Raw genomic sequence first — 57,671 nt, 5'->3', positions numbered from 1 at the left:
GGGCGTCGTCTGCTTCTTGAGCGACCGTGACGATGAGGTCGGTCAACTGGATCACGCGTCAACTCTAGGTTGACGACATCGGCACGGTCAACCTTGAGTTGACGCTCAACCCGCGGTCAACGTTGATTACCTGCGTCGACGTTGAGTCCACATTGACGACGTCCGACGAGGTGGACGAGTCAAGTCAACGTGGACGAAAGACAACGTTGTCATCTGCTGGACGAGTCCCGTCAAGTGCATGTTGACGGCACACATCCATGTTGATCGCGCGAATCAACATGGACTCAACATTGATTCGCGTGGTCAACGTGGATGTTCAGGGCGCCGACGTGATCGCGATGCCGACCGACCCGGTCCGCCCCCGGCGGAGCTTGCTGCCGAAGACGGTCATCCACCCCATCACGCCGTACTTCTTCGTGATGCGCGCACGGACGGCGTCGCTCGCGTCGTCGTCCAGCAGCCGGGCGTGCGCCTTGACCGACGGGCCCTTCGGGTTGCCGCGCACGTCGCACGGCCCGACCTCGACCTCGCCGCTGCGGCGGATCCGCTTGACCTTGCCGGTGTCGCGGCCGCTCCACGCGTAGATCACGTCGTCGTTCTCGCCCGGCGTGACCCAGACCGGCGTGGGTACCGGGGTGCCGTCCTTGCGGAACGTCGTCAGCAGCAGGTACTTGCCCTTGCCCAGTTCGGCGATCATGGCCGCGCAGCGTAGTCCTCGGGCGTGCCTTGTAGGCTTTCCCGCATGTCAGTCGCGGTCCGTGTCATCCCCTGTCTCGACGTCGACCGGGGCCGGGTGGTGAAGGGCGTCAACTTCACCAACCTCGTCGACGCGGGCGATCCGGTCGAGCTCGCCAGGGCCTACGACGCCGAGGGCGCGGACGAGCTGACGTTCCTCGACGTGACGGCCAGCAGCGGTGACCGCGAGACGACGTTCGACGTGGTCCGCCGCACCGCCGAGCAGGTGTTCATCCCCCTCACTGTCGGCGGCGGCGTGCGCAGCCCCGAGGACGTGAACAAGCTGCTGCGCGCCGGCGCGGACAAGGTCAGCCTCAACACCGCCGCCATCGCGCGCCCGGAGCTGCTCAAGGAGTGCTCGGAGCGGTACGGCGCGCAGTGCATCGTGCTGTCGGTCGACGCGCGGCGCGTGCCCGGTGGCACCGGCTTCGAGGTCACGACGCACGGCGGTCGCAACGGCACCGGCATCGACGCGATCGCCTGGGCCGCGAAGGGCCAGGAGCTGGGCGTCGGCGAGATCCTGCTGAACTCCATGGACGCCGACGGCACCAAGGCCGGGTTCGACCTCGAGCTCCTCGAACTGGTGCGGCGCGAGGTCGACGTCCCGCTGATCGCGAGCGGTGGTGCGGGCGCGGTCGACCACTTCCCGCCGGCTGTCGCCGCGGGTGCCGACGCCGTGCTCGCCGCGAGCGTCTTCCACTTCGGCCAGCTCCGCATCGGCGAGGTCAAGGACGGCCTGCGCCAGGCGGGCGTCGTGGTGCGGTGAAGCCCGTCGAGGTGCGCGTCGCCTCGGCGGTCGCGTTCGGCGGCGCCCTGGCGTTCTTCGTCGTGGGCCTGGTCCTGTGGCGCTCGACCGGGGACGCGGACGTGTTGAAGCTGCCGTCGTTCCTCGCGGCCGTCGAGCTGCCGATCGCGGCCGCGCTGCTGCTCAGGCTTCGCTTCGTGCACTACCCGGCGATGATCGTGTTCATCCTCGTCGGGCTGCTGCACCTCGTCATCGTGCTGGCCGACGGCCCCGCGTGGGCGCGCGTCGCGTCCGGAGTGCTGTCCGCCGTGCACATCTACGGAGTGGTCCTGCTCAACACCGGACCGGCTCGTGAACACCTGGGAGGTCCCCGATGAGCAGCCCGCTCGATCCCGCCGTCGCCCAGCGCCTCAAGCGCACCCCGGACGGTCTCGTGTGCGCGGTCGCGCAGCAGCGCGGCACCGGCGAGGTGCTCATGGTGGCGTGGATGGACGACGAGGCGCTGCACCGCACCCTCACCACGCGTCGTGCGACGTACTACTCGCGCAGCCGCCAGCAGCTGTGGGTGAAGGGGGAGACCTCCGGTCACACCCAGCACGTGCACGAGGTGCGGCTCGACTGCGACGGCGACACGATCCTGCTCACCGTCGACCAGGTCGGCGCTGCCTGCCACACGGGCGACCGCACGTGCTTCGACGCCACGGTGCTGCTCGCGGAGGCCTGAGACTCAGTCCAGGTCGCCGGTGAGGTAGCGCTGCATGTTCGGCGCGATGGTCCTGACCAGGGTCTCCACGTCGGTCGACGCCAGCGGCTCGAACCCGACGACGTACCGGACGATGCCGAGCCCGACCATCTGCGTCGCGCACAGCGTGGCGCGCAGTTCGCGTTGCTCGGCGCCGATCTCCGCGAGCACGTTCTTGAAGATCGCGTTGATGAGGAACGACTTCAGCGCGCCCGCCACCTCGGGCTGACTGGTGACGCTGCGGATCAGGGCGGCGAACGTGCCGCCGCCCGTCGCGTCCCACACCGCCACGAAGGTGCGGATGATGCGCTCGCCCGCCTGCTCGACGGGGCCGTCGAGCAGGCGCTTGAGGATCTCGGCCGGGTCGAACGGGAGCTGCAGCACGGACTGGGCGAACAGGCCCTCCTTGCCGCCGAACCAGTGGTTGACCATGGCGGCGTCGACGCCCGCCTTGGCGGCGATCGCGCGTACCGTGGCACCGTCGTAGCCCTTTTCGACGAACACCTCGCGGGCCGCTGCGACGAGCGCGGCCTTGGTGTCCTCGCCCGCGGCGCGGCGGCCTCGACGTTTCTGGTTGACTTGCTCCACGTGGGTCATAGTTCAACAGATGTTGAATTTATGCAACAATCAACGGCATGGTGAGCGTCATCGGGGCTGTGGCCGCCGCTGGTCTGGGGGCCGTGAGCCCCACGCGTGAGGAGTTCCGCGAACTCGCGGTCAACCGCCGGGTCATCCCGGTCGTCCGCAAGCTGCTCGCGGACGCGGAGACCCCGGTCGGTCTGTACCGCAAGCTCGGGGCCGACCAGCCCGGCACGTTCCTGTTCGAGTCGGCCGAGAACGGGCGCTCGTGGTCGCGGTGGTCGTTCATCGGCGTGCGGTCGTCGGCGGCGCTCACGGCGACCGGTGGTGAGGCGTTCTGGACGGGCACGCGGCCCGTCGGGCTGCCCGACGGCGGCGACCCGATGAAGGCGCTGCGCGAGACCATCGAGGTGCTGCGCACGGACCCGTTGCCCGGCATGCCCCCGCTGACCGGCGGCATGGTCGGCTACATCGGCTACGACGCGGTGCGGCGGCTGGAGCGGCTGCCCGTCATCGCCGAGGACGACCTGAAGCTGCCCGAGATGGTCATGCTGCTGGCGACCGACCTCGCCGCGCTCGACCACCACGAGGGCACCGTCACGCTCATCGCGAACGCCATCAACTGGGACGACTCGGCCGAGCGGGTCGACGCCGCGTACGACGACGCGGTGCGCCGCCTCGACGAGATGACGACGGCGCTGCACACCCCCGCGCCGCCGACCGCCGCGGTGTTCTCGCGGCCCAAGCCGGACTTCCGGCGCAAGCGCTCGCAGGCCGAGCACTTCGCGGCAGTGGAGAAGGCCAAGGAGGCCATCCGGGCGGGCGAGGCGTTCCAGGTCGTGGTGTCGCAGCGGTTCGAGATCGACACGGACGCCGACGCGCTCGACGTCTACCGCGTGCTGCGGGCGACGAACCCCAGCCCGTACATGTACCTGCTGCGCCTCGACGGGTTCGACATCGTCGGGTCCAGCCCCGAGTCGCTGGTCACCGTGCGCGACGGCAAGGCGACCACTCACCCGATCGCGGGCACCCGCTGGCGCAGCGAGGACCCCGAAGAGGACGCGCTGCTCGAGAAGGACCTCCTCGCGGACCACAAGGAACGCGCCGAGCACCTGATGCTCGTCGACCTCGGCCGCAACGACCTGGGCCGCGTCTGCAAGCCGGGGTCGGTGCACGTCGTCGACTTCTTCAAGGTCGAGCGGTACAGCCACGTCATGCACATCGTGTCGACCGTGACCGGTGAGCTGGCCGAGGGCAAGACGGCCTACGACGCGGTCGCGGCCTGCTTCCCGGCGGGCACGCTGTCCGGCGCGCCGAAGCCGCGCGCGATGGAGCTCATCGAGGAGTTGGAGCCCACGCGCCGCGGCCTCTACGGCGGTGTCGTCGGGTACTTCGACTTCGCCGGGGACGCGGACACCGCCATCGCCATCCGCACGGCCCTCGTGCGCGACGGGGTGGCGTACGTGCAGGCCGGTGGCGGCATCGTGGCGGACTCGGACCCCTTGGCCGAGGACAACGAGTGCCTGAACAAGGCGGGCGCGGTGCTGGCCGCGATCGCCACCGCCCAGACGATGGCGCCGGCTGTTGAAAGCTAGCCGTCCACTGTGGATCGCCGCGCTCCTGCTCGTGGGCGCGGCGGGTGCCTTCTGGGGCGCGGGGTCGGTGCCGGTCGCGCTGCTGTGCCTCGCGGCCGTCGCGGCGGTCGTCGCGCTGAGCGGCGTGGCGCGCCGGGTCCTCGGCGTGCTGCTGGTCGTCGTCGGCGTCGTGGCGGCGTTCTCCGGCCACTGGCTCGCGATCGCCGGAGGCGTGCTCGTGGTGGCCTCCGGCGCGCTCCAGGTGGTGCTGGGAGCGCGCATGCCCAAGATCGGGATGGGCGGGCAGAAGGCCCACGCGCAGGACCCCGAGGCGGACATGTGGCGCGCACTCGAGCGCGGGGACGATCCGACTGACGACAGGAACGGGCCCGGACGTTCCTCGAACGAGTGAAGATCAATCATCCGCATTCGCGCATGTGGCACGTGCACGGCCTCGGTTAGCTGCGTGGACAGGTGAACCCCGGTGGCCGGTGCGTTACTCCGCCGGGGTTAGCATCCCTGTAGCGGGAAGGGGTTCAAGACTGTGACGGTTCTCGAGTCGATCCTCGAAGGTGTGCGTGAGGATCTCGCCGCTCGTGAGGCTCAGTTGTCCTTCGACGTCGTCAAGGAGCGCGCGGCCAGGAGCGCCCCGCCGCTCGACGCGCTGTCGGTGTTGCGCGGGCCGAACGTGGGTGTGATCGCCGAGGTCAAGCGCCGCAGCCCCTCCAAGGGCGCGCTGGCGGAGATCCCGGAACCGGCCGAGCTCGCGGCCTCGTACGAGGCCGGTGGCGCGTCGGTGATCAGCGTGCTGACCGAGCAGCGCCGCTTCGGCGGGTCGCTCGCCGACTTCGACGCGGTGCGCCGGGCGGTGAAGATCCCGCTGCTGCGCAAGGACTTCATCGTGTCGCCCTACCAGGTGCACGAGGCGCGCATGCACGGCGCCGACCTGGTGCTGCTGATCGTGGCCGCGCTGGAGCAGAACGCGCTCGTGTCGCTGCTCGACCGGGTCGAGTCGCTCGGCATGACGGCGCTCGTCGAGGTGCACACCGCCGAGGAGGCGGACCGCGCCCTGGAGGCGGGCTCGTCGGTCATCGGGGTGAACGCGCGCAACCTCCACACGCTGGAGGTCGACAAGGACGTGTTCGGCCGGATCGCGCCGGGGCTACCCTTCGAGACGATCAAGATCGCCGAGTCGGGTGTGACCGGGCCCGGCGACCTGATGTCGTACGCCGGTGCGGGTGCCGACGCGGTGCTCGTCGGCGAAAGCCTGGTGACCAGCGGAGACCCCAAGGCCGCCGTGAACAAGCTCGTGACCGCGGGCTCACACCCCGCGTGCCCCCGGCCCAGCCGGTAGGGCACGGTTGATCCAAGCGCTAGAGGAGCCACCCGATGGGCCAGTTCACGCCCACACCGCATGATCCCGACGCACGCGGCCACTTCGGCCCGTGGGGCGGCCGGTTCGTCCCGGAGGCCCTGATCGCCGCGGTGGACGAGCTGGCCGCCGAGTACGACAAGGCGCGGCTCGACCCTGAGTTCGTGAACGAGTTCAAGCGCCTGCTCCGCGACTTCGCGGGCCGCCCGTCGCTGCTGACCGAGGCGCCGAAGTTCGCCGAGCACGCCGGCACCCGCGTGTGGCTCAAGCGCGAGGACCTCAACCACACGGGCTCGCACAAGATCAACAACGTGCTGGGCCAGGCGCTGCTGACCAAGCGCATGGGCAAGAAGCGCGTGATCGCGGAGACCGGCGCGGGCCAGCACGGCGTGGCGACGGCGACGGCGTGCGCGCTGCTCGGCCTCGACTGCGTCGTCTACATGGGCGAGGTCGACACCGAGCGCCAGGCGCTCAACGTCGCCCGCATGCGCCTGCTGGGCGCCGAGGTCATCCCGGTGAAGTCCGGGTCGCGCACCCTGAAGGACGCGATCAACGAGGCGCTGCGCGACTGGGTCACCAACGTCGACGAGACGCACTACCTGCTCGGCACCGCCGCGGGCCCGCACCCGTTCCCGCTGCTCGTCCGCGACTTCCACCGAGTGATCGGCATCGAGGCGCGCGAGCAGATCCTCGAGAAGGCCGGCCGGCTGCCCGACGCCGTCGTCGCCTGCGTGGGCGGCGGCTCGAACGCGATCGGCATCTTCCACGGCTTCATCGACGACGCCGACGTCCGCCTGGTCGGCGTCGAGCCCGGCGGTTCCGGCCTCGACAGCGGCAGCCACGGCGCGACGCTGACGGCCGGCACGCCCGGCTCGCTGCACGGCGCGATGTCGTACGTCATGCAGGACGAGGACGGCCAGATCACCGAGGCGCACTCGATCTCCGCCGGTCTCGACTACCCCGGCGTGGGCCCCGAGCACTCGCACCTCAAGGACATCGGCCGCGCCGAGTACTTCCCGGTCACCGACGCGGAGGCCATGGAGGCGTTCGCCCTGCTCTCGCGCACCGAGGGCATCATCCCGGCGATCGAGTCCTCGCACGCGCTCGCGGGCGCGCTGAAGCTCGGCCCGTCGCTCGGCCCGGACGGCCTGCTGGTCGTGAACCTCTCCGGCCGCGGTGACAAGGACATGGACACGGCCGTGAAGTACTTCGGCCTCGCTGACGGGGGACAGGCCTGATGTCGACGTTGTCCGACGTGTTCGCCGCCGCGAAGGCGGAGTCGCGCGCCGCGCTGATCGGCTACCTGCCCGCGGGTTTCCCGACGGTGGACGGGTCCAAGGAGTACCTCCGCTCGATGGTGGAGGCCGGGTGCGACCTGGTCGAGGTCGGCCTGCCGTTCTCCGACCCGGTGATGGACGGCCCGACGATCCAGGCCGCCGCCGAGCAGGCGCGGTCCGCGGGCTTCCGCGTGCGCGACCTGTTCGACGTGGTGGCGTCCGTGGCCGACGCCGGTGGGCGTGCGGTCGTCATGACGTACTGGAACCCGGTGCTGCGCTACGGCGTCGACGCGTTCGCGCGCGACCTCGCCGCCGCCGGTGGGCTCGGCATCATCACGCCCGACCTCGTCCCGGACGAGGCCGGGGACTGGATGGCCGCGTCCGCCGCGTACGGGCTCGACCGCACGTTCCTGGTGGCGCCGTCGTCGACCGAGGAGCGCATCGCGATGACCGCGCGCGCCTCCTCCGGCTTCCTCTACGCCACCGCGGTCATGGGCGTCACAGGCGCCCGTGACGTCGTGTCGTCCGCCGCTCCCGAGCTCGTCGCACGGGTCCGCGAGCACACCGCGCTGCCCGTCGGCGTCGGGCTGGGCGTGCGCTCGGGTGCTCAGGCCGCCGAGATCGCCGGGTTCGCGGACGGTGTGATCGTGGGTTCCGCGTTCGTGTCGGCCGTGGCCGAGGGGGATGCGGCGGTGCGCGCGCTGGCCGCGGACCTCGCCCAGGGCGTGCGGTCGGGCGTGGCCGCGACCGTCTGAACCTCCTCCCGCTCGTCGTGAAGCCGCTCGGCGTCTTGGCCGGGCGGTCTCGCGTTGTGCCGGCAAGGCCTTGACGTTCCTCCAAGAGAATGACATGAACTCGAACACCTGATCGAGTGAATCTGGTGCTGGTGGGACCCGAAACCCCACTTCGGCGCTGCTGTGACCTGCGATCGTGGCGTCATGCACAAGCCAGCCATCCGCCCGGCGTGCCACACTGGTACTCGCCGGGCGGTTTTCGGAGGTGAGGCCCAGTGGCAGCTCCAGCAGAGACGGCACCAGCCCAGTACCTGCTGCCGAGGCACGCGGGTCCGTGGTCGCTCGACGACGTCCTGTCGCTCCCCGAGGACAACAGCCAGCGCATCGAACTCGTCGACGGGATGCTCCTCGTGAGCCCGCTGGGGTCGTACCGGCACCAGCAGCTGGTGGCGCGTGCGTTCAGGTGTCTGGTGGGTGCCTGCCCGGTCGCCTTCGAAGCGACGATCGAGCTCAACGTCCTGCTGTCCAGCGGGCGTCTGGTGATCCCGGATTTCACCATCGTGAGGCCGAGAGAGGCGGGAATCCTGTTCCCGGTCTCGGACGTGGTGCTGGTCGGTGAGGTCTTCTCGCCCAGCACCCGGCTGAACGACCAGGGGCTGAAGCGTGACCTCTACGCCCAGGCCGGCATCGAGTACTACCTGATGGTCGACCCGGAACCGCGTGTCGTCGAGGCGACCCTGCTGGAACTCCAGGACGGCGAGTACGTCGAGATCGCCGTCAGCAAGGGCGGCGTGCTGGAGACCGAGCAGCCGTTCCCGGTGACCATCACGTTCTAGCCGTAGAGCCACTCCAGGCGTTCGTGCAGGTCGGCGACGGTCCACGAGGCGAACATCGCGTCACGGGCCGCAGCCGCCTCCCCGGCGGGGTGGTAGACCTCCCTGCCCATCAGCCGTGAGACGTGGTGGACGCGCGCGGTCCGCTCCGAGCGGAGCGCCACGTACCGCGCAAGAGAGCCGGCCACGTCACGGGAGTCGTAGGCGGAGGAGAGGCACACGGCGTCCTCCAACGCCTGGCAGGCGCCCTGCGCGGCGTACTGCAGGACGGGGTGGGCGGCGTCGCCGAGCAGCACGACGCGGGAGTCCTGCCAGGTCGTGATCGGCGGGCGGTCGCACAGCACCCATGCGCGCCACTCGGCGGCGAGCGCCATGACCTGCGTCGCGTCGTCGCAGAGCGGGCTGAAGTGCCGCAGCACCTCGGCGTGCTCGACGGGCTTGCCGGTCATGGGTTCCGTGGCGCCGTTGTCCACCGTGGCCACGAGGTTCACGTACCGCCCGCCCGCGATCACGTACCAGACGACGTGGTAGCGCGGCCCTGCCCAGAGCGTGACCACGTTCTCCTTCAACGACTGCGGCACGTTCTCGGCCGGGATGACCGCGCGGAACGTCGTGTGCCCGGAGACGGGTGGCTCCCCGTCGCCGACGAGCTGCCGCCGCACCGCCGAGCGCAACCCGTCCGCGCCCACCAGGGCCGCGCCGCGCACGACGTCGCCCGACCGCAGCACCGCCGTGACCCCGGAGCCGTCCTGCTCGTAGGCCGCCACGGCGCTGTCCACCCGGAGGTCGACGCGCTCGTCGGCGAGGCAGGCGGCGAGCAACGGCGCGAGCACGTCGTTGCGGTGCACCACCGCGTAGGTGCCGAACCGCGCCTGGAAGTCCGAGTCGAACGGCAGCGCGGCGACCAGCCGCCCGGAGACCCCGCACCGCAGGCGCCCCTCGTCCACGTGCACGGCGCGAGCCCGCACGGCGGGCCCGACACCGAGGGAGTCGAGCATGCGGAACCCGTTGGGCCCGACCTGGATGCCGGCGCCGATCTCCTCGAACGCCGCCGCCGCCTCGAGCACCGTGACGTGCTGCCCGGCTCGGGCGAGCCCGACCGCCGCCGCCAGTCCGCCGATGCCGCCGCCAGCCACCAGGACCGTCATGTCCGCCCTTTCGCGAGTCCGCCGAGACCGCGTCCGAGTATCTCGGCCGGGGGCCGCCGAGCCCAGGATCGGATAACGATCGCGCGTCCCCACGAGACGCTCACAGGGCGACCGGTACGGTGGGCGCCGTGTTGGACGCCCTTCTGGCCACGATCCCGAGTCCCGACCGCGGTGTTTGGTACCTCGGTCCGCTCCCCATCAGGGCCTACGCGCTGTGCATCATCGCCGGCATCATCGTCGCGATCTGGTGGGGTGAGCGCCGCTGGGTCGAACGCGGCGGCATCAAGGGCGAGGTCACCGACATCGCCGTGTGGGCCGTGCCGTTCGGTCTCGTCGGTGGGCGGCTGTACCACGTCATCACCGACAACCAGAAGTACTTCGGGCCGGGCAAGGACCCGCTCGCGGCGCTCGAGATCTGGAACGGCGGCCTCGGCATCTGGGGCGCGATCGCGCTCGGTGCCGTCGGCGCGTGGATCGGCTGCCGGCGCAAGGGCATCCCGCTGCCCGCCATGGCGGACGCGCTGGCGCCCGGCATCGTGGCGGCGCAGGCCATCGGCCGGCTCGGCAACTACTTCAACCAGGAGCTCTACGGCGGCGACACGACGTTGCCGTGGGGCCTCGAGATCTACCGCCGCGTGACGCAGGAGGGCCGCGAGGACGCGCTGGCCGGTGTCGCCATCGACCACACGCCGATCCAGGTCGTCCACCCGACGTTCCTCTACGAGCTGCTGTGGAACCTCGGCGTCGCGTTCCTGATCGTGTGGGCCGACCGGAAGTTCCGCCTGGGCCACGGCCGGGTCTTCGCGCTGTACGTCGCGGGTTACACGGCCGGCCGGTTCTGGATCGAGCTGATGCGGACCGACGAGGCCACGCTGATCTTCGGCACGCGCGTGAACGTGTTCGTGTCGGCCATCGTGTTCTTCGGGGCGGTCGCGTACTTCATCATCGCCAAGTCGCGCGGTGAGCGGGAGGACGTCGCCGCGCTGCGGGGCACCGGGGAGACCACCGAGCCCGCTGAGCCGGCCGAGGCCGCCGGAACCGACGACGAGAGCGTCGCCGAGGACGGCACCGACGCCACCGAGAAGGACAAGAAGGACTCCCCGGAGTCCGTCAAACCGGAGTGAACCTGTGCGCGTGCTCGTCGTCGAGGATGACGACCGGGTGGCCAGAGGCCTGCTGACCGCGCTGCGGCACGCGGGGTACGAGGTGCATCGGGTGGCCACGGCCGCCGACGCGCTGCGTGCCGCGCCCGCCGACGTGGTGTTGCTGGACCTCGGCCTGCCCGACGGTGACGGCCTGGACGTGCTGCGCGAACTGCGGCACCGTCCGGGCACCGCCGTCATCACGGTGACGGCCCGCGGCGAGGAACGCGAACGCGTGCTGGGCCTGCGCGCGGGTGCCGACGACTACGTCGTGAAGCCGTTCGGCACGTCCGAGCTGCTCGCCCGGATCGAGGCCGTGCTGCGCCGCACCCGCGCCCACCGGGCCGAGCCGGAGAGCGAGGCGCCGGTCGAGGTCGGGCCGCTGCACATCCTCACGTCGACCCGCGTGGTCACGCTCGCGGGCGAGCCGCTGTCGCTGACCCGCAAGGAGTTCGACCTGCTCGCCCTCCTCGCGACCCGCAGGGGCGAGGTGGTGAGCCGCGACTTCATCGTCGACCAGGTGTGGCAGGCGCACTGGGAGGCGCCGTCGCGCACGCTCGACACCCACATCGCGGCGCTGCGGGGCAAGCTCGGCGACCGGGTCAAGATCGAGACCGTCCGCGGGGTCGGGTACCGCCTCGCCACGTGACGAGGCTCCGAAAGACATCCGCGGCCGGTGTGCGGAACAATCTGAGCCGATGCTCCGCCGACTGCTCGTCATCACCGTTCCGCTGCTCGTCGCCCTGGTCGCGGCGCTCGGCATCCCTTTGGCGTCCGCGGTCGTGCAGCGCGAGACCCAGACCACGTACCTCGACCGGCTCGGTGACGCCAGCAGGTTCGCCTCGCTCGGCGAGAGCGCGTTGCAGTCGGGCCGGTTGGAGGCGCTGAGCCAGGAGATCCAGGGCTACGACCACCTCTACGACATCCCGGTGGCCCTCGTCAGCGCGGACCGGCGGATCCTGCTGGCCTCCCGGCTCGAGTTCGACCCCACGAAGGACCCCGAGGTCACGACGGCCCTCGACACGGCGCTGAACGGCGGCGTGCGGCCGGAGCCGGGGTACTCGGGCTGGCCTTGGCGCACCGGGCCCATGGTCGTCGTGGAACCGGTCGGACGCGACAGCGAGGTGGTGGCCGCCGTCATCACGATCTCGCAGACGAGCGGCCTGCGGTCCGAGGTGCTGCGGCAGTGGGGGCTGCTGGCGCTGGCCGGTCTCGCGCCCATGTTCGCCGTGGTCGCCGCCGCCTGGCCCATGTCGCGGTGGGTGCTCCGGCCGATCGGCAGGCTCGACGAGGCCACCGCGGCCGTCGCCCAGGGCAACCTCGAGGTGCGCGCGGACGAGGTCGGCGGGCCGCAGGAGCTCAGGCGGCTCGCCCGCAGCTTCAACACCATGGTCGACGTCGTCGGCAAGGCCCTGAACAGGCAGAAGGCGTTCGTGGCCGACGCGTCGCACCAGCTGAGGAACCCGCTGGCGAGTCTGCGGCTCGCCGTGGACAACCTCGAACCGCACGTCGAGGGGGAGCACGCGCGGGAGGCGCACCAGATCGCGGTCGAGGAGGCCGAGGAGATGGGACGCGTGCTCGACACGCTGCTCGCCGCGACCCGGCTCGACAGCGCGCGGCAGACCGAACCCGTCGAGATCGACCAGCTGCTCACGACGCACCGCCCGGCCTGGCAGGCGCTCGCGAGCAAGTCCGGCGTCGACTTGAAGATCGACATCCCGGCCGGGCTGACCATGCAGGAACCGCCCGGCGGCCTCGGCAGCGTGCTCGACGAGCTCGTCAGCAACGCCATCCGGCTCTCCAACGCCTCCGAGGTCGTGATCACCGGCAGGCACGGTGAGCTGCACGTCGTCGACAACGGCGACGGCCTGAGCGCCGAGGAGCGGGAGCTCGCGCTGCAACGGTTCTGGCGCGCGACCAAGCACCAGAACGTCGCGGGCACCGGCATGGGGCTCGCGATCTGCGCCGAGCTGATCGAGTCGGCCGGCGGCACGCTCACCCTGCACGACGCCGGTCCCGGCCTGGACGTGAAGGTCGCCCTCAGCGCTTCACGGAACGGAACCAGCGCTTAGCGCCGTCGTGCAGCGGCACGAGACCGGTCGCGATGCCGGTGCGGACGTTGATGCGCGACGCCTCCGGGTGCCCCTCCACGATCCGCGCGGTCTCGGTGAACACCGTGCGCGCCACGACCTCCACGACGTCCGCGCTCAGCGACTCGCGCGCGAGCAGCAGGTTCGGCACCGCGAACGTCTGGTTCGCCGCCACGTCCTCGTAGATCGTGCTCGGGATGGTCGCGGGGATGTACGGGCCCTTGAACGCGTCGGCGAGCTTGATCGCCTCCTGCGGGATGTCGACGAGCCGGACGTCGCCCTGCAGGTCGGTGATCGCGGGCGTCGGGATGCCGGTCAGCGCGAGCAACGCGTCGAGCGACCCGTTCGCGACCCGGCGGGAGGCCTCGGAGTGCGCCATGCGTTCGTCCATTGCGGACAGGCCGAAGAACTCGAGCATCCGCTTGGCGGTGAACTCCGTGCCGGATCCGAAGGGGCCCAACGAGATCCGCTTGCCCGCGAGGTCGCCGAACGTCGTGATCGGGGACGCCACCGGCACCGCGATCTGCATGAAGCTGTCGTAGAGCCTGCCGACCGCGCGAACGCTCTGCGGGTCGTCGATCGGGTCCAAAGAGGACAGCGCGAGCTGGGCTCCACCTGATCGCAACAACTGCAGGTTCTCGACCGACGCGGCCGTCGGGATCGCGGTGACCTTCGTACCGGGCAGCTGCTCGGCCAGCGCGGCCGCCAGGGCCCCTCCGACCTCGCGGAACACGGCGCCCTCCGGCCCGGTCGCGAGCACCAGCTCGGCGGGGGCCTCGACCTTGCGCGGGGTGCACCCGGCAAGAGCCAGACCGGCCCCTAGCAGAAGCGTGCGACGGCTGAGCGACACCGATGAAGCCTAGCTGTTACGTCAGGGCTGTCTGAAGTTTCCCGACGCCCGCTTGTCGGGCCTGGTGGCGCGGCTCACTCTCTGTCCAACACGTAGTTCAAGGAGGAACAGTGGCCACCACGACCACAGGGCGCAAACCGATCTACAAGCACCTCTACTTCTGGGTGCTCGTCTCCATCGTTCTGGGCGCTGCCGTCGGGTTCCTGTTCCCCAAACAGGCGTCCGAGATGAAGTGGCTCGCGGACCTGTTCGTGAACCTCGTGAAGGTCGTCATCGCGCCGACCATCTTCGCGACGATCATCGTCGGCATCGCGGGGCTCGGGAACCTCGCCAAGGCGGGCGGGCTCGCGCTCAAGACGATCCTCTACTTCACCGCGATGACCACGGTGGCGCTCGCCATCGGCCTCATCGTCGTTAACATCGTGCAGCCTGGTCACCACGGCGGCGACATCACGCTGAACGCCAGCCAGGCCGACGCGACGCTGAAGTCCGCCTCGACCGCGGAGACCGGTGTCACCGGCTTCATCCTGAGCCTGGTGCCGAAGTCGTTCGTCAGCGCGTTCACCGACGGCCAGCTGATCCAGGTGCTCGTGGTCGCCATCCTCGTCGCCGTCGCGGTGGCGGGCATGGGGGAGCGCGGCGCCAAGGTCGTCTCCGCGATGGAGACGCTCTCCAAGGTCATGTTCGGCATCATCAAGATCGTCATGTACGTCGCCCCGATCGGTGCCTTCGGCGGCATCGCCTACACGGTCGGCAAGTTCGGCGGCAGCGTCCTCGGCAAGCTGCTGTGGCTGATGGGCTCCTTCTACGCCACCTGCATCCTGTTCGTCATCGTGGTGCTCGGCCTGGTGGCGAAGTTCGCGGGCTTCAGCCTCTTCAAGTTCCTGCGCTACATCAAGGACGAGATCCTGATCGTGCTCGGCACCTCGTCGTCCGAGTCGGTGCTGCCGCGCATGATGGTCAAGCTGGAGGCGGCGGGCGCGCAGAAGTCGGTCGTCGGCCTCACCATCCCGACCGGCTACTCGTTCAACCTCGACGGCACCTGCATCTACCTGACCATGGGCGCGATCTTCATCGCCCAGGCCACGGGTCACGACGTGTCGATCGGCGTCCAGATCGGCCTGCTGCTGTTCATGCTGATCGCGTCGAAGGGCGCGGCGGGCGTCACCGGTGCCGGCCTCGTCACCCTGGCCGCCTCGCTGCAGGCCTTCGAGGCCCACTCGGCCATCCCCGCGGTCGGCATCGCGCTCATCGTCGGCATCGACCGCTTCATGTCCGAGGCCCGCGCCATCACCAACGTGATCGGCAACGGTGTCGGGTCGCTCGTGGTCGCCGCCTGGCAGAAGGCGCTCGACAAGGACCAGCTGACCCGCGTGCTGAACGACCCGGACAGCGTCGACGTCGACGACCTGCTCTCGAAGCAGACCGGCGCGGACGACGACAGGAAGGAGCCGGTCGCGGCTCACTGAGGCGTCCGTGGCCGGAGGCGACTCTTCCCGGCTCCGGCCACGCGACCTCACGACCTCCATGAATGCCGAGGTCCCGCTCTCCCCGCATGCGGCGCGGGGTGAACGGGGCCTCGGTTTCGTTTGGGGCCACCGAGGCGCGATCTGTTCGAATGGACGGTGCCGGGTGACCGGGTTATCGTGGGGTGAGCGTCCGCTAACTGGGACGGCAAGCGGCTGATCAGCCAAAACGATCGGGTACCCGGCTCATCCAGTGGCAAACCGCGAATGTAGCGCAGCTCTCATCCGACTGGCCGTAGTTGAACGTTCGGTTACGCTAACCCGGACGTAACGAACGCCGACGTTGGCCGCAATGTCGCTCCGCAGCGGGGAATCGTTACACATCCATGACCTAGATCACCCATTGGCGGGTGTCCCTGGGTTTCGCGGCTGTTAAAGTCGCGTCAACACGCGGGCCATCGTCGTCCCGTGCTCCCACCTGTTGGTTCGAGGTCTGAGCACGAGGACTTTGTTCTTTCGCGAGGACGACGAAGGAGGTCTGCGCAGTGATCTTCTCCGCCATCCCCGGCCCCCAGGGTCTCTACGACCCGGCTGATGAGCGCGACGCCTGTGGTGTCGCCATGGTGGCCGACATCCAGGGCAGGCGTTCCCACGGCATCGTCGTCGATGCCCTGACGGCGCTGGCGAACCTGGAGCACCGGGGCGCCGCGGGCGCCGAACCCACGTCGGGTGACGGTGCTGGCATCCTTCTGCAGCTCCCGGACGAGTTCCTGCGGGCTGTCGTCGAGTTCGACCTGCCCGAGCGCGGGCAGTACGCGGCCGGGATCGCCTTCCTGCCGTTCGAGGCCGAAGAACGCGTCGCCGCGATGCAGGAGATCGAGCGCATCGCCGAGCAGGAGAGCCTCGTCGTCCTCGGCTGGCGCGACGTCCCGGTCGACCCGGAGCACGCCGACGTCGGCCCCACGGCCATGTCGGTCGCGCCGCACTTCGCGCAGCTGTTCGTGAAGGGCACGCGCGACGAGTCCGGCATCGCCCTGGACCGCCTGGCGTTCTGCCTGCGCAAGCGGGTCGAGCACGAGGGCAGCGTCTACTTCCCGTCGCTGTCGGCGCGCACGATCGTCTACAAGGGAATGCTGACGACCGAGCAGCTGCCGGCGTTCTTCCCCGACCTGCGCGACGAGCGCCTCTACACGGCGATCGCGTTGGTGCACAGCCGTTTCTCCACGAACACCTTCCCGTCGTGGCCGCTCGCGCACCCGTTCCGGTTCGTCGCCCACAACGGTGAGATCAACACCGTCCGCGGCAACCGCAACCGCATGCGCGCCCGCGAGGCGTTGCTGGACAGCGAACTGATCCCGGGCGATCTCGCCCGGCTGTTCCCGATCTGCAACCCGGACGGCTCGGACTCCGCGTCGTTCGACGAGGTGCTGGAACTGCTGCACCTCGGCGGCCGCAGCCTGCCGCACGCCGTGCTGATGATGATCCCGGAGGCGTGGGAGAACCACGCCACGATGGACCCGAAGCGCCGCGCGTTCTACCAGTTCCACGCGTCGCTGATGGAGCCGTGGGACGGCCCTGCCTGCGTCACGTTCACCGACGGCGAGCTCGTCGGCGCGGTCCTCGACCGCAACGGCCTGCGTCCCGCCCGCTGGTGGCAGACCGCCGACGGCCGCGTCGTCCTGGCGTCCGAGACCGGTGTGCTCGACGTGCCGTCCGACCAGGTCGTCGCGAAGGGCCGCCTGCAGCCCGGCCGCATGTTCCTCGTGGACACCGCCCAGGGCCGCATCATCGACGACGAGGAGTTCAAGTCGAACCTCGCGTCGGAGCAGCCCTACGACGAGTGGCTGCACGCCGGCCTGCTCGACCTCGCCGACCTGTCCGACCGCGAGCACGTCGTGCAGAGCCACGAGTCCGTCGTGCGCCGCCAGCTCACCTTCGGCTACACCGAGGAGGAGCTGCGGATCCTGCTCACGCCCATGTCGATCATGGGCATGGAGCCGCTGGCGTCGATGGGCACGGACACCCCGGTCGCGGCGCTCAGCCAGCGCTCGCGGTTGCTCTACGACTACTTCGTGCAGAACTTCGCGCAGGTCACGAACCCGCCGCTGGACGCGATCCGCGAAGAGATCGTCACGTCCGTCAAGCGCGTGATGGGACCCGAGCAGAACCTGCTCGACCCCGGCCCGGTGTCGTGCCGCCACGTCACGCTCGACTACCCGGTCATCGACAACGACGAGCTCGCGAAGCTCATCCACATCAACGACGACGGCGACCTGCCGGGCTTCGCCTGCACCGTCCTGTCCGGACTGTACGAAGTGGACGGTGGCGGCGAGGCGCTGACCGCCGCGATCGAGCGCGTGCGTCGTGAGGCGTCGGAGGCCATCGCGAACGGCGCTCGGACGCTGGTGCTCAGCGACCGCGACTCGGACCACCGCATGGCGCCGATCCCGTCGCTGCTGCTCGTGTCCGCGGTGCACCACCACCTGGTGCGCACCAAGGAACGCCTGCGCGTCGCGCTCGTCGTCGAGTCCGGTGACTGCCGCGAGGTCCACCACGTCGCCGCCCTGCTGAGCTACGGCGCCGCCGCGGTGAACCCGTACCTCGCGTTCGAGACGATCGAGGACCTGATCAGCCAGGGCGCCATCACCGGCGTCCCGGCGCACAAGGCGATCCGCAACTACGTCAAGGCGCTCGTCAAGGGCGTCCTGAAGATCATGTCGAAGATGGGCATCTCGACGGTCGGCGCCTACACCGCGGCGCAGATCTTCGAGGCCGTCGGCCTGTCGAACGACCTGCTCGACGAGTACTTCACCGGCACGCAGTCGAAGCTCGGCGGCGCCGGCCTCGACGTGCTCGCCGAGGAGGTGGCGCTGCGCCACCGCCGCGCGTTCCCGGACAACCCGACCGAGCGCGCGCACCGCAAGCTCGAGGTCGGTGGCGAGTACTCCTACCGCCGCGAGGGCGAGCTGCACCTGTTCACGCCGGAGACGGTGTTCCTGCTGCAGCACGCCACGAAGACGCGCAAGGAGGAGGTCTTCCGCCAGTACACGGCGGAGGTCGAGCGCATCTCCCGGCAGGGCGGCACGCTGCGCGGGTTGTTCAAGTTCCGCAACGAGGGCCGCACGCCCATCCCGATCGACGAGGTCGAGCCCGTCAGCTCGATCGTCAAGCGCTTCAACACCGGCGCCATGTCCTACGGCTCGATCTCGGCCGAGGCGCACGAGACGCTCGCCATCGCGATGAACCGCCTCGGCGGCCGCTCGAACTCCGGTGAGGGCGGCGAGGACCGCGAGCGCCTGTACGACCCGGAACGGCGTTCGGCGGTCAAGCAGGTCGCGAGTGGACGGTTCGGCGTCACGAGCGAGTACCTCGTGAACTCCACGGACATCCAGATCAAGATGGCGCAGGGCGCGAAGCCCGGCGAGGGCGGCCAGCTGCCCGGTTTCAAGGTCTACCCGTGGGTCGCGCGCACCCGGCACTCCACGCCGGGCGTCGGTCTCATCTCGCCGCCGCCGCACCACGACATCTACTCGATCGAGGACCTGGCGCAACTCATCCACGACCTGAAGAACGCGAACGAGCAGGCGCGGGTTCACGTGAAGCTCGTCTCGTCCATCGGCGTCGGCACCGTCGCCGCCGGTGTGGCGAAGGCGCACGCGGACGTCGTGCTGATCTCGGGCTACGACGGCGGCACCGGCGCCTCGCCGATGAACTCGTTGAAGCACGCGGGAACGCCGTGGGAGATCGGCCTTGCCGAGACCCAGCAGACGTTGCTGCTCAACGGGTTGCGCGACCGCATCACCGTCCAGGTCGACGGCGCGATGCGCACCGGCCGCGACGTCGTGGTCGCCGCGCTGCTCGGCGCCGAGGAGTTCGGCTTCGCCACGGCACCGCTGATCGTCGCGGGCTGCGTGATGATGCGCGTCTGCCACCTGGACACGTGCCCGGTCGGCGTCGCCACGCAGAACCCCGACCTGCGCGCCCGCTACACCGGCCAGGCCGACCACGTCGTGAACTTCTTCGAGTTCATCGCGCAGGAGGCCCGCGAGATCCTGGCCGAGCTCGGCTTCCGCACGATCGACGAGGCCGTCGGTCACGCGGAGCTGCTCGACAAGGACGAGGCGATCGAGCACTGGAAGACCGAGGGCCTGAACCTGGCTCCCGTCTTCGAGGTGCCCGAGACCCCGTACCCGACGGCGAAGCGCCGGGTCCGCGAGCAGGACCACGGTCTCGACAAGGCCCTGGACCGCACGCTGATCCAGCTCGCCGAGGCGGCGCTGGAGGACGCGCACCAGGTCACGCTGGAGCTGCCCGTCCGCAACGTCAACCGCACCGTCGGCACGCTGCTCGGCGCCGAGGTCACGCGCCGCTACGGCGGCGAGGGCCTCGAGGACGACACGATCCGGGTCAAGCTGACCGGGTCGGCCGGCCAGTCGCTCGGCGCGTTCCTGCCGCGCGGCATCACGCTCGAGATGGTCGGCGACGCGAACGACTACGTCGGCAAGGGCCTGTCCGGCGGGCGGATCATCGTCCGGCCGCACGACGACGCGCCGTTCGCCGCCGAGCAGCAGGTGATCGCGGGCAACGTGATCGGCTACGGCGCCACCTCCGGTGAGGTGTTCCTGCGCGGCCGGGTCGGCGAGCGCTTCTGCGTCCGCAACTCCGGCGCGCTGCTGGTGGCCGAGGGCGTGGGCGACCACGCGTTCGAATACATGACCGGTGGCCGGGCCGTGGTGCTCGGGCCGACCGGGCGCAACGTCGCGGCCGGCATGTCCGGCGGCATCGCGTACGTGCTCGACCTGGACCCGTTGTCGGTGAACCAGGAGATGGTGCAACTGCAGCGCCTCAGCGCCGAGGACCTGCGTTGGCTCAAGGACGCCGTCACCAAGCACCACGAGGCCACGGGTTCCGCCGTCGCCGCGTCGCTGCTCGGTGACTGGACCCGGCGGGCCGGTGCGTTCACGAAGGTCATGCCCGGTGACTACCAGCGCGTTCTCGAGGCCATGCGCCTCGCCCGCGCCGAGGGCCGGGACGTTGACGCGGCTGTCATGGAGGCGTCTCGTGGCTGATCCACAGGGATTCATGAAGTACTCCCGCTCCGACGCGCCGAAGCGTCCGAAGCCGGAGAGGTTGCAGGACTGGAACGAGGTCTACCTCCACGAGGCACCGGAGGAGCGCAACGCCGCCGTGCGCACGCAGGCGACGCGGTGCATGGACTGCGGCATCCCCTTCTGCCACAGCGGAACGGCGGGCTGCCCGCTCGGGAACCTCATCCCCGAGTGGAACGACCTGGTGCGCCGCGGCGACTGGGAGCTCGCCTCGGACCGCCTGCACGCCACCAACAACTTCCCGGAGTTCACGGGCCGGCTGTGCCCGGCGCCGTGCGAGGCCGCCTGCGTGCTGTCGATCTCGCACGACGCCGGTGGTGCCGTCGCGATCAAGCGGGTCGAGGAGACCATCGCGGACGTGTCGTGGGAGAACGGCTACGTGCAGCCGTCCCAGGCCGCGGTGTCCTCCGGCAAGCGCGTGGCCATCGTCGGCTCCGGTCCCGCCGGGCTCGCCGCCGCGCAGCAGCTGACCCGCGCGGGCCACGAGGTCGTGGTGTACGAACGCGACGACCGCCTCGGCGGACTGCTGCGCTACGGCATCCCCGAGTTCAAGATGGAGAAGAAGGTCCTCGACCGCAGGCTGGCGCAGCTGCGCAAGGAGGGCACGAAGTTCGTCACCGGCTGCGAGGTCGGCGTCGACATCACCGTCGAGCAGCTGCGCGCGGAGTTCGACTCGGTCGTGCTCGCCGTGGGCGCCCTGCGCGGCCGTGACGACAAGACGACGCCGGGACGTGAGCTCAAGGGCGTGCACCTCGCGATGGACCACCTGGTCCCCGCGAACCGCGCCGTCGAGGGCGACGGCCCGTCCGCGCTCTCGGCCGAGGGCAAGCACGTCATCGTCATCGGCGGTGGCGACACGGGCGCCGACTGCTACGGCACCGCGACCCGCGAGGGCGCGCTGTCCGTGACGCAGCTCGACCAGTACCCGATGCCGCCGACGGTCCGCGACGACGACCGCTCGCCGTGGCCCGTGTGGCCGCACATCCTGCGCACGTACCCCGCGCACGAGGAGGCCGGCGAGCGCCGCTTCACCGTGGCGGTCAAGCGCTTCGTGGGCGACGAGGACGGCCACGTGCGGTTCATCGAGCTGCAGCAGGTGCGCGTCGAGAAGGACTCGTCCGGCCGCCGTTCCGTGGTGCCGCTGTCCGACGAGATCGAGGTCCTGCCCGCGGACATGGTCCTGCTGGCGATCGGCTTCGAGGGCGTCGAGCACATGCGGCTCCTGGACGACCTCGGGATCTCGCTGACGACGCGCGGCACGATCTCGTGCGGCTCCGACTGGCAGACGACCGCGCCCGGCGTGTTCGTCTGCGGGGACGCCCACCGCGGCGCGTCCCTGGTGGTGTGGGCGATCGCCGAGGGGCGGTCCGTGGCGAACGCCGTGGACAGGTTCCTCACGGGTTCCTCGAACCTGCCTTCGCCGGTCATCCCGAACCAGCTTCCGCTCGCTGTGGTCTGACAACGGCGTCCGACAGCGGAGAGCAGCATGACGCCCCGCGCGACAACGACGTCGCGCGGGGCGTTCGCCTTTACAGGGTTTACCGCTTTCAATCCTGTCGCCGGAGTGAATTTCCGGTAAAGCTCGCATGCGGTAACGCGCCGGTGCGGCTCTGTGTCACGATCGCCACATTCCGAGCTGCGCGGCCGCTCTCTGCGGTCGTCTTGATTGGTGCATGATCACCGATCGTATTGGTGACCAATGGATCGCCGACCTGATTAACGCTTTCGGTGCAACGGCACCCCTCGGACGCTCACTCTCCGCATAAGCATGTTTCCGTGAGACCGGAAGACCTTTCGGGTGAAGTTCGCTCTTCATCAGGGCAAACCTGAGTTCGAATATCGCGAAAGTTGTCCATTTCGGGCGAAACTGATAGCTGTAGAGAGACTCGGTTGGGGGTGTGATCATGCGCAGTGTTCTTCTCGCTGTCGTCGTCGCCCTCTGCGCCGTGCTCACCCCGGCCGTCTCCACCGTGGCGATCGGCGCGCCGCCGCCGAAGTCGAAGACCTCCGCTCCCAAGGAGGAAGCGCCTCGCGAGGAGCGCGAGACGACCCGTCTGCGCCTGCTGGTCACCTCCGTGGACCGCACGGCGAAGATGGCCGGGCCGTCGTTCGTCACGGTGTTCCTGCCGCGCGCCCTTCCCGGTGTCCTCGTTCTCGTGCACAACGCCGAACCGATAGTCGTTTGGCGCACACCTCCCGCGTTGCAGGTGTTCCGCAACTGATCGGTCCTCTCTCCCCGGATCGAAACCGAACACCTCGTTCCTACGCAGTGAGGGATTCCCATGGACTTCCATCGCTTTGTTCAGCATGCCCGCGCACACGCCGCTTCGCGTTCCAGTGCACTCGGCCGTCAGCTCGCCGCGGGTCAGCAACCCAGCACGATGTTCATCACGTGCGCGGATTCGCGCATCGTGACCGCCGCCATCACCGGTGCCGAACCCGGCGCGTTGTTCGAACTGCGCACCGCGGGCAACGTCATCCCTCCCTACTCGCTGACCGCGCCGAGCAGTGAGATGGCGACGATCGAGTTCGCCGTGCTGCAACTCGGCGTCAGCGAGATCGTCGTCTGCGGCCATTCGCACTGCGGCGCGGTCGGCGCGTTGAACGCCGGTGGCATCGACCACCTGCCCGCGATGCGCGGGTGGCTGCGTCCCGGGCAGCCGCGCCAGGCGTCCGGCCCGGCGATGCGCCCGGAGGGGCAGGAACACGTCCGCGCCCAGCTGGAGGTCCTGCTCGCGTACCCGTTCGTGGCCGAGAAGGTCGCCGAGGGGTCGCTGCGCGTCCACGGCTGGTTCTACGACATCGAGACCGGCGAGGTCTCCGCGTGCGCCGAGCACGCCTTCCTTCCGCTGTAGGGGTCTCGACGTGATGAAGAAGCATTGGACCGATCTCGGCGCATCGGTCGTCGTGTTCCTCGTGGCGCTGCCGCTGTGCGTGGGCGTGGCGGTGGCGTCCGGGGTGCCGGCCGAACTCGGCATCGTGACGGGAGTGGTCGGCGGCATCGTCGTCGGCCTGCTGCCGGGCAGCACGATGCAGGTGAGCGGACCGGCCGCCGGGCTGACGGTGCTGGTGGCGGACGCCGTGTCCCGGCACGGACTGGAAGCGCTGGGCGTCATCGTCCTCGGCGCCGGACTGCTGCAGGTCGCGCTGGGCTTAGCCCGGTGCGGGCGCTGGTTCCGCGCGATCTCCCCGTCGGTGGTGCAGGGCATGCTCGCCGGCATCGGGCTGGTGCTGATCTTCGGCCAGCTCAAGCACCTGGTCGTCTCGCCCGTGGCGGCCGCGCTCGGCCTGCTCACCGTGCTGATCATGCTGCTGTGGCAGCGCACGCCGATGCGCGTGGTGCCCGGCATGCTCGTCGGCGTGGTCGTCTGCACCGCGATCGCGACGGTGTTCGCGTCGTCGGTCGAGAAGATCACGGTCGGCACCCTGTCGACGGACGTGCACCTGCCGAACTTCTCGTTGCTCGACACCGGGGTCATCGGCACGGCAGTGGTGTTCGCCCTCGTCGCCTCTGCCGAGAGCATGTTCAGCGCCGCCGCGGTCGACCGCATGCACAGCGGCCCGCGCACGCAGTACAACAAGGAGCTGGTGGCGCAGGGCGTCGGCAACTCGATCTGCGGCCTGCTCGGCGCGCTGCCGATGACGGCGGTGATCGTGCGCAGCTCGGCCAACGTGGCGGCGGGGGCCAGGACGAAGGCGTCCCGGGTGCTGCACGGCGTGTGGCTGCTGCTGTTCGTTGTACTGCTGCCGGGGCTGCTGACGCTGATCCCGATCGCCGTGCTGGCGGCGGTGCTGGTGCACGCCGGGTGGAAGCTGCTCGGCCTGCGCGAGGTCGTCGCGTTGTGGCGCACGGACAAGGCCGAGATGGGCATCTTCGTGCTGACGGCCGGGCTCATCGTGGGCACCGACCTGCTGACCGGCACGGTGGTGGGCCTGCTCGCCGCGGTGGTCAAGACGGCCTGGGACGTGTCGAGGCTGCAGGTGACCGTGACACCGGAGGGGGTGGCGTTGCGCGGCAACGCGACCTTCCTGCGGCTGCCCGTTCTGCTGGACGAACTGGAGCGGGTCGACCGCGAGCACGTCCGGATGGACCTGAGCGGGGTCCGGCACCTCGACCAGGCCTGCGGGCAGGCGATCGACCAGTGGGTCGACCAGTCGCGCAAGGCCGGCAGGACCGTCGAGCTCGTCGGACGGTAGCGGTGCGGGCGCCGCGGCCGCCGGGTCGCGGCGCCTTCCCGCCGAACCGGTGGGGAAGAGCCGGTGAACATTGGGCCGTTCGGGTGCACGGGGCTAACGCCCGTGTGGGAGATGTCGACCCTGAAGGTGAACCAGTAGGGGGCGACACATGACCAGCGCAGGGTTTGACCCGAAGTTCCTCGGCACCACCGCCGGCATCCCGGTCCTGACCGAGTCGGGCGCGGCCGACGCGGTGGAGCTCGACGGCGAGACCACGATCGACTACACGCACTTCTCCCTCGCGATGAGCAAGTCGCGCAGGTTCGCGAGCTGGGTCGCCTGGAACGTCGACGGCGGCGAGCTGAAGGCGTTGAGCCGCAGCAACATCCCGTTCGTCAAGGACCCGCGCGTCCCGGCGCAGTTCCAGACCGGCGACGAGCTCTACCGCGACAACCGGCTCGACCGCGGCCACCTCGCCCGGCGCGCCGACCTGTGCTGGGGCCCGAAGGCCGAGGCGCAGAAGGCGAACAAGGACTCGTTCTTCTTCACGAACATCACGCCGCAGATGGACGACTTCAACCAGAGCACGAAGGAAGGGCTCTGGGGCAGGCTCGAGGACGCGGTGCTCGCGGACGTCGACGTCGACAACCTCAAGGTCAGCGTCTACGGCGGGCCGGTCTTCAACGCCGACGACCGTGTGTTCCGCGGTGTCGCGATCCCGCGCGAGTTCTACAAGGCGATCGCGTTCGTGGTGGACGGCGAGCTGAGGTGCAGCGCGTTCCTGCTGACGCAGAACATCGTCCTGGCCGAGGCGCTGGACCTGGACGAGTTCCGGGTGTTCCAGGTGTCGCTGGCGGAGCTCGAGAAGCGGCTGAGCCTGACGTTCCCGGCCGAGCTGCACGGAGCCGACACGGCGTCGGTGCAGCTGCTGGAGGAGGGGGAGCGCAAGCCGCTGGACAGCCTGGCGGACATCCGGTGGTGACGTAGGCGCGTGGGCGGCCCGCCCGGCGTCACGTCGTGACGGTCACCCCGGGCAGCCGCTCCCGCAGCTCCTCCAGCCGCGCCAAGGACTCCGGCTGGTGCACCACGAGCCGGTCCAACGCGGGCAGCGCGCGCAGGTCGCCCACCGCCGGCACCCCGAACACCTCCAGCGCCGTGACGGTCGGCCACCGCTCCAGCCCCGCGAGCGGGTACGGCGGCCGGTGGTCGATCGCCAGCTCGCGCAACGCGGGCAGGTCGGGCAACGCGGCCAGCCCCTCGTCGGTGCCCGAGTCGCGGATCTGCAACCTCCGCAGCGCACCGCCGTCGAGCGACTCCAGGTCGACGCGGCTGAAGTGCAGGTGCAGCTCGTCGAGGTCCTTCACCGGCGCCAGGTCGATCCGCCCCAGCGGACGGCAGCGGCTCAGGTGCAGCTCCTTCAACGAGCGCGAGATCCCCAACGGCGAGAGGTCGCGCATGACCTCGTTCTGCCACAGCTCCAGCCGGTGCAGCGACGGCATGGCGCCCAGCGGGTCCAGCGGGTTGATGTTGCCGATGCACCGCACGTACCGCAGCTTCTCCAGGTGCATGATGAACTGGATCCGGTGCCAGCCGCGGACGTCCACCCGCCGGTCACCGAAGTCCACTTTGGACAGCACGGACCTGGCGTACTTCTCCGCGTCCGGCGTGTTCCGCCACGCCCGCAGCAGCTCGTCGATGACCATCACGTGGTCCACGGCCACGAACTCCGCGATCCGCTCCCACGCGCCCTCGCCGCCGATGTTGGCGAGGGTCCGCACGACGTACGCGGCTTCCCCGGAGGCCTCCGGGCCCGGCAGCAGGTCCACCACGAACGACCCGGCCTCGGCCAGGGCGTCGGCGTGCGCGAAGCTCGTCGGCGGGATCAGCGAGGCGGCCGCGGCCGTCACCTGGGCCCGAGCGGTCTCCGGTTCGATCACGTCGGCCTGGTCGAGGCACGCCAGCGCGAGCAGCCGCAGCTTGTCCCGGCCGCGCTCGTCCTTGCGCGTGTCGTCGTTGCCCGCCAGCAGCTCCATCAGCACGCGGGCCCGTTCGCGCGGGCGGGCGTGCGCGACCGCCATGACCACGACGTCGTGCCACTCGTCGAGATGTGCCCTGTCCACCAGCAGGTTCAGGTCGCCCGCGTCCACGACCTCCTTGGCCGCCAGGTAGTCGCGGAACGTCCGGTGCACGAACTGCACGCGTTCCGACGGCACCTCCCGCAGCAACCCGGCCCGTTCCAGCAGACGCTGCATCGCGTCGTCCGGGTCGATGTCGTGCGAGCGCAGCCCGCGCATCGCGTTGCCGAGCCGGTGCACGGCCTCCTCGCGCGGCACCGTCAGCTCGCGGTTGCGCACCAGCGAGTACGCGAACCGTTGCAGCAGGACGAGCTGCTCCTCCTTGGAGAACGACGGCAGCGCGAGCCCCCGGTCCTCGTCCCACCGCACCAGCAGCAGGTCCAGCGCGGCCTCGTACAACGAGCGGCGGTCGCGCGGCAGGTGCATGTTCCGGTCCTGGTGCAACGCGCACAACAGCCCGGCGAGCAACGGGCTCGACGCCAGCCGCCGCAGGTCCGGCCGCTTCGCGAGCGTCGCCACCAGCCGTGCCTCGCAGTCGGTCAGCCACACCCGCGCGTCCCGCGACAGGCCCGGCTCGTCGCGGGCGGCGGTGTGCCAGGCCTCCACGAAGTCGCGGACACCCTTGTCGCTCAACGGCAGCAGGTCGAACGCGGCGAAGTCCAGGTCCTCCAGCCAGTCCTCCGGCACCGCCGCCGGACGCGTCGTGATCGCGTACCGGGCGCCGGGGTAGGCGGTGACGAGCTCCTCGAGCCACCGCCGCGCCTCGGCCCTGCGCTCCCAGACGAGCTCGTCCACACCGTCGACCAGGACGAGCGCGCGGCCCTCCTTCAGGCGTGCGGTGACCCAGCCGGGCGGTTTCTCCTCCTCGATCATCGAGGCGGTCGCCGAGATGAACTCCTCCGGCTTCGGCAGCGTCGTGTACTGCCGCAACGGCACGAAGAACGGCACCAGCCCGAGCCACTCGTCGCCCGAGGCCCGCGTCTGGCCCAGCGCGTTCATCGCGAGCCAGCGCAGGAACGTCGTCTTGCCCGCGCCCGCGCCGCCCCGGATGAGCACCCGGTGCGCGTCCGCCAGTGCCGCCGCGACCGGCAGTCCGGCCCCCGTCAGCTCGTCGGTGTCCCCGACCCGGGCCACCGCCAGCGACACGTACGACGAGTCGAACGAGTGCCTGCGCGGCGCCCGCCCGCGCGTCACGCCGAACAGCTCCAAACCGCCCAGCGCGTGCGCGACCTGGTCGGCGTAGCGGTCCTCGAAGTCCCGGTGGGCCGCAGTCCGAGCGAGTTGCTGCTGGTCCGCGAGTCGCGCCACGGCGTCGGCGGTCGCGCGGCCCATCCGGAACACCTCCACCGCGAGCCGGCGCGCGTACTCCGGTTGCGACCACACCAGTTCGACGACCGCCACGCACACCCGCAGCAGCAACGCGTCGTAGACCGCCGTCGCCTGCTCGGACAGGCCCGCCGCCCGCCGGATCCGCTCCGACCTCGCCATCACGTGGGCCCGCAACGACTCGGGCGTCAGCATGACCTTGAGCGCCTCGTCCGGGCGCAACGGCAGCGAGGCCTCGATCGACTCGCGCACCGCGTCCACGGCGGCCTGCCACTCGTGTTCCTCGACGGTGCTCAGCTCACCGCGGGCGAGCTCCGCGCTGACCCGTTCCACCAGGGGCCCCGGCCGGGTCAGCTCTCGTTGCCGCTTCTTGTCCTTGGCGCCCTTGTGTACGACCTCGAACAGACCGAGCAGCACGCGCTCCAGCACGGTCTCCAGCACCATCAGCAGTCCGGCGGAAAACGGGTCGGCCACACCTCCAGTATCAGCACGTGATCACCTGGCGGCGGCGGACTTCACCAGCTGTTCATCCGCCCAGGCTCAGCCGCTCCGGTTCACCTGGGCAGGTCCACCTCGGGCAGGGCGACCTTGCGGACGTGGCCGATGTCGAACTCCCTGCTCGTGCCGTCCCCGCAGTCCGCGCTCACCACGCCGTCGAGGTGCTTGGTCGGCACGATCACGTGCGTCTCCGTCCTGCGCGGCCCGGTCGCGTACTTGATCTCGACGCGGCTCCCGTCGACCAGCGCCGACGACAGCAGCACGACCTCCTCGTCGCGCAGGAAGACGTTCTGGTCGCGCAGCATCCGCGCCGCGTTGGCCCGCGGTGTGCCGCGCCCGACGCCCGGTTTCTCCTGCTCCACCAGCCGGACCGCGAGCTGGGTCAGCTCCAGGTCGTCCATCTCCGTGCGCCACCAGCGCTCCGGGCGGCGCTCGCCGCGGGCGGGCGCACGACGCCGTTCGACACTCTCCACGATGGACTTCTCGCCGGCGTCGAGCCCGGTCGGCGCGTACCCGCACCGGCGCAGCGCCACGAGGGTCTCGGCCATCGGCCGGTCCGAGGCCAGCACGGTCGGCGCGAGGAACCGCAGCTTCAGCGGCCCCAGCCGCTTCGACCTCACGATCTCCTGCAGCAACGCGGGATCCGAGGCCCGCACGCAGCTCGCCACGTCCGTCACCGTCAGCTGGCCGTGCCGGCGCGCCACGTCCCGCACCTGGTACTCGACGACCTGCGGCAGGGCGGTCTCCGACACCGAAGCGAGCTTCGCGAGCACGTCGTCGGCGGACAGCCCCGAGTCGAGCGCGCGCCGCACCGATCCGGCGGACAGCCGCCACACCCGTGCCGCGTCGTTGTCCTCCAGGTCCGCCACGAGGTTCAGCGTCGCGCTCAGCTCCGGCGACGGCAACCCGTTCACCACCGCCGTCATGTCCGTCTGGAACGCGGCCTTCTGCGTCGCCGGGGGCATCAACGCGCACGCCGCGGCTTCGACGTCACCGTCCTCCAGCACCGCCACGCCCAACTGCGTCAGCGCGCCACCGGCGACCAGGCCGAGCGATTCCATCTCGGCCACCACCGCCGCCGTCGCGCGCAGGTCGTGCACCGCGGGACGTTCCCAGGACAGGTCCTCGACCAGTTCGCTGATGTCGGTGAAGGCCTCCTGGGCCGAGAACCGCTCCAGCGCACCGCGCCGCAGCGCGAGGCCGGCGGCACCGGTGTAGTCGCGCAACGCCGCCCGCGCCTGGTCCGGCTCCGGCCGCCAGTCCATCCGCCGCCACGCCGCGACCAGCGCCGCGAGCCGCGGCCCCGGTTGCGAGTCGAGCCACGCGTCACCGTGCCTCGTCGGCAGCAGCCGCGAGCGTTCGACCCCGACGAGCTGGGCCTCGGCGGCGAGCTCCAGCCAGAGTCGCAGCACGCCGTCCGAGACCCGCAGCGCCCGCGCGACCCGCCGGATCTCCACCGTCGCCACGCCACCGGTGTACCGCGCGTCGAACGTGTCCTGCTCGCAGTGCGCCAGCAACCGCGCCACTCCGTCCACAGTGGACATGGCGGGCACGATCGGCGAGATCTCGGAAGCCCTGCGCTTCCTCGGCGTCCGCGGTCGCAACGTCAGCTGACCCTGCACGGCGCCGGTCGCCCGCACGGAGTTCACCGCGGCGAGCCTCGGCCCCTCCGGCCAGGCCAGCGCCCGCCGCTTGAGCTCGCCGAGCGCCCGTTCGAAGTCGCCCACCGAGCACCGCAGTTCGGCGCACACCGTGTCGATCGTCCCGTTGTTGCCCTGCGCGACGATCGCGCCGAGCACGTCGAGCGCGCCCTGGTCCAGCGTGGCCTCGGCGGCGTGCACCGAGTCGGAGTCGGTGAGCTGGGTCGCCAGGTCCTTCAGCGTGCGGAGGTAGCGGTCCGCGACGTCGCGGCGGTGCACGAGTACCGCGGCCACCTCGTCCGGTCCCAGTTGGAGGAGCCAGGAAGCGAGCGCGTTGATGCGGCGTGGCATTCGTCGGATTATGGCCCGGTTGTGTGTCCTCAAACGAATTTTCACGCACATGGGCGATCGGGCGTTCACGACTTCGGCCTATTGACGCGTCCGTGCGGCCTGCGGATTGCTCCCCCTGGACATCCAGTCGAATGCGTGTTCGATAAGCTGGTCCGCACCCGAGGCGCCTTCGCCGGCCGCCGTCCAGCAGGATCAGAACCTGGCGTCGTCCGCGGTGTGGCGCCGGGTGGGTCCTTCTGCGGAGGAGATGCAGGGCGATGAGGCAGGAAGTTTCGCGGGTGCGGTCCAGTCGCGCCGGAAACCCCAGCGGTCGGTCGGGGAAGCACGCCGGGTTCAGCGGTTTCGGCGAGTACGCCATCGACTTCTTCGACGGTCTGGTCCTGGACAACTCGAAGGCGTACTGGGACGACAACAAGGAGACCTACCTGCGCGACGTGCGGGCGCCGATGGAGGCGCTGCTGCTCGCGCTGGAGAAGGAGTTCGGCGAGGGCAAGGTGTTCCGGCCGTACCGCGACGTGCGGTTCGCCAAGGACAAGACGCCGTACAAGGACCACTGCGGCGGCGTGATCGAGAAGGGCCGCGGCGGCGGCGCGTACTACGTGCAGCTCAGCCCCGAGGGCCTGATGGTCGGCGGCGGCTCGTTCCACATGCAGTCGGACCAGCTGGCCCGCTACCGCGCCTCGGTCGACGCCCACGGCGTCCTGCTGCGCGGGATCGTGGACAAGCTCGTCAAGCAGGGCTGGACGGTGGCGGGCGACGTGATGAAGTCCAAGCCGCGCGGGTTCGACGACGACCACCCGCACCTCGACCTGCTCAAGCACCGGTCGATCTACGTGCGCAAGGTGTGGGAGCCGGACGACGTGCTGCACGAGCCGGGCTGTCTCGACAGGGTGCGCAAGTCGTGGAGGCAGCTCAAGGACTTCAACGCGTGGTGCGAGGACCACGTCGGCGTGAGCGAACAGCCGCGGCGATAGCCCAGCCGAGGCCGATCCCGAGCACGTCCACCAGGGCGTCGAGCACGTCCCCGCTGCGGTGCAGCGGCGTGATCAACTGCTGCAACACCTCCGAAACCCCTGCGTAAACGACGAGCGCGAGCAGGATGTGACGAATCCTCGCGTACAGGCCGGTGAACGCCAGAAGGGCGAACAGCAGGGTGTGGACGACCTTGTCCGTGCCCGGCGGGGAACTCGGCACACCTGACTCGGGGGTGAACAGGACGATGACGCTGAGCAACGCCGCGGTCACGAAAGGCAGTACTCGACCCATTGCGGAAACATTACCCAGGAGTAGTTCGGGATCGGTCCAGGAACGGGGTCTACTCTCTCTAGACGTGAGTCGACGCGCAAAGATCGTCTGTACCCTCGGTCCCGCCACTGGCACGCCGGACAAGGTCCGCGACCTGGTAGCGGCCGGTATGGACGTGGCCAGGATGAACTTCAGCCACGGCAGCCATGCCGACCACAAGCAGGTTTACGACATGGTCCGCGCGGCAGCCGACGAGTCGGGCCGCGCCGTGGGCATCCTCGCCGACCTCCAGGGCCCCAAGATCCGCCTCGGCCGTTTCGCCGCGGGTCCGGTCGACTGGAACACCGGCGACGTCGTCCGCGTCACCGTCGAAGACGTCGAGGGCACGCACGACCGCGTGTCGACGACGTACAAGGAGCTCGCGAAGGACGCCAAGGTCGGCGACCGCCTGCTCGTGGACGACGGCAAGGTCGGCCTCGTGGTCGTCGACGTCGAAGGTTCCGACGTCGTGTGCGAGGTCACCGAAGGCGGACCCGTCAGCAACAACAAGGGCCTTTCGCTGCCCGGCATGGACGTGTCCGTGCCCGCGCTGTCCGAGAAGGACATCGAGGACCTCGAGTTCGCGCTCTCGCTGGGCGTGGACTTCATCGCCCTGTCGTTCGTGCGCTCGCCGGCGGACATCGACCTGGTCCACCAGGTCATGGACCGCTCGGGCAGCAAGCGCCTCCCGGTGATCGCGAAGATCGAGAAGCCGGAGGCCGTGGACAACCTCGAGGCCATCGTCCTCGCGTTCGACGGCGTCATGGTCGCCCGCGGTGACCTGGGCGTCGAGCTCCCGCTGGAGCACGTGCCGCTCGTGCAGAAGCGCGCGATCCAGATCGCCCGCGAGAACGCGAAGCCGGTCATCGTCGCGACCCAGATGCTCGACTCGATGATCACCAACTCCCGCCCGACCCGCGCCGAGACGTCCGACGTCGCGAACGCGGTGCTCGACGGCGCGGACGCCCTGATGCTGTCCGGCGAGACCTCGGTCGGCCGCTACGCCATCGAGTCCGTGCAGACCATGGGCCGCATCATCGAGGCCGTCGAGACCGAGTCGGTCGTCGTGCCGCCGCTGACGCACGTCCCGCGCACCAAGCGCGGCGTGATCTCGTACGCGGCCCGCGACATCGGCGAGCGCCTCAACGCCAAGGCCCTGGTCGCGTTCACGCAGTCCGGTGACACGGTCCGCCGTCTCGCGCGCCTGCACACGCACCTGCCGCTGCTGGCGTTCACGCCGGAGCCCGCGGTGCGCTCGCAGCTCGCGCTGACGTGGGGCACCGAGACGTTCCTGGTGCCGCGCGTGGAGTCCACCGACGAGATGGTCCGCCAGGTCGACGTGGCCATGATCGAGATCGGCCGCTACCAGGCCGGCGACCTCATGGTCGTCGTCGCCGGCTCGCCTCCCGGCACCATCGGCTCGACGAACCTCATCCGCGTGCACCGGCTGGGCGAGGACGACCACGCGTAAGTGGTCGGCCTCTCAGTCACGACGGCGGCCCCGCCCCCTCATACTGGTCGTGTGAGGGTGCGGGGCCGTTTCGCGCCTGATGGTTGAGGGAGAGTTCTGCCGTGACTGAGGCCGCCCGTGCCGCCGCTTCGCACCCGTCCGGGGTGAGCGGACAATCCGCAGTGGACGACCTGGTCGCGTTGCTCGACCTGGAACGCATCGAGGAGAACATTTACCGCGGTGTGTCCCCGGCGGAGTCGCCGGTGCGCGTCTTCGGCGGCCAGGTGGCGGGCCAGGCCCTGGTGGCCGCCGGCCGCACCGTCCCGGTCGAACGCCGCGTGCACTCGCTGCACTCGTACTTCATCCGCCCCGGCGACCCGCGCGTGCCGATCGTGTACGAGGTGGACCGCATCCGCGACGGCCGCTCGTTCACCACCCGCCGCGTCGTGGCCGTGCAGCACGGCAAGGCGATCTTCTCGCTCTCCGCGTCGTTCCAGGTGGAGGAACAGGGCGTCGAGCACACCTCGGAGATGCCGGACGTGCCGGACCCCGAGTCGCTGCCGACGTGGAGCGAGTCCGTGGCCGGCTACTCGCTGGTGAACCTGAAGTTCCCGCGCCCCATCGACGTCCGCTACGTGACGGAGCCGCCGTGGGAGTCGCGTGAGGACGGTCCGGGCGCGGCCGCGTCCCAGGTGTGGATGAAGGCGGACGGCAAGCTGCCGGACGACCCCATGTTGCAGCTCTGCGTCATGACGTACGCGTCGGACATGACGTTGCTGGACGGGGTTCTGGCGCGGCACGGCGTGTACTGGGGGCTGGACAAGGTCCTCGGGGCGTCACTGGACCACGCCATGTGGTTCCACCGTCCGTTCCGGGCCGACGAGTGGTTGTTGTACGACACCTCTTCGCCTTCCGCCTCCGGGAACCGGGGGCTGGCGACCGGGCGGTTCTTCACGCAGGACGGGCAGTTGGTGGCGACCGTCGTGCAGGAGGGATTGATCCGGGTGATCAAGCCGTCCGAGTGATGGCATGGAGGATCTCCAAGCAGGAAGCTGGTGAGAGCTGGTGGCGGAAGGCACTCCATCGAGGCCGGAGAAGGGTGATCACATGACCGCTGAAGCGTGGCCGGATCACCTGGCAACGGTGACTTTGGACGAGTGGGACGCGATGCCAGAGGACAAGAACCTCGAGCTCGTGGATGGAGTCCTGCACGTGGTGGCCGCGGCCGTACCTGCACATCAGAAGGCTCAGAGCAGGCTGGACAACTGGCTCGACGAGCAACTGCCACAGAGCTTGGTCTCCTACCAGGACGTCGACGTGGTGATCGACAACTCGGACCGGCCCACCGTGCGCAAGCCCGACATCGTCGTGGTGACGGCGGAGGCGGCCGATCGCAACCCCAAGCGCTTCGACGCGAAGGACGTGGTCCTCGCGGTGGAGATCGTGTCACCCGGCTCCGAGCGGGTCGATCGCGTCACCAAGCCCACGCAGTACGCCAAAGCCGGAATCGCGCACTACTGGTTGGTCGAACTGGCCGACCCGATCAGCCTGACGGCCTTCGAACTCGTCGACGGCATCTACAAACTCGTGGAAGACGGTGTGGGCGAGGTGGAGCTGACCCGGCCCGCTCCGCTGTCCTTCGACCTCGACGCGCTGACCCGCCGCCGTTAGTCCACGCGACGCCGCCGATGGGTCGGCCGCAGGTTCGCGGGCGGCGTCAAAGCGCGGGTCTCCACCCGCTCCAGCACCACCGACGACGTCAGGTTCCGCACCTCCGTCCGCGATGCGATCTTGTCCATCAGGAACGCCTGCAGGTGCGTGGAACCGGCCACGGCGATGTGGATCAGGAAGTCGGCCTGCCCGGACACGTGGAAGATCGACCGCGTCTCCGGCTGCGCCATCACGAACGCCCGGAACCCGGCCACCACCACACGGGTGTGCGGCCGCACGTTCACCGAGATCACGGCCTCCAGAGGCAGCCCGGTGGTCGCGGGGTCCACCACGGCGTGCGACCCCGTGATCACCCCGAGGTCGCGCAGCCGGCGCACGCGCTGCAGGCAGGACGACGGCGCGAGCCCGACGATCTCCGCCAGGGTCCGGTTCGGGAGGGTGGCGTCGTTCTGCAACTCCTCCAGGATGTGCCAGTCGACCGAATCCAGTTCGGCTTGTTCGCGCATAACCGAACATCGTACTGACCTGCTGGAACGCACACGAACAAAGCGCAGACGATCTGCGTCATGCACATCGCGTGGACGTCGTTCCTGCTGGCACTCGTGGTCATCACGGTCGTGCCCGGACCCGACTTCGTACTGGTCATGGGGAACGCGGTCAGGAGCTTCCGCAAGGGCGTCGAGGCGGCGCTCGGCGTGCTGACCGGGCTCCTGGTCCACGGGACGCTCGCGACGGTCGGGTTGTCCGCGCTCGTGGCGGCGGCGCCCACGGCGTTGTTCGTGGTCAAGGCGATCGGCGCCGCCTACCTCGCCTACATCGGGTTCATGACGCTCCGGACGGCGAACAAGCCCCTCGCCGAGCAGCCGCAGCAGAAGAACGTGTTCCTGCGTGGCATGTTGTGCGACCTGTTGAACCCCAAGGTGATGCTCACGTTCCTGAGCCTCATCCCGCAGGCGATGGACCCGAACGCCGCGCCGCTGCCGCAGGCGGCGCTGCTCAGCGCGGTCACGGTCGGGGTGTTCGCGGTGTTCTGGGTGATCGTGGTGCCGAGCGCGCGTCAGCTCGGCAGGCTGCTCAGCAGGCCGAGGACCCGCGCGCACTTCGAGCGGGTCTGTGGAACCGCTCTCATCGGGCTGGCGGCGTCAGTTCTCGCTACCTGAGTCCCACGTGACGGTCAGCTCGTCGCGGGTGCCGAAGCGGACGAGGTGGCGCTCCACGACGTCGCGCAGGCGGGCCGTGTCCTCCTCGGAGGACGCCACCACGCGCATCACCAGAACGTCCTCGAGGGCCTCGAACTCGGCCAGGCCCGCCGAGAAGCGCACGAAGCCGCGGCTGTCCTCCCAGGACCCTTCGAGGTCCTTGTGCGTGAAGTGCTTCACCAGCTGCGAGCCGTACCTCGAGGCGCGGTCGGTCGCCGAGCGTCCCACGCTCGTGAATTCCGTCATGAAGCCAACTTACGCCTCGTGGCGTGACACAGAACGTTGGCGGCGCATCCGCGCTCAGCAGGATCCGTCGCGGCACCGCCCCCACGCCCCCGTACAACCAGTACGAGGACGTGGGGGCGGCACCACGACGCACCCGTCTGAACACGAATGCACCGGCAACGTCCTGAGCCACACCACTAGAGGTACGTACCGGCACGTGACGCGGTTCACCTGCCAAAACGGAGTCTGAGAACACCCTGTGACATCTCGCGTAAACCTGAAGAACACGGCAGGCTGTTGCGCATGACGGAAGGCAAAGCACGTATCGCGGTCACCGGTCTGGCCACCATGGGCAGCAACCTCGCGCGCAACCTCGCGCGCCACGGCTTCAAAACCGCCGTGCACAACCGGACCCCCGCGAAGATGAAGGCCCTGCTGGAAGAGCACGGCCACGAGGGCGACTTCGTCGGCGCCGAGACGTTGCAGGACCTGGTCGACAGCCTGCAGACGCCGCGCCAGATCATCATCATGGTCAAGGCCGGTGGCCCCACCGACGCCGTCATCGACGAGCTGAGTGAGATCCTCGAGCCCGGTGACATGGTCATCGACGGCGGCAACGCCCACTACGCCGACACGCGTCGCCGTGAGGCCGCGCTGAAGGAGAAGGGGCTGCTGTTCGTCGGCGCCGGCATCTCCGGTGGCGAGGAGGGCGCGCTCAACGGCCCCAGCATCATGCCGGGCGGCCCGGCCGAGTCCTACAAGCACGTCGGGCCGGTCTTCGAGGAGATCGCGGCCAAGGTGGACGGTCAGCCGTGCTGCGTGCACGTCGGGCCGGACGGCGCCGGGCACTTCGTGAAGATGGTGCACAACGGCATCGAGTACGCCGACATGCAGCTGATCGCCGAGGCCTACGACCTGCTCTCCCGCATCGGCGGGCAGACGCCGGCGGAGATCTCCGAGGTCTTCACGCAGTGGAACTCGGGCGACCTGGAGTCGTACCTGGTCGAGATCACCGCCGAGGTCCTCAAGCACGTCGACGCGAACGGCACGCCGCTCGTGCAGGTCATCGAGGACGCGGCGGAGCAGAAGGGCACCGGCCGCTGGACCGTGCAGGAGGCGCTGGAGCTGGGCGTGCCGGTCACCGGCATCGCCGAGGCCGTGTTCGCGCGCTCGCTGTCCGGCCACACCGACCAGCGCAAGGCCGTGCGCGAGGCGTTCGGCGCCAGCGAGGTCGTCGCGAAGCCGGACGCCGACCTGGTGGACGACGTGCGCCAGGCGCTCTACGCGTCCAAGGTCGTCGCGTACGCGCAGGGCTTCGACATGATCCGCGAGGCGTCGAAGAACTTCGACTGGAACATCGACCTCGGTGCGATGGCGACGATCTGGCGTGGCGGCTGCATCATCCGCGCGCAGTTCCTCAACCGCATCCGCGAGGCCTACGACGCCAACGCGGACATCGAGTCCTTGTTGGTGGACAACTACTTCCGCGACGCGGTGCAGAACGCGGAGGCCGCTTGGCGCAGGGTCGTGGTCCGTGCGGTGGAAGCCGGCGTGCCGACTCCTGGCTTCGTGTCCGCTTTGGCCTACTACGACGGACTTCGCTCCGAGCGCCTGCCCGCCGCGCTCGTCCAGGGACAGCGCGACTTCTTCGGTGCGCACACGTACAGGCGGATCGACAAGCCCGGTAGCTTCCACACGTTGTGGTCGGGTGATCGATCAGAGGTGGAAGCGTGAAATTTCGTGTTCTGGGGGCGGTCGTCGCTGTGGCGGCAGGGTTCTCCCTGACGTCCAGCGGCGGCGCCGTGGCGGTCGGGAACGAGGCCCTCACGGCTGATCTCGACGCGATCCTGGCCGACAACGCGCTCAAGGGCGCGGACGTCGGCCTGGTCGTGCGGGACGCCAACTCCGGAGAAGTGATCTACACCAGGCAGAGCGGCAGGCGGTCGCAGGTCGCGTCGAACCTGAAGCTGCTCACCACGACGACGGCGCTGGACCTGCTGGGCCCCGACCACCGCTGGAAGACCGAACTGGTCTCCAGTGGCACGAGGTCCGGGGCGGCGCTCAACGGCGACCTGGTGCTGCGCGGCGGTGGCGACCCGACGATGTCCCGGCTGCGCTACCAGCAGCTCGCGGACACGTTGAAGGCCAGCGGTGTCACGACCGTGAACGGTGCGTTGGTCGTCGACGACACCAAGTTCGACGCGACGCCGTACGGCACCGGCTGGGCGTGGGACGACGAGCCGTACTCCTACAGCGCGGAGACATCGGCCCTCACCCTCTCGCCGGACGCGAAGTTCAGCGCGGGCACGGTCGTCGTGCGCGTCAAGCCGGGCGCCGCGGCGGGCGCACCGGCCGTCGTGACGACCGAACCGGCGAACGACCACGTGCAGGTCGTGTCCACGGCGACGACCGGCAACGCCGGCATCTCCGTGCAGCGCGAGCACGGCACGAACCGGATCTTCGTCAGCGGGTCGACCTCGGTGGAGACGACGGCGCTGTCGACGGTCAAGGACCCGACGGGACTCGTCACGTCGGTGTTCCAGAAGGCGTTGCAGGCCAGCGGGATCACCGTCACCGGCGGGGTCAAGAGGCAGAAGGCGCCCGCGGGTGCCGCGGTCCTCGCGACCGACACGTCGATGACGCTCGGCGAGCTCGTCAAGCCGTTGCTCAAGGACAGCAACAACATGCTGGCAGAGGTGCTGGTCAAGACCGCGGGTGGCTCGTTCACCAACGGCGTCAACCAGCTCAGCACGAAGTGGGCCGGTCTCGGCGTCGACCCGAACGCGGTCGAGGTCTTCGACGGCTCCGGCATGTCGCGGCTCGACCAGTTCTCGCCCGACGACCTCACGTCGGTGCTGGTCAAGGCGAAGACCAAGCCGTGGTTCGCCGCGTGGCAGGCCTCGCTGCCCGTCGCCGGTGTCGACGGCACCCTGGTCAACCGCATGAAGAACACCCCGGCGGCGGGTAACGTGAAGGCCAAGACGGGGTCGCTCTCGGGCGTCTCCGGCCTGTCCGGCTACGTGACCACGCAGGCGGGCCGCGAGCTGGTGTTCTCGGTGGTGCAGAACAACGTCCTGCTGTTCAACAGCCCGCGCGCCATCGAGGACAGGATCGCCGTGCGCCTGGCCTCGGAGGGCGGGGCGGTGGCGCCGCAGGTGCAGTCCGTGCCGCAGCAGCGCAAGGCTCCGGCGCAGGAACGCACGCCGGTTCCCGCGAAGGAGCGCGTCGACGTGGAGTGCTCCTGGATCGGTACCTGCTAGGAGAAGTCCGAAGTGGAGCCGCCCCGAGCGCTTTCGGGGCGGCTCCTCGCTTTCCTACGCCGGTGACGGCACGGGCTCGAGCCCGTTGCGGTCCGGGTCGACCAGGTACACGCGGGCGTTCGAGATGTCGAAGTACATGCCCTTCAACGTGAGCGTGCCCGCCGCGATCGCCTCCCGCACACTCGGGTGCGCGAGCAGGTTGTCGAGTTGCTGCGCGACGTTCGCGACGGCGAGCCGGTCGGCCACCGGCAGGTCCGCGCAGCCGGGCGCGGTCGGCGCGTGGAACCGGATCAGCGACGGCTCGGCGTTGCGCAGCCACGAGTGCAGGTGCGAGCCGCGCGCCGCGGACCCCTTCACCAGCGCCTTCATCGCGCCGCAGTCGGAGTGTCCACACACGACGATCGTGTTGACGTTGAGGATCTCGACCGCGTACTCGATGGCCGCGCCGACCGAGCTGTCCTCCGCCGACGGCGTCGGCACCAGGTTGCCGATGTTGCGCACGCAGAACAGGTCACCCGGTCCGGACGTGGTGATCAGGTTCGGCACCACCCGGGAGTCCGCGCACGTGATGAACAGCTGCTGCGGCCGTTGCCCGCGCAGCGCGAGCTCGTGCAGGAACGGCCGCACCAGCGGCGCGGAGCGCTGCTCGAACTCGTGCATGCCGCGCAGCATCGGATCGCCCTCGGCGAGCAGCTGTTCGGCGGACGACCGCTGGGCCGGCAGCGTGACCGCACCGGGAGTGCTCTGCCAGTGCGACCACGGCGCGAACCAGCGGGGCAGCGGGCCGGGCAACGTCTTGCGCCGCCCCGGTTTGCCCTGGTTCGCCCGGTCGTACCAGGTGTCGTGCACCTCGTCGACCCGCACCCGGCCGCCGAGCCGTTCGTAGCCCTCGCGCCAGTCGTTGATCGCCTCGTACGACGCGTGGTCCAGGTAGTCGACGTGCAGCTCCAGCACCACGGTCCGGCCGAGCGGCAGCCTGCGCAGCTCCCGCACGAGCCGTCCGACCCCCAGGAACACCAGTGATCCCCGCACGCACACCCGGTTGCCCTCGACGCGCACCGAGCAGTGCGTCAACCGGTACAACGCGCGCAGCAACGCGATCGCGAGCCCGACGACCACGCCCTCCAGCAGTCCGAAGAGGACGACACCGAGCGCGGTCGCCGCGTAGACCACGAACTCCCCGTGCTGCCACAGGGTCCGCATGCGCTGGACCGAGACGAGCCTGAGCCCGACGACGAACAGCACCCCCGCCAGCGCGGCCAGCGGGATCAGCTCCAGGGCGGGCGAGAACGCGAGCACCGCCACCGCGATCCACACGCCCTGCAGGATCGCCGCGTACCGGGTCTTCGCGCCCGCCGCGACGTTCGCGGAGCTGCGCGCCAGGCCACCGCTGATCGGGAACCCGCCGAGCGCGCCCGCCAGCACGTTGCCGGTGCCCTGGGCGACGAGCTCCTTGTCGAGCCGGGCACGCGGCCCGTCGTGCAGCCGGTCCGTGGCGACGGCCGACAGCAACGACTCCATGCTCGCCACCAGCGCGACCGTGACGACCGCGGCGATGATCGTGCCGGCACCGCCCTGCGGCACCTGCGGGAGCACCAGCGCGTGGCTGTCCGGCAGGTCGACCCTCGCGACGGGGAGGCGCAGCGCGAACGCCAGCGCGGTCGCGAAGGCGACGGCGACCAGCGGCGCGGGGATCACCGAGAGCCGCGGCACCCGCGGCCACAGCAGCAGGACCGCGATCGCCGCCGCGCCGGCGGCCACCGAGCCCCAGGCTCCCCTCGCCAGTTCTCCGGGCAGCAGCGCGAGGTTCGCGGGCACGGTCGATCCCGCCGTGCCGCCCAGCACCACCACGAGCTGACCGACGGCGATCGAGATGCCGATGCCCGCGAGCATGCCGTGCACGATCGCGGGGGACAGCGACATCACCAGGCGGCTGATCCCGGTGAGCCCCAACGCGATCTGCAGCACGCCCGCGGCCAGCGTGATCGCTGCCGTGGCCGCCCACCCGAACTGCGCGACCAGCCCGGCCACGATCACCACGAGACCGGTGCCGGGCCCGCTGATCTGCAACGGCGCCCCGCTGAGCGCGCCGACGACCACACCGCCGATGACCGCGGAGATGATCCCGGCCATCAGCGGCGCGCCCGTGGCGTGCGCGATGCCGAGCGACAACGGGATCGAGATGAGGAACAGCACGAAGCTCGCGGGCAGGTCGTGCTTCAGGACCAGCGGAGGGCCGTGCGGGGTGTGCTCGCCGGCGTTGGACCTGGGGTGATGGCTCACGGTTTTTCCTTTTGTGGAATGGCGGCATGGCCCTGTGCCACGGATGCACAGGGCGGGGGAAGGGGAGTGAGCTAGTGGGCGCTCCGGCGTCGAGCTCCGCGACGCCGTCCGGCGGCGTCGCGGGCCATCAGGCGCTCTAAGGGCAGCAGTCGGCGCGGCCGGACGGCATCGAGCTCGTCGGCGCGGTCATGCGGGGTCGGCACGGGAACACCTCCGTGTCGGCACAGGCATCGTGGGGCGGGATCAGGCCGCGTCGCCTTCAATGATGAGGCCGGAAACGGTGCTGTGGCAGATCTTTCAGCCAACCGTGTTGATCTTGGCGGCGATCGTCACGCGAGGTGATGACCTGGTGGTGCGGCCCCCAGAAGGTCGGCGAGGTGATTCACGCTCAGCAGGGCGCCTCGCGGCGGCACCACGATGCACCCGTCTGACCGCGAATTCCCCGGCGACCTTCTGGGCCACACCACCAGAAGGGCCGGCTCCGGTCGGGGGGTGCGGAGCCGGCCCAAGTCGGGACGGAACTGAAGAACTATCGAGTTCCGAAATTCAGCCTACCGAGCGCAGGTGCTTGCCGTGCGAAGTCTCCTGGCCCACCACGGTCAGGATCAGCTGCGCCGAGAGATAAGCACGGCACGGTGCGGGCATCCGCCTGGAGAACCAGCCGCGCTTGCAGGTGGCGCACCGGCCGTGCTCGTCGGGCTGGTGCTCGTCGAGCAGCGCCTTCACCACGGCGACCACCCTCGGCAACTCGACCCTGGCGAGTACGAGGGCGGTCTGGTCGTCGCCGCGCTCGGCGAGGTCGGTGAGCGTGGCCAGGTGGGAGTGCAGCGACTTGTCCAGTTGGCTGAACACCGTGACGGCCATCAGGCTCAGAGCTCCAGTCCTTGCGTGAGCAACCCATGCAGACTGTCGCGCCGAACCTGCGATCTGCAAGTTGCAGTACACGAATGGATGACGTCTCTTTGCGGCGAGCTCCTTTGCTCTCAAACTGGGAACGACCAGGAGGTGTGGATGCCACGGGGTAGCAGTCCGACCCTGCGCAAGCGACGGCTCGTGAGCGAGCTCCGCAGGCTGCGTGAAGTGGCTGGTCTGACGATCGAGGAGGTGGGCGAGCGCCTGGAGTGCTCGGCCTCCAAGATCAGCCGCATCGAGACGGGCCGTGTGGGCGTGAGCCCGCGCGACGTGCGGGACATGCTCGCCGCCTACGGTGCGGACACCACCACCCTCGAGGAACTGGTCCAGCTGGCCAGGGAAGCCCGTCGCAAGGCGTGGTGGGACGAGTTCGGCGACATCGTGCCCGGTCGTTACGTGGGGTACGAGGCCGACGCGGACTCGATCAGGACCTACCAGGGGCTGATGATCCCGGGCCTGCTGCAGTGCGAGGCGTACACGAGGGCGTTGATCTCCCAGGTGCTGCCGGACGCGAGCACCGCCGAGATCGACCGGCGCGTCCGGTTGCGCAAGGCCCGGCAGGCCTTGCTGAGTGAGGACGACCCGTTGCGCCTGCACGTCGTGATCGACGAGGCCGCCCTGCGCCGGCTCGTCGGCGGCGCCGGGGTGATGCGCGTGCAGATGGCGCGTCTCCTCGAGGTCGGTGCGTTGCCGAACGTCACGATGCAGGTCGTGCCGTTCAGCGCCGGTGGTCATGCCGCGATGGACGGCCCGTTCGTCATCCTGAGCTTTCCCGAGCGGCTCGACCCCGACGTGGTCTACATCGAGAGCACCAGAAGCGGCGTCTACCTGGAACAACAGTCAGACGTGAATTCCTACGCCGAGATGTTCGAGCGTCTCGTGAAGTCCGCGATGAGTCAGCGGGAATCGGAAACCCTGATCACCGGGATCGCTCGCACTCTCGCGTGACAGCGACCGGGAGTGAACACACAGTGGAAAGCTTGCGTTGGCGCAAGAGCAGCAGGTCGTCGGCCGGTGGACCGGAGTGCGTCGAGATCGCCCTCGACGCCCGCGGCGCGGCCGTTCGCGACAGCAAGAACGCGGACGGGGCTCGGCTGAGGTTCGGTGACGCGGGATGGGACACGTTCCTCGCCGCCGCGAAGACCGGCTCTTTCGTCAGCTGATCGGAAGGTGCAGCAGAGGGCCCCGGCTGGATGATCCAGCCGGGGCCCTCTGCTGTGGGAAAAGGGGGACGTGGGCCGGCCGGCGTTCCGCCGCCGCGGGCTGGATGCCCCTTGCACGCCGGCCGACCCACGTCGATCATGGGGAGCAGCGGGTGTTCCGCTGTCCGGTCCAACCTGTTCCGACTCCGCGATCTCCGGTTTCCGTTGATCTCGCGGTCTGTGGTTGGTTGGACACGCTAAGCGTAAGAATGCCTTCTACAGCACGACTGGAGCCCGACTGAAGTGATCTTCGAGCTCCTGGTGGCCCACAGGCGAAGGACAGATCGGTGACGGCTGGCGAGGAACCCCTCCGGTTCGAGGTTCTCGGCCTTCTCCGAGTCGTTCGCGCAGGTCAAGAGGTTGATCTCGGTGCGGCGAAGCAACGTGCCGTCCTCGCCGTCCTGCTGCTGGCGCGCGGTACGCCGGTCAGCCGCGGCCAGATCATCGAGGCCGTCTGGGGCGACAACGTGCCCTCCAGTGCCGTGAACTTGGTCCAGACCTATGTCGCCGGACTGCGCAGGGCGCTCGAACCGACCCGCGCGCGCAGGGCTCCGGCCGAGCTGCTCACGTCGGTCGGCGACGGGTACCTGATGCGGGTCGAGCCCGGCGCGCTCGACCTCGACGTCGTCGAACGTCAAGTCCTGCTCGCGAACCGCCTGCGCGCCGCCGGGGACCTCGCCGGAGCCGCGGTGGAGCTGGACGACGCGCTCGCCTTGTTCCGCGCGGAACCGCTGGGCGGTGTCTCCGGTCTCTTCGCCGACGCCGAGCGCGGCCGTCTCGTCGAACGGCGGCTCGCGGTGCTGGAGGAACGCGCCGAGCTCGGCCTCGCGATCGGGCAGGGCCCGGAACTGGTGTCGCGGCTCGCGTCGATGGTCGCCGAGCACCCGTTGCGCGAACGCGGCCACGGGCTGCTGATGCGCGCGCTGGTCCAGGCGGGCAGGCAGGCCGAGGCGCTGGCCGCGTACCGCGAGGCCCGCGCCGTGCTGATCGAGGAGCTCGGCGTCGAGCCGGGTTTCGAACTGCGCCGCGTGCACCAGGCCGTGCTGGCGGGGGACAGCCCCGAACCGGAACGCGCGCCGGTCCGCGTGCCGGTGCAGCCCTCCGCACCCGAACCCGCACCCGTGACGGTGCCCGCGCAGCTGCCGCGCGCTCCCGTGTCGCTCGTCGGCCGGGACGCGGAGGTGGCGTGCCTGGACGCGTTGCTGCGCGGCCCCGGCGGTCCGGTGGCGCTGGTGACCGGTCCGGCGGGCGTGGGCAAGACGGCGCTGGCCCTGCACTGGGCGCACCGGGTGCGCGACGAGTTCCCGGACGGCCAGCTCTACGTCGACGTGCACGGCTACGACCCGAACCGGGAGCCGCTGGAGATCGGCGAGGTGCTCAACCGGTTCCTGCGGGCGCTGGGCGTCCCGGCCGGGGACACGCCGGTCTCGGTCGACGAGCGCTCGGCGTTGCTGCGCACGTTGCTGGCGGACCGCAAGATGCTGGTGATGCTCGACAACGTCCGCAGCTCGGCGGACCTGGTGCCGTTGCTGCCGGGCGCGCCCTCGTGCGTCGTCGTGACGTCCCGGCGACGGCTGGTCGGGCTCGTCGCGCAGGTCGAGGCGAAGCTGGTCGAGCTGGACATGCTCGACCCGGACGCCGCCGTCGCCGTGCTGGACCGCATCGCCGGCCGGTCCGACATCGAGGCGCACGCCCTGCACGAGCTGGCCGAACTCTGCGACGGCTTACCCCTGGCGTTGCGCATCGCGGCGGCCCGTCTCGCCGTGTCACCGCGTCTGCGCGTAGCCGAGCTGGTCGAGGAACTGCAGGACGAGCAGGGGCGTCTCGCGGCTTTGGGGCTGGAGGACGGCGAGGGCACCGTGCGCGCCGCACTGGACGCTTCCCGCCGTGCGTTGCCCGAGGAGCCGTCACGGCTGTTGGCCATCATCGGCCTGCACCCCGGAGCCGACCTGACCCCGCACGTGGTCGCCGCGCTGGGCGAGGTGTCACTGCTGGAGGCCCAACGCGCGCTGGACGCGTTGACGGCCGCGAACCTGCTGTCCGTCAGCGAACCCGGCCGCCACGTCGCGCACGACATCGTCCGCGTCTACACCAAGACCCTGGCCGGGGAGCTGTCCGAGCCGGAACGCCGTGCCGCCACCGGCCGGATGCTCGACTACTACCTGCACTGCGCGGACCTCGCCGACGGCCTGCTCCCGATCAACCGCGGCAGCGTCCTGGTCGCGCCGGAGCACCGGCCGGTCCACGTGCCCGCGATCTCCGGTCCGGCGGACGCGACGGCCTGGTTCGACGCCGAACGCGCGAACCTCATCGCCGCCGCCGAGCTCGCGTCCGGTTCGGGCTGGCACGTCCACGCCTGGCAGCTGCCGTACACGTTGTCCCGGTACCTGTGGCTGCGCACCGAGCGTGAGACGTCGTTGCGCCTCACCGAAGCCGCACTGCAGGCCGCCATCGCGCTGAACGACGACGACGCGCGGTTCGTCATGCAGTTCAACCTGGGCGTCGCGTTGCTCCAGTTCGAACGCTTCGAGGAGGCCCTGCAGGCACAGCAGGGCGCGCTGGAAGTGGCCCGCCGCAAGGAGGACGTGCACCAGCAGGCGCGTGCGCTGACGACGGTCGCGGGCACGTTGCTCGACCTGGGCCGCGCCGAGGAGGCCGAGGAGCACTACCGCGAGGCCATGGAGATCTCGCGGATCGCGGGCTCGAAGTGGGCCGAGGCCAACGCCCACCACCACCTCGGGCTGCTGTACCTGAGCACGCAACGGTTCGGCGACGCGATGCCGTGGCTGCGGGTGGCGCTGCGGATGTACCACGAGGTCGGCGAGCAGTGCGGGGAAGCGGCCTGCCACACCGACATCTCCACGGCCCTGCTCGAGACCGGCGACACGGACGGTGCGCTCTCCTCGGCCCGCACGGCGCTGGCCGTCGCGTGCGACGCCGTCTCGCCGTACCACCAGGCGTTGGCGCACGACCGGCTCGCGGCGGTGTTCGAGCGGCTCGGGGCGGCGGGGGCGGCGGCGCACTGGCAGCGGGCTCTGGCGCTGTTCACGGAGCTGGGGGCGCCGGAGGCCGACGGGGTGCGGGCTCGGCTGGCGCGGACGCGCGCGGTGACGGTGGGCTGAGCCGCCCGAGGCCTCGCTGGCGCGGACACGTGCGGTGGGGGTGAGGGTTCTCGGTTCCCTCCCCCTGGGTAAGGGCTTCGCGGCGCGGGACTGCGTGATCGCCCGATGCCCTGCCCGGTCCCTCAGCGGCACTCTCCTCCCCATGAACGAATGGACCCCTGAGGCGATCAAGGCGGAGATCGACTACCGGCGCAGCACCGTGGTGCGCAGCTGGCGCCGGGCGAACCGCGGCGAGCCGTCGTGGATCAGCCGGGTGACGCACCGCACCTCGGGAAAACACCGCGGCACCGGCTCATGACGTGTGACAGCATGCCCCTTGTGGCGCGCCTCGGTTCCGGAATCCCGTTGGTCGCACGCGACCGCGAGCTGGACCGGTTGCGTGCCGCACTGGCGCAGGCAGGTGAGGGCACGGCGGGCGCGGTGCTGCTCGCGGGTGACGCCGGTGTCGGCAAGACCCGGCTGATCGACGAGTTGGCCGCCAGCGCCGACGACACCCTCGTCCTCACGGGACGGTGCCTCGACGCGGGCGAGACCGGTCTGCCGTACCTGCCGTTCGCCGAGGCGCTGGGCAAGCTCAAACCCGACGTGCTGAACCGGCCCGCGCTCGCGATGTTGCTGCCGCAGCTGGCGTTGCCCGCCGAACGCGAGCCGGGCACCGAGGGCATGATCGCGCCGAGCCTGATCCCCGGCCGCAGGCCCGAGCAGGACGTCGGCCAGCTCCAGCTGTTCGACGCGGTGCTCGGGCTGCTGGGTGATCTGTCCGAACGGCAGCGCGTGCTGCTCGTCGTCGAGGACCTGCACTGGGCCGACGCGTCCACCCGGTACCTGCTGTCGTTCCTGTTGTCCCGCCTGCGTTCCCAGCGCCTGCTGGTCGTCGGCACCTACCGCGCGGACGACCTGCACCGCAGCCACCCGTTGCGCCCCTTGCTGTCCGAGCTGGTCCGGCTGCCCGCCGTCGACCGCCTGGACCTCACGCCGTTCAACGCGGCGGACGCCCGCCGGTTCGTCGAGGCGCTGTCCGACGACCTGCCCGCCGACGTCGTGCGCCAGGTCGCGGAACGCTCCGAGGGCAACGCCTTCTTCGCCGAGGAGCTCATCGCGGTGGCCACGTGCGACGACGCGAGGTCGTTGCCGTCCGCGCTCGCCGACGTGCTGCTCAGCCGCGTCGAAAGCCTCAGTTCCGAGGCGCAGCACGCCGTCCGCGTCGCGTCGGCGTGGGGGCGCCGGGTTCGGCACTACCGGCTGCACGAGGTCTCGGGCATGGACGACCTCGCGTTCGACACGGCCTTGCGCGAGCTCGTCCAGCACCACTTGCTCGTCGTGAGCGACGACGAGGTCTACACGTTCCGCCACGCCCTCGTCCGCGAGGCCGTCTACGGTGATCTGCTGCCCGGTGAACGGGTCCGGCTGCACGCCGCCTACGCGCGACACCTGGCGAAGCGGCTGGACGAACGCGGTACCGCGGCGGCGCTCGCCCACCACGCGTTCGAGAGCCACGACCTGCCGCAGGCGCTCACCGCGTCCATCCAGGCGGCCAAGGAGGCCGAACGCGCCGGTGCTCCCGCGGAGTCGTTGCGGTACCTGGAAAAGGCGCTCAACCTCTGGAACGCGGTTCCCGAAGCCGACCGTCCGTCCGATGTGGACGAGTCGGTGCTGCTGCGGCGCGCGTCGTGGGTCGCGGGCACGGCGGGGCAGCCGGAACGGGCCGTCGCGTTCGCCCGCAGCGCCACCAAGGCCATCAGCTCCGCGCAGACGCCGGAGGAGGCCGCCGAGATCTGGCTGCGGCTCTCGCAGGCCCTCTCGATCCTCGACGGCAACGAGGAAGAGGGCTTCCTGGTCATCGGCAAGGCGCTCGCCCTCGTGCAGGACCGCGAGCCCAGCCCCACCCGCGCCCGCGTGTTCGCGGGCAAGGCCTCTTCCCTGCGCCAGCAACGCGAGGACGCGGCCGCGCGCGAAGCCGCCGAGCTCGCGATCGAGAACGGCCGGACGGCGAACGCGCCGGGAGCGGTCGCGGACGGTCTGGGCACCCTGGCGATCCTGGACGACCACGCGGACGAGCCCGAGGTGGCGAAGGCCAGCTTCGAGCGCGCGATCGAGTGCGCGCGTGAGGTCGGAGCGTTCAACAACGAGCTGAGGGCTTGGTACTACTACGGCCTGATGCACTACGACCGCGGCGAGCTGGCCGAGGCCGCGCGCGTGTTCAACCTGGCGGGGGACAGGGCCAAGGAGACCGGCCTGACCTGGAGCATGTTCGGGCTGGAGATCCGCATCCTGCAGGTGCTGGTGCACTACTACCTCGGCGACTGGGACTACGCGGCGTGGGCCAGCGAACCGCCCGGCATGTCCGTGTCCTCGACCGTGCTGGCCAGGCTGGCGGCGGCGAGCACGCACCTCACCGTCTCGCGCGGCGACCTGGCCGAGTCCGAGCGGATGATCACGAAGCTGCGCAGCGACTGGCACCGCGACATCCAGATCGCGCTGATCACCGGTGGTACGGGCGCGGAGCTCGCGTTGTGGCGCGGCCGTCCGGAACTGGCGGTCGAACGCGTCACGGACGCGCTGGCGTGGGCGCGCAAGCTCGGCAGTCCGTGGATGCTGGCGGGCATCCGGATCGGCGCGATCGGCATCGCGGCGCACGCGGAGATCGCCGCCAAGGCACGCCGCAAGCGGGACGCCGAGGCCGAGAAGAACGCCGTCACCGCAGGACACGAGCTCGCCGAGCACGTGCGGCTCACCGCGCAGAACGGCAAGCCGCGCGCCGGCGTGCTCGGACCGGAAGGCCGCGCGTGGCTGGCCCGCGCGCTCGCCGAGGAGTCCAGGCTGACCGGGGCCGGTGACCCGGAGCTGTGGCAGGCGGCCGTCGACGAGTTCGCCTACGGGGTGCTGTTCGAGCAGGCGCTGTGCCGGTGGCGGCTCGCGGAGGCGTTGCTCGGCGAGAACCGGCGGGACGAGGCCGCCGACCAGCTCCGCCAGGCCGACGAGGTGGCCACGAAGCTCAAGGCCGTGCCGCTCGCCGAGGCCGTCGCGTCGTGCGCCAAGCGGGCCCGCATCACCCTCAGGGCTGACGAACCGGTGCGCGAGCACGTCGACCTCTTCACCCCTCGCGAACGCGACGTGCTCGGCCTGGTGGCCGCGGGACGGACGAACCGCGAGGTCGGCGAGGAGCTGTACATCAGCGAGAAGACCGTTTCCGTGCACCTTTCCCGGATCATGGCCAAGCTCGGGGCGTCACGGCGCGCCGAGGCCGTCGCGATCGCGTACGACCGGGGTCTGCTCGAATAGCCCCGGTTGTCATACCTCAGGCTGATGCGCATCGCGTCGCCGAGTTGATGTCCGCGTACTCGGCCTGCTCCTAGCTTTCTCCTCAGCAAGGAACACCCCCTGAGGAAGGCGATCGACATGTCTGCACTGGTGTCCGAGGTCGGCACCCGGACCGCCGCGGCGGCCCACAACCTGGTGAAGGTCTACGGCAAGGGTGACACCGCGGTGCGGGCGCTCGACGGCATCGACGTCGCCTTCCAGGCCGGCCGCTTCACCGCGATCATGGGCCCGTCCGGCTCCGGCAAGTCCACGCTGATGCACTGCCTCGCGGGACTGGACACGGTGGACGGCGGCGCGATCCACATCGGACAGACCGAGATCACCAAGCTGAACGACAAGGACCTCACCAAGCTGCGCCGCGACCGCGTCGGCTTCGTGTTCCAGGCGTTCAACCTGCTGCCGACGCTGACCGCCGAGCAGAACATCCTGCTGGGCCTCGAACTCGCGGGCCGCAAGCCCGACAAGGAGTGGTTCGACACCATCGTCAACGTGCTCGGACTGCGCGACCGCCTGACGCACCGCCCGACCGAGCTGTCCGGTGGCCAGCAGCAGCGCGTGGCCTGCGCCCGCGCGCTCGTCGCCCGTCCCGAGGTCATCTTCGCCGACGAGCCGACCGGCAACCTGGACTCCCGCAGCGGCGCCGAGGTCCTCGACTTCCTGCGCATGTCGGTCCGCAAGCTGGGCCAGACCGTGATCATGGTGACGCACGACCCGGTGGCCGCGAGCTACGCGGACCGCGTGGTGCTGCTCGCCGACGGCCGGCTCGCGGGCGAGATCCACCAGCCCACCACCGAGTCCGTCGTGAACGCCCTCACGCACCTGGGGGCGTGAGCTACCGATGCTGAAGACGATCCTCGCGGGCCTGCGCGCCCGCACGGCGAGGCTGGTGCTGTCCAGCATCGCCATCGCGCTCGGCGTCGCGTTCGTGACGGGCACGCTCGTGCTCGGCGACGCCGTCGGGGAGCAGACCAGGGACAACTTCGCCCGCAGCGCCCGCAACGTCGACGCGGCCGTGCACACGACGGAGAACAGCCCCAACCGGGAGGACGGCATCCCCGCCGGCTTCCTGCAGAAGATCCGCAGCACGCCGGGAGTCGAGGGCGCCGACTCGCGCGAGTTCGGCAGCGCCGCGTTGCTCGGCGGCGAGGGCAAGGCGCGCAACGCGCTGGTGCAGCCGCTGCCGACCACGGAGAAGCTGCGCGACTTCAACCTCAAGGACGGCCGGTACCCGGCCAAGGCCGACGAGGCCGCGGTCGACACCAAGACCGCCCAGGTCGCGAAGCTCAAGGTCGGCGACAAGCTCAAGCTGCTCGACCAGGACAACACCGAGCACGCCTACACCATCGTCGGCACCTACCAGCAGGGCGCGAGCAGCATCTCGATGTCCGGCAGCGACCACGTGGTGCTGTCGCCGGACGGCCTGCGCGCGTTGATCCCGGACCAGAAGATCTACGAGATCGTCGCGGTCGCCAAGTCCGGCGTGACGCAGCAGCAGCTCGTCGACAACATCACCAAGGCCATCGGCGCCGGTTACCAGGTGCAGACCGGTGAGCAGCTGACCGAGGCCACGCTCGCCCAGGTCGGCGACGCGGCCACCGAGATCAAGACGTTCCTGCTGGCGTTCGCCGCCATCTCGCTCGTCGTCGCGGGCATGGTCATCTACAACACCTTCACGATCCTCGTCGCCCAGCGCACGAAGGAACTGGCGCTGCTGCGCTGCGTCGGAGCGGAACGCGGGCAGGTGTTCCGGTCCGTGCTCGCCGAAGCGGTCTTCATGGGCCTCGCGGCGTCGGTGCTCGGCCTCCTCGGCGGAATCGGCGTCTCGGCGTTGCTGCAGACGTTCATCAGCACCGTCGGCGGCCCCGGCGGCGAGGACGCCCCGATCCGCCTGCCGATCTCGTGGGTGACGATCGTCGCGGCCTTCGGCGTCGGCGTGGTCGTGACCGTCCTGTCCGCCGTGCTCCCGGCCCGCCGCGCCACCCGGGTCGCCCCCGTGGCGGCCCTGCGCTCGCAGCCCGACAGCTCCGACGACGTGGCCCGCACCGGCAAGGTCCGGATCGTCGTCGCGACCCTCATCGCCCTCCTCGGTGCCGCGGGCGTCTACTTCGGCCTGCAGCAGGAGAAGGAGGAGCCGGCGCTGTTCATCACCGGCGGCGCCACCATGGTCCTGCTGTTCGCCGTGCTGCTCCTCGGCCCGCTGTACGTGCCGCTGGTGAACCGCCTGTTCGGCAAGGCCCTGCGCGGCGTCCCGGCCAAGCTGGCCTCGGCCAACGCGGGCCGCAACCCCAAGCGGACCGCCGCGACCACGGCGGCGCTGATGATCGGCGTGACCATCGTCGCGATGGTGACCGTCGTGGCGGGCAGTGGTCGGGCGACCATGAACGAGAAGGTCGACGCCCGCTTCCCGGCCGACTACGAGGTCACCTCGAACGTCTACAGCCAGCCGCTGCAGAAGAAGTTCGTCGACGAACTGTCCAAGGTGAACAACGTCGAGAAGGTCGCCCCCGAACTCACCGCGTACGGCGAGTCGCCGAAGCTCCAGTACGCCGACGTCGTCGGCTACCCGTCCGACGCGATCGGCACCCTCGTCCGCCCCGAGGTCGCCGCGGGCACCCTCACCGGCCTCAAGGACAACGAGCTCGCGATGCGCGAGAAGGAGGCCAAGGAAGCGGGCCTCACCGTCGGCTCCACCGTCCCGATCAGCGGCAAGGACATCAAGGTCGTCGCCCTGATCAAGGACAACAGCTACGGCACCGGCATCGTCACCCTCGCCACCGCCGACTCCCTGCTGAAGGAGCCCTCGAAGGGCTACCAGAAGATGCTGGTCAAGCTGGCGCCCGGCACCGACATCACGGTGGCCCGAGCCGACCTGGAACGCGTCATCGCGACCTCCCCGGTCGCCGTCCTGAACTCGGCGGCCGAGACCAAGGCCGAACTGAACGCGCAGATCGACCAGATCCTGCTCTTCATCTGGGCCCTGGTCGGCCTGGCCCTGATCATCGCCCTGTTCGGCATCGCGAACACCCTGACCCTGTCCGTCCTGGAACGCACCCGCGAGTCCGCCCTGCTCCGCGCACTGGGCCTGACCAGGGGCCAGCTGCGGCAGATGCTGGTCGTCGAGTCGATCCTGATGGCCCTGATCGGAGCCGTCGTGGGCGTCCTGCTCGGCGCGGGCTTCGGCTGGCTGCTGGTCCAGTCGATCTCGAACTCGGAGTTCCAGATCAGCTTCTCGATCCCGTTCGGACAGATCGGCGTGATGCTCGGCCTGGCCGTGGTGGCGGCCGTCCTCGCCGCCGCCCTCCCGGCCCGCCGTGCGGCTCGGAACTCGGTGGTCGCGGGCATGGCGGAGGCCTAGCAGGACACCCCGCCCGGCCTCGCTGTCGGGGGCCACGGCCGGGCGGGTGCGGGAGTGCGGGAACAGGGGCCCGCACGACCGGGGGATCGGTGGAGGTCCGGTGCTGTCGGGGCACCGGGCCTCCGCTGTGTCCGCAGGGGGCGGAGAGCCTGACGACGCGGGGCCGGCCTCGCTGGCGCCGACCTCGGCCGAACGCGGCAAGACCACCCGGTCCATGTCCACCGGCATGAACACCGTCCGATAACCCCAGGCCCTTACCCGCCTCCGGACGCCCCCGACCAGAACTCCCGAGAAAATCTTCGACCCCACGCGTCACGAAAGGCCCGCAACCCCCTCTACCTGGGGTGAGGGACGACCGGAGCGAGGGCCCGGTCGTCCCTCTTCGCCTTCTCAGCAGCACCGGTCACCGCCCATCACGGCCCGGTCACCGTTCCGGCAAACGTTTTTGTTGCCCGCCTCCACAAAGTTACGGAACGATGTCGACCGCTTGACACCCGCGCGTCTCCGGTTGAGTGTGAGAGCGCTCTCATCACAGTTAAGCGCCGCTCACGGCGTCGTCGAGGAGGACGGATGAGCAAGAGGCTGGTCGGCAGCGCTGCTGCGGCCATGGTGATGGTCATGGTCGCCGGTTGCGGCGGGGGTTCACAGGCCGACGGCAAGATCGAGCTGTCGCTGGGCCTCTTCTCGGACTTCGGGTACGACAAGCTCATCGAGGAGTACCAGGCCTCGCACTCGAACATCAAGATCGAGCAGCGCAAGGTCAAGATGGAGCAGCACAACACGCAGCTCGCGACGCAGCTCGCGGGTGGTCGTGGTGCCGCGGACATCGTGGCCCTCGAGGAGGGCGTGGTCAGCCAGTTCCGCGCCTCCAAGGACAAGTTCGTGAACCTGGCGGAGTACGGCGCCAAGGACCTCAAGGACCAGTGGGCCGGGTGGAAGTGGAACCAGGGCACCGCTGACAACGGCGAGTTCGTGCTGGGGCTGGGCACGGACATGGGCAGCCTCGGTCTCTGCTACCGCGCCGACCTGTTCGCGGCGGCGGGCCTGCCCACCGACCGCGCCGAGGTCGCGAAGCTGTGGCCGACGTGGGCCGACTACTCGAAGGTCGCCGACCAGTTCGCCGCGAAGACGCCGAACGTGAAGTTCGTCGACACCGGCCGCAACGTCTACAAGGCGATCCTCGACCAGACCGAGGAGGGCTACTTCGCGAAGGACGACTCCTACATCGCGGAGAAGAACGACAAGGTCAAGACGGCGTTCGACACGGCCGCGGCGCTCGGCACCAAGGGGCAGACCGGTGCTCTCGAGCCGTTCAGCCAGGACTGGAACGTCGCGCTGAAGCAGGGTTCGTTCGCCACCACCACGTGCCCGGCCTGGGCGCTCGCGCTGATCAAGGCGGGTGCCGGCGACGCGGCGGCCGGGAAGTGGGACGTGACGACGGCGCCCGGCGGTGGCGGCAACTGGGGTGGCTCGTTCCTCGCCATCCCGAAGCAGGGCAAGCACCCGAAGGAGGCCTACGAGCTCGCCAAGTGGCTCACGGCCCCCGAGCAGCAGAAGCGGATCTTCAAGGAGACGGGCAACCTGCCGTCGCAGCCGAAGGTCTACCAGGACGCCGAGGTGCAGGCGACCGTCAACGAGTACTTCAACAAGGCTCCGGTGGGCCAGATCTTCGCGACCTCGGCGGAGTCGCTGAAGCCGACCTACCGCGGCACGAAGGACTCGAAGGTCGGACCGGTGTTCGCCACCGCGCTGACCCGCGTGGAGCAGGGCAAGCAGTCCGCGGCTGAGGCGTGGACGCAGGCCCTGAAGGAAGCGACGGACGCCGCCAAGTGACGGTGACGCGTCCAGAGACCGAGGTGGCCCCGGCCGCCTCGGTTTCGCCTTCCAACCAACCGCCGAAGCGCTTCAGGCTGAGCAACTGGGACGCCAGGTACACGCCGTACCTGATCATCGCGCCGTTCTTCCTGGTGTTCGGGATCTTCGGTCTCTACCCGCTGATCTACACGGCGTGGGTGTCGCTGCACGACTGGCAGCTGATCGACGGCAACCAGGGGTTCGTCGGTCTCGCCAACTACGTCGAGCTGTTCGGCGACGCCAAGTTCTGGAACGCGCTGTTCAACACGCTCAGCCTGTTCGTGCTCTCGACCGTGCCGCAGCTGCTCGCGGCGCTCGGTCTCGCCGCGCTGCTCGACCGCGGTCTGCGCGGCAGCGCGTTCTGGCGCGCCGGTGTGCTGCTGCCCAACGTCATCTCGGTCGCCGCGGTGGCGCTGGTGTTCGCGCAGTTCTTCGGCCGCGACTTCGGCATCGTGAACTTCCTGCTCGGCTTCGTCGGCATCGACCCGATCGACTGGCGCGCCGAGACGTGGGCCTCGCACCTCGCGGTGTCCACCATGGTCATGTGGCGCTGGACCGGCTACAACGCGCTGCTGTACCTGGCGGCCATGCAGTCGGTGCCCAAGGACATGTACGAGTCGGCCACTTTGGACGGTGCCGGTCGCTGGCGGATGTTCTGGTCGATTACCGTGCCGTCGATCCGGCCGACCATCCTGTTCACCGTCGTCACCTCGACGATCGGTGGCCTGCAGCTGTTCGCCGAACCCGCGCTGTTCGACCCCGGTTTCGCCGCCAACAACTCGACCGGCGGCTCCGACCGGCAGTTCCAGACGCTGGTGCTCTACATGTACGAGAAGGGCTTCCGGTTGTTCGACGCCGGCTACGCGGCCACCGTCGCGTGGATGCTGTTCGTGGTCGTCCTGCTGGTCGCGATCGTCAACTTCACGCTGACCCGGCGCATCGCGGGCAAGGGGTGAGGACATGAAGAACGCCAAGGCAGGCCCTCTGCTCTACGGGTTCCTGGTCGCCGTGCTCGCCGCGTCGATCTTCCCGCTGTACTACTCGTTCATCGTGGCGTCGAAGGACAACTCGGTCCTCGGCGAGAAGGTCCCGCCGCTGGTCCCCGGCGGCAACCTGGTCGAGAACATCACCCGCGTCTTCGACACGGTCGACTTCTGGCTCGCCATGCAGAACTCGTTCATCGTGGCCTCGACCGTGGCGATCTCGAACGTCGTGCTGGGCACGCTGGCCGGGTTCGCGTTCGCGCGGCTGCGGTTCAAGGGCCGCGACTCGCTGTTCCTCGTGGTGCTCGGCACGGCGATGGTGCCGACGCAGCTCGGCGTGATCCCGCTGTACATGCTGATGTCCGACCTCGACTGGTACGGCACGCTGCAAGCCGTCATCGTGCCGGTGCTGATCGGGTCGTTCGCGGTGTTCTGGATGCGCCAGGCGTGCGAGGAGACCGTGCCGTACGAGCTGATCGAGGCCGCGCGCGTCGACGGCTGCTCGGTGCTGCGGACGTTCTGGCACGTCGGGTTCCCGGCGGTGCGGCCCCAGGCGGCCGTGCTCGGCATGTTCACGTTCATGACCGCGTGGAACGACTTCTTCTGGCCGTTGATCGTGCTGGACCCCAACGACAGCCCGACGGTGCAGGTCGCGCTGTCGACGCTGGCCAGCGGCTACTACACCGACTACTCGTTGATGCTCGCCGGCGCCTCCATCGCGGTGCTGCCGGTGATCGCGATCTTCGTCCTGCTGTCGCGCCAGATCGTCGGCGGCATCATGCAGGGCGCGGTGAAGGGATGAGTGAATGACGACCGACTCGGACGTCGAGGTCGGGCGAGAGGTGCTGACCTTCCCGCCGGACTTCCTCTGGGGGGCGGCCACAGCGGCGTTCCAGATCGAGGGTTCGACCACCGCGGACGGTCGCGGCGCCTCGATCTGGGACACGTTCGCCGCGACGCCCGGCAAGGTGCTGGCGGGGGACACGGGTGATCCCGCCTGCGACCACTACAACCGCTACCAGTCCGATGTGGACCTGATGAAGTCCCTCGGGCTGGCCTCGTACCGGTTCTCGGTCGCGTGGCCCCGGA

49 protein-coding genes (2 of these 49 only partly in view) are annotated in these 57,671 nt (G+C 70.0%); 37 read left to right on the top strand and 12 right to left on the bottom strand.

Annotated elements, in window-relative coordinates; genetic code table 11:
• Nucleotides 1-55: the 5' end (the start) of a Clp protease N-terminal domain-containing protein gene (locus tag BMY74_RS17340; RefSeq protein WP_245786191.1), read on the bottom strand. 647 nt of this gene lie to the left of the window's left edge; the window shows 55 of its 702 coding nt (coding positions 1-55); its start codon is at nt 53-55; its stop codon lies beyond the left edge, outside the window.
• Between the two features lie 261 nt (nt 56-316).
• Nucleotides 317-697, bottom strand: coding sequence for a PPOX class F420-dependent oxidoreductase (locus tag BMY74_RS17335; RefSeq protein ID WP_089917192.1), 381 nt, complete (start codon nt 695-697; stop codon nt 317-319).
• A gap of 45 nt (nt 698-742) precedes the next feature.
• Between BMY74_RS17335 and hisF the strand changes: the two genes are divergently transcribed.
• Genes hisF through hisI form a run of 3 tightly spaced genes read left to right on the top strand, consistent with a single transcriptional unit; the run spans nt 743 to nt 2,204 of the window.
• A complete protein-coding gene (gene hisF / locus BMY74_RS17330; protein ID WP_089917190.1) occupies nt 743-1,501 on the top strand; it encodes an imidazole glycerol phosphate synthase subunit HisF in 759 nt (252 codons plus the stop codon).
• The gene (locus BMY74_RS17325; RefSeq protein WP_089917187.1) at nt 1,498-1,857 is read left to right on the top strand and encodes a hypothetical protein; all 360 of its coding nucleotides are present in this window, start codon (nt 1,498-1,500) and stop codon (nt 1,855-1,857) included. The genes hisF and BMY74_RS17325 overlap by 4 nt, the downstream gene beginning before the upstream one ends.
• On the top strand, nt 1,854-2,204 hold the full coding sequence (gene hisI / locus BMY74_RS17320) for a phosphoribosyl-AMP cyclohydrolase (protein ID WP_089917185.1): 351 nt from the start codon (nt 1,854-1,856) through the stop codon (nt 2,202-2,204). Before BMY74_RS17325 ends, hisI begins: the two co-directional genes overlap by 4 nt.
• Before the next feature lie 3 nt (nt 2,205-2,207).
• Here the strand turns inward: hisI and BMY74_RS17315 are convergent, their stop codons facing one another.
• Complete coding sequence (locus BMY74_RS17315) at nt 2,208-2,810, bottom strand: TetR/AcrR family transcriptional regulator (protein WP_281244982.1); 603 nt, start codon at nt 2,808-2,810, stop codon at nt 2,208-2,210.
• A gap of 47 nt (nt 2,811-2,857) precedes the next feature.
• Here BMY74_RS17315 and BMY74_RS17310 point away from each other — a divergent pair, with 47 nt between their 5' ends.
• The 6 genes from BMY74_RS17310 to BMY74_RS17285 all read left to right on the top strand — a co-directional run bounded on the left by BMY74_RS17310 (nt 2,858) and on the right by BMY74_RS17285 (nt 8,594).
• Nucleotides 2,858-4,396 carry an anthranilate synthase component I gene (locus BMY74_RS17310; protein ID WP_089917182.1) on the top strand — a complete coding sequence of 513 codons (1,539 nt, stop codon included), beginning with the start codon at nt 2,858-2,860 and terminating at the stop codon, nt 4,394-4,396.
• Nucleotides 4,386-4,787, top strand: a complete 402-nt coding sequence (locus BMY74_RS17305) for a Trp biosynthesis-associated membrane protein (RefSeq protein WP_218159655.1) — start codon at nt 4,386-4,388, stop codon at nt 4,785-4,787. The genes BMY74_RS17310 and BMY74_RS17305 overlap by 11 nt, the downstream gene beginning before the upstream one ends.
• Nucleotides 4,788-4,919: 132 nt before the next feature.
• Entirely contained in the window at nt 4,920-5,729 is an 810-nt protein-coding gene (trpC, locus tag BMY74_RS17300; RefSeq protein ID WP_089917179.1) for an indole-3-glycerol phosphate synthase TrpC, read from the top strand.
• A gap of 35 nt (nt 5,730-5,764) precedes the next feature.
• The gene (trpB, locus tag BMY74_RS17295) at nt 5,765-6,985 is read left to right on the top strand and encodes a tryptophan synthase subunit beta (protein WP_089917177.1); all 1,221 of its coding nucleotides are present in this window, start codon (nt 5,765-5,767) and stop codon (nt 6,983-6,985) included.
• Complete coding sequence (gene trpA / locus BMY74_RS17290) at nt 6,985-7,779, top strand: tryptophan synthase subunit alpha (protein WP_089917176.1); 795 nt, start codon at nt 6,985-6,987, stop codon at nt 7,777-7,779. Before trpB ends, trpA begins: the two co-directional genes overlap by 1 nt.
• A 254-nt stretch (nt 7,780-8,033) precedes the next feature.
• The gene (locus tag BMY74_RS17285; RefSeq protein WP_089917174.1) at nt 8,034-8,594 is read left to right on the top strand and encodes a Uma2 family endonuclease; all 561 of its coding nucleotides are present in this window, start codon (nt 8,034-8,036) and stop codon (nt 8,592-8,594) included.
• Here BMY74_RS17285 and BMY74_RS17280 read toward each other — a convergent pair.
• Nucleotides 8,591-9,739, bottom strand: coding sequence for an FAD-dependent monooxygenase (locus BMY74_RS17280; protein WP_089917173.1), 1,149 nt, complete (start codon nt 9,737-9,739; stop codon nt 8,591-8,593). The genes BMY74_RS17285 and BMY74_RS17280 overlap by 4 nt on opposite strands.
• A gap of 131 nt (nt 9,740-9,870) precedes the next feature.
• Here BMY74_RS17280 and lgt point away from each other — a divergent pair, with 131 nt between their 5' ends.
• From lgt to BMY74_RS17265, 3 genes are read left to right on the top strand one after another with little or no spacing between them, the layout of a single operon-like run.
• Complete coding sequence (lgt, locus tag BMY74_RS17275; protein WP_089917673.1) at nt 9,871-10,863, top strand: prolipoprotein diacylglyceryl transferase; 993 nt, start codon at nt 9,871-9,873, stop codon at nt 10,861-10,863.
• Between the two features lie 4 nt (nt 10,864-10,867).
• Nucleotides 10,868-11,530, top strand: coding sequence for a response regulator transcription factor (locus tag BMY74_RS17270; protein WP_089917171.1), 663 nt, complete (start codon nt 10,868-10,870; stop codon nt 11,528-11,530).
• A gap of 49 nt (nt 11,531-11,579) precedes the next feature.
• Nucleotides 11,580-12,953 carry a sensor histidine kinase gene (locus BMY74_RS17265; protein WP_089917169.1) on the top strand — a complete coding sequence of 458 codons (1,374 nt, stop codon included), beginning with the start codon at nt 11,580-11,582 and terminating at the stop codon, nt 12,951-12,953.
• Here the strand turns inward: BMY74_RS17265 and BMY74_RS17260 are convergent.
• A complete protein-coding gene (locus BMY74_RS17260) occupies nt 12,922-13,821 on the bottom strand; it encodes a TAXI family TRAP transporter solute-binding subunit (protein WP_089917167.1) in 900 nt (299 codons plus the stop codon). The two genes, BMY74_RS17265 and BMY74_RS17260, sit on opposite strands and share 32 nt — an antisense overlap.
• Nucleotides 13,822-13,931: 110 nt before the next feature.
• On the opposite strand from BMY74_RS17260, the gene dctA reads away from it, so the two are divergent.
• The 7 genes from dctA (at nt 13,932) to BMY74_RS17225 (ending at nt 25,553) form a co-directional block, all read left to right on the top strand.
• Nucleotides 13,932-15,290: a C4-dicarboxylate transporter DctA gene (gene dctA, locus BMY74_RS17255; RefSeq protein WP_089917166.1), complete on the top strand. Its 1,359-nt coding sequence runs from the start codon at nt 13,932-13,934 to the stop codon at nt 15,288-15,290.
• 542 nt (nt 15,291-15,832) lie between these two features.
• The gene (gene gltB, locus BMY74_RS17250; protein WP_089917164.1) at nt 15,833-20,356 is read left to right on the top strand and encodes a glutamate synthase large subunit; all 4,524 of its coding nucleotides are present in this window, start codon (nt 15,833-15,835) and stop codon (nt 20,354-20,356) included.
• Entirely contained in the window at nt 20,349-21,854 is a 1,506-nt protein-coding gene (locus tag BMY74_RS17245) for a glutamate synthase subunit beta (protein WP_089917163.1), read from the top strand. The genes gltB and BMY74_RS17245 overlap by 8 nt, the downstream gene beginning before the upstream one ends.
• Nucleotides 21,855-22,299: 445 nt before the next feature.
• Nucleotides 22,300-22,617 carry a hypothetical protein gene (locus BMY74_RS17240; protein WP_143091596.1) on the top strand — a complete coding sequence of 106 codons (318 nt, stop codon included), beginning with the start codon at nt 22,300-22,302 and terminating at the stop codon, nt 22,615-22,617.
• A gap of 159 nt (nt 22,618-22,776) precedes the next feature.
• Nucleotides 22,777-23,250 (top strand): carbonic anhydrase, encoded by a 474-nt coding sequence (locus BMY74_RS17235; RefSeq protein WP_245786190.1) that lies wholly within the window; start codon nt 22,777-22,779, stop codon nt 23,248-23,250.
• 13 nt (nt 23,251-23,263) lie between these two features.
• Nucleotides 23,264-24,592 (top strand): SulP family inorganic anion transporter, encoded by a 1,329-nt coding sequence (locus BMY74_RS17230; protein WP_089917159.1) that lies wholly within the window; start codon nt 23,264-23,266, stop codon nt 24,590-24,592.
• Nucleotides 24,593-24,740: 148 nt separating this feature from the next.
• Nucleotides 24,741-25,553, top strand: coding sequence for a DNA/RNA non-specific endonuclease (locus BMY74_RS17225; protein ID WP_089917157.1), 813 nt, complete (start codon nt 24,741-24,743; stop codon nt 25,551-25,553).
• 28 nt (nt 25,554-25,581) lie between these two features.
• On the opposite strand, the gene BMY74_RS17220 is transcribed toward BMY74_RS17225, so the two are convergent.
• The gene (locus BMY74_RS17220; protein ID WP_089917156.1) at nt 25,582-28,446 is read right to left on the bottom strand and encodes an NACHT domain-containing protein; all 2,865 of its coding nucleotides are present in this window, start codon (nt 28,444-28,446) and stop codon (nt 25,582-25,584) included.
• A gap of 80 nt (nt 28,447-28,526) precedes the next feature.
• Nucleotides 28,527-30,461 (bottom strand): helicase-associated domain-containing protein, encoded by a 1,935-nt coding sequence (locus BMY74_RS17215; RefSeq protein WP_089917155.1) that lies wholly within the window; start codon nt 30,459-30,461, stop codon nt 28,527-28,529.
• A gap of 257 nt (nt 30,462-30,718) precedes the next feature.
• Here BMY74_RS17215 and BMY74_RS17210 point away from each other — a divergent pair, with 257 nt between their 5' ends.
• Nucleotides 30,719-31,435: a DUF2461 domain-containing protein gene (locus BMY74_RS17210; protein WP_089917153.1), complete on the top strand. Its 717-nt coding sequence runs from the start codon at nt 30,719-30,721 to the stop codon at nt 31,433-31,435.
• Here BMY74_RS17210 and BMY74_RS17205 read toward each other — a convergent pair.
• Nucleotides 31,383-31,727, bottom strand: coding sequence for a VanZ family protein (locus tag BMY74_RS17205; RefSeq protein WP_089917151.1), 345 nt, complete (start codon nt 31,725-31,727; stop codon nt 31,383-31,385). The genes BMY74_RS17210 and BMY74_RS17205 overlap by 53 nt on opposite strands.
• 64 nt (nt 31,728-31,791) lie before the next feature.
• Here BMY74_RS17205 and pyk point away from each other — a divergent pair, with 64 nt between their 5' ends.
• The 3 genes from pyk (at nt 31,792) to BMY74_RS17190 (ending at nt 34,866) form a co-directional block, all read left to right on the top strand.
• Nucleotides 31,792-33,216, top strand: coding sequence for a pyruvate kinase (gene pyk, locus BMY74_RS17200; RefSeq protein ID WP_089917150.1), 1,425 nt, complete (start codon nt 31,792-31,794; stop codon nt 33,214-33,216).
• A gap of 101 nt (nt 33,217-33,317) precedes the next feature.
• Nucleotides 33,318-34,220, top strand: a complete 903-nt coding sequence (gene tesB / locus BMY74_RS17195) for an acyl-CoA thioesterase II (protein ID WP_089917149.1) — start codon at nt 33,318-33,320, stop codon at nt 34,218-34,220.
• Nucleotides 34,221-34,302: 82 nt separating this feature from the next.
• A complete protein-coding gene (locus tag BMY74_RS17190; protein ID WP_089917147.1) occupies nt 34,303-34,866 on the top strand; it encodes a Uma2 family endonuclease in 564 nt (187 codons plus the stop codon).
• Here the strand turns inward: BMY74_RS17190 and BMY74_RS17185 are convergent.
• Nucleotides 34,863-35,372, bottom strand: coding sequence for an Lrp/AsnC family transcriptional regulator (locus BMY74_RS17185; protein ID WP_089917146.1), 510 nt, complete (start codon nt 35,370-35,372; stop codon nt 34,863-34,865). The two genes, BMY74_RS17190 and BMY74_RS17185, sit on opposite strands and share 4 nt — an antisense overlap.
• 60 nt (nt 35,373-35,432) lie before the next feature.
• Here BMY74_RS17185 and BMY74_RS17180 point away from each other — a divergent pair, with 60 nt between their 5' ends.
• Nucleotides 35,433-36,026, top strand: a complete 594-nt coding sequence (locus BMY74_RS17180) for a LysE family translocator (RefSeq protein ID WP_089917144.1) — start codon at nt 35,433-35,435, stop codon at nt 36,024-36,026.
• On the opposite strand, the gene BMY74_RS17175 is transcribed toward BMY74_RS17180, so the two are convergent.
• The gene (locus BMY74_RS17175; RefSeq protein ID WP_089917142.1) at nt 36,009-36,311 is read right to left on the bottom strand and encodes a DUF2218 domain-containing protein; all 303 of its coding nucleotides are present in this window, start codon (nt 36,309-36,311) and stop codon (nt 36,009-36,011) included. The two genes, BMY74_RS17180 and BMY74_RS17175, sit on opposite strands and share 18 nt — an antisense overlap.
• A gap of 282 nt (nt 36,312-36,593) precedes the next feature.
• On the opposite strand from BMY74_RS17175, the gene gndA reads away from it, so the two are divergent.
• Both gndA and dacB read left to right on the top strand, forming a co-directional pair.
• Nucleotides 36,594-38,024 (top strand): NADP-dependent phosphogluconate dehydrogenase, encoded by a 1,431-nt coding sequence (gene gndA, locus BMY74_RS17170; protein WP_089917140.1) that lies wholly within the window; start codon nt 36,594-36,596, stop codon nt 38,022-38,024.
• Entirely contained in the window at nt 38,021-39,550 is a 1,530-nt protein-coding gene (gene dacB, locus BMY74_RS17165) for a D-alanyl-D-alanine carboxypeptidase/D-alanyl-D-alanine endopeptidase (protein WP_177229790.1), read from the top strand. Before gndA ends, dacB begins: the two co-directional genes overlap by 4 nt.
• 54 nt (nt 39,551-39,604) lie before the next feature.
• Here dacB and BMY74_RS17160 read toward each other — a convergent pair whose 3' ends face one another.
• Entirely contained in the window at nt 39,605-41,833 is a 2,229-nt protein-coding gene (locus BMY74_RS17160; protein WP_089917136.1) for a SulP family inorganic anion transporter, read from the bottom strand.
• 546 nt (nt 41,834-42,379) lie between these two features.
• A complete protein-coding gene (locus tag BMY74_RS17155; RefSeq protein ID WP_089917134.1) occupies nt 42,380-42,697 on the bottom strand; it encodes a hypothetical protein in 318 nt (105 codons plus the stop codon).
• 147 nt (nt 42,698-42,844) lie between these two features.
• Between BMY74_RS17155 and BMY74_RS17150 the strand changes: the two genes are divergently transcribed.
• The 11 genes from BMY74_RS17150 to BMY74_RS17105 all read left to right on the top strand — a co-directional run.
• On the top strand, nt 42,845-43,693 hold the full coding sequence (locus BMY74_RS17150; protein ID WP_089917132.1) for a helix-turn-helix domain-containing protein: 849 nt from the start codon (nt 42,845-42,847) through the stop codon (nt 43,691-43,693).
• A gap of 32 nt (nt 43,694-43,725) precedes the next feature.
• Nucleotides 43,726-43,908 carry a DUF397 domain-containing protein gene (locus BMY74_RS17145; RefSeq protein WP_245786189.1) on the top strand — a complete coding sequence of 61 codons (183 nt, stop codon included), beginning with the start codon at nt 43,726-43,728 and terminating at the stop codon, nt 43,906-43,908.
• A gap of 326 nt (nt 43,909-44,234) precedes the next feature.
• Nucleotides 44,235-47,069, top strand: coding sequence for an AfsR/SARP family transcriptional regulator (locus tag BMY74_RS17140; protein WP_089917129.1), 2,835 nt, complete (start codon nt 44,235-44,237; stop codon nt 47,067-47,069).
• A gap of 142 nt (nt 47,070-47,211) precedes the next feature.
• On the top strand, nt 47,212-47,367 hold the full coding sequence (locus BMY74_RS45085) for a hypothetical protein (RefSeq protein ID WP_177229789.1): 156 nt from the start codon (nt 47,212-47,214) through the stop codon (nt 47,365-47,367).
• 11 nt (nt 47,368-47,378) lie between these two features.
• Nucleotides 47,379-50,351, top strand: coding sequence for a helix-turn-helix transcriptional regulator (locus BMY74_RS17135; RefSeq protein WP_089917671.1), 2,973 nt, complete (start codon nt 47,379-47,381; stop codon nt 50,349-50,351).
• A 117-nt stretch (nt 50,352-50,468) separates the two neighbouring features.
• Nucleotides 50,469-51,221: an ABC transporter ATP-binding protein gene (locus BMY74_RS17130; protein WP_089917128.1), complete on the top strand. Its 753-nt coding sequence runs from the start codon at nt 50,469-50,471 to the stop codon at nt 51,219-51,221.
• A gap of 7 nt (nt 51,222-51,228) precedes the next feature.
• The gene (locus tag BMY74_RS17125) at nt 51,229-53,745 is read left to right on the top strand and encodes an ABC transporter permease (RefSeq protein ID WP_089917126.1); all 2,517 of its coding nucleotides are present in this window, start codon (nt 51,229-51,231) and stop codon (nt 53,743-53,745) included.
• A gap of 570 nt (nt 53,746-54,315) precedes the next feature.
• Nucleotides 54,316-55,578, top strand: coding sequence for an ABC transporter substrate-binding protein (locus BMY74_RS17120; protein ID WP_089917124.1), 1,263 nt, complete (start codon nt 54,316-54,318; stop codon nt 55,576-55,578).
• Between the two features lie 77 nt (nt 55,579-55,655).
• Nucleotides 55,656-56,555, top strand: a complete 900-nt coding sequence (locus tag BMY74_RS17115; RefSeq protein ID WP_245786218.1) for a carbohydrate ABC transporter permease — start codon at nt 55,656-55,658, stop codon at nt 56,553-56,555.
• A 4-nt stretch (nt 56,556-56,559) separates the two neighbouring features.
• On the top strand, nt 56,560-57,384 hold the full coding sequence (locus BMY74_RS17110) for a carbohydrate ABC transporter permease (protein WP_089917122.1): 825 nt from the start codon (nt 56,560-56,562) through the stop codon (nt 57,382-57,384).
• Nucleotides 57,385-57,388: 4 nt separating this feature from the next.
• On the top strand, nt 57,389-57,671 hold the beginning of the coding sequence (locus BMY74_RS17105; protein WP_089917120.1) for a GH1 family beta-glucosidase. 1,124 nt of this gene lie beyond the right edge of the window; the window shows 283 of its 1,407 coding nt (coding positions 1-283); it begins with the start codon at nt 57,389-57,391; the stop codon falls past the right edge of the window.

This window comes from Lentzea albida (assembly GCF_900111005.1).
In the GTDB taxonomy this organism is placed as follows: domain Bacteria; phylum Actinomycetota; class Actinomycetes; order Mycobacteriales; family Pseudonocardiaceae; genus Lentzea; species Lentzea albida.
Note: the sequence above shows the minus strand (reverse complement) of the source record. Positions and strands in the feature narration are given on the sequence as shown.

Coding starts and splice junctions, on each gene's coding strand:
- BMY74_RS17155 (WP_089917134.1), bottom strand. CDS start 42,697: ATGGCCGTCACGGTGTTCAGCCAACTGGACAAGTCGCTGCACTCCCAC.
- BMY74_RS17335 (WP_089917192.1), bottom strand. CDS start 697: ATGATCGCCGAACTGGGCAAGGGCAAGTACCTGCTGCTGACGACGTTC.
- trpB (WP_089917177.1), top strand. CDS start 5,765: ATGGGCCAGTTCACGCCCACACCGCATGATCCCGACGCACGCGGCCAC.
- BMY74_RS45085 (WP_177229789.1), top strand. CDS start 47,212: ATGAACGAATGGACCCCTGAGGCGATCAAGGCGGAGATCGACTACCGG.
- BMY74_RS17190 (WP_089917147.1), top strand. CDS start 34,303: ATGACCGCTGAAGCGTGGCCGGATCACCTGGCAACGGTGACTTTGGAC.
- BMY74_RS17150 (WP_089917132.1), top strand. CDS start 42,845: ATGCCACGGGGTAGCAGTCCGACCCTGCGCAAGCGACGGCTCGTGAGC.
- BMY74_RS17130 (WP_089917128.1), top strand. CDS start 50,469: ATGTCTGCACTGGTGTCCGAGGTCGGCACCCGGACCGCCGCGGCGGCC.
- BMY74_RS17230 (WP_089917159.1), top strand. CDS start 23,264: ATGAAGAAGCATTGGACCGATCTCGGCGCATCGGTCGTCGTGTTCCTC.
- BMY74_RS17120 (WP_089917124.1), top strand. CDS start 54,316: ATGAGCAAGAGGCTGGTCGGCAGCGCTGCTGCGGCCATGGTGATGGTC.
- BMY74_RS17125 (WP_089917126.1), top strand. CDS start 51,229: ATGCTGAAGACGATCCTCGCGGGCCTGCGCGCCCGCACGGCGAGGCTG.
- BMY74_RS17180 (WP_089917144.1), top strand. CDS start 35,433: ATGCACATCGCGTGGACGTCGTTCCTGCTGGCACTCGTGGTCATCACG.
- trpA (WP_089917176.1), top strand. CDS start 6,985: ATGTCGACGTTGTCCGACGTGTTCGCCGCCGCGAAGGCGGAGTCGCGC.
- hisI (WP_089917185.1), top strand. CDS start 1,854: ATGAGCAGCCCGCTCGATCCCGCCGTCGCCCAGCGCCTCAAGCGCACC.
- BMY74_RS17175 (WP_089917142.1), bottom strand. CDS start 36,311: ATGACGGAATTCACGAGCGTGGGACGCTCGGCGACCGACCGCGCCTCG.
- BMY74_RS17210 (WP_089917153.1), top strand. CDS start 30,719: ATGAGGCAGGAAGTTTCGCGGGTGCGGTCCAGTCGCGCCGGAAACCCC.
- hisF (WP_089917190.1), top strand. CDS start 743: ATGTCAGTCGCGGTCCGTGTCATCCCCTGTCTCGACGTCGACCGGGGC.
- BMY74_RS17215 (WP_089917155.1), bottom strand. CDS start 30,461: ATGCCACGCCGCATCAACGCGCTCGCTTCCTGGCTCCTCCAACTGGGA.
- BMY74_RS17280 (WP_089917173.1), bottom strand. CDS start 9,739: ATGACGGTCCTGGTGGCTGGCGGCGGCATCGGCGGACTGGCGGCGGCG.
- BMY74_RS17265 (WP_089917169.1), top strand. CDS start 11,580: ATGCTCCGCCGACTGCTCGTCATCACCGTTCCGCTGCTCGTCGCCCTG.
- BMY74_RS17225 (WP_089917157.1), top strand. CDS start 24,741: ATGACCAGCGCAGGGTTTGACCCGAAGTTCCTCGGCACCACCGCCGGC.
- BMY74_RS17240 (WP_143091596.1), top strand. CDS start 22,300: ATGCGCAGTGTTCTTCTCGCTGTCGTCGTCGCCCTCTGCGCCGTGCTC.
- BMY74_RS17310 (WP_089917182.1), top strand. CDS start 2,858: ATGGTGAGCGTCATCGGGGCTGTGGCCGCCGCTGGTCTGGGGGCCGTG.
- BMY74_RS17205 (WP_089917151.1), bottom strand. CDS start 31,727: ATGGGTCGAGTACTGCCTTTCGTGACCGCGGCGTTGCTCAGCGTCATC.
- BMY74_RS17185 (WP_089917146.1), bottom strand. CDS start 35,372: ATGCGCGAACAAGCCGAACTGGATTCGGTCGACTGGCACATCCTGGAG.
- gndA (WP_089917140.1), top strand. CDS start 36,594: ATGACGGAAGGCAAAGCACGTATCGCGGTCACCGGTCTGGCCACCATG.
- BMY74_RS17235 (WP_245786190.1), top strand. CDS start 22,777: ATGTTCATCACGTGCGCGGATTCGCGCATCGTGACCGCCGCCATCACC.
- BMY74_RS17110 (WP_089917122.1), top strand. CDS start 56,560: ATGAAGAACGCCAAGGCAGGCCCTCTGCTCTACGGGTTCCTGGTCGCC.
- BMY74_RS17135 (WP_089917671.1), top strand. CDS start 47,379: ATGCCCCTTGTGGCGCGCCTCGGTTCCGGAATCCCGTTGGTCGCACGC.